This window comes from Flavobacterium sp. HJJ, assembly GCF_015351475.1.
GTDB lineage: Bacteria > Bacteroidota > Bacteroidia > Flavobacteriales > Flavobacteriaceae > Flavobacterium > Flavobacterium marginilacus.
Genome location: NZ_JADKPR010000033.1, coordinates 1 through 45,733, shown reverse-complemented (window position 1 = coordinate 45,733; position 45,733 = coordinate 1). Strand labels below are relative to the sequence as shown.

Here is a 45,733-nt window from a genome sequence, read left to right as displayed (position 1 = left end):
AGCTTCATTCCTTTAAAAAAGAATGAAGCTTTTTAATTTGTGAGAATTATTTTAAAATGGAATTAAGCAAAAGATTCAATAATATGAAAAGAAGAAATCTTTAACTTTATTAAGTGGTTTTTTAATTTTTTGAAAAAACAGTTTTAGGCTATTGGATTTATTCTGTAATATTCACAAATCGTATTAATTGGGCATTCCCCGCATTTTGGTTTAGGTCTGCAGATTTCTCTTCCGAGAAAAGAAATAGCCATACCGATTTCTTCCCAAATATTTTTTGGTAAAATCTGCATAAGTAATTTTTCGACCTTGTTGCCATCCTTTGTTTCCTGAATTAATCCAATTCGGGGAGAAACACGAATAACGTGTAAGTCAGCAATGATACCTTCTGCTGGAACTCCGGCTTCCCGCATAATGACGTTGGCTGATTTTCGCCCGATTCCTTTCAAAACAGTTAAATTATCCATCGTTAATGGAATGTTTTGATCTTTTTGGATGGTTTGGGCAATTTCGATTAGCCAGCTGGCTTTTGTGCCAAAATTCCGGACTTTGGAAATATGAGGAATTAAGGCATCGACATTTGAAACAGACAAACTTTCCATATTTGGAAATACCTTGAATAGAGCGGGGGCTATTTTATTGATATTGGCATCCGAATCCTGAGCCGAAAGCACTACCATAACTAACAGCTGATATAGATTTTGGTAATCCAGCGGATGCTTTTGGTCTTTGTATCTTTTCAATATTGGAGCCAATTTAGTTTCCCAATCATTTGTTTTTCCAAATAAATCCATTTCGTGTCATTTTTGATTAGAAATTTACAAAATATAAAGCTATTTTTCAATGTCCTTTATAAATTCGTCATACTCTAAATAAAATAACTCGAGAGTATTCATTTTCTCATAGAAGAAATCAAATATTTCATCCCAATGACTGCGGTTGCTTACACTTACATTCAGTTTTTCAACCCAAATACGGCTAATGGTTTTTCCGTTTTCCAAAGTGTAATTTTTTTCGAATACTAAATCTTTTATGAATTCTTCTTCCAGTATATTTTTTAATGCGGTCAGTTTTTCGAAATATTGCATGCGTAATTCTGTGTTTCTCATTTCGATGTCAATATGTACTTGAGCTTTTTTATTTTCGACATAGAATTTAAAGGAGAAATCTTTGATTTTGGTATCATATAAGACCCATTTCCGAGGATATTTTTGGGCAAATTCAACCCAAAATTCGTGTTTTAACTTTTGATTTTCTTCTTTACTGTACATATTGCTGGGTTTTGAATGTTTAAAAATTTGTTCGGCACTTATTTCTAAAGTATATTTAGAAATTATTTTATCTGCAAAAATAACCTTTGATTATGGATTTTCAAGATTTTTTACAAATTGTTCCTTATTTGAGTTCGGTAAATCTGCCGGGAGAAGTGGCTCATAATATTATGGTGCCAAAAGGGCGTCTTGAGATTACCAAAAAATTGAATTTTGATCGAATAGAATACAAAAAAGCAGGTGTAATGATGCTGTTTTATCCTAAAGAAGGAATAACACATTTGGTTCTCATAGTCCGGAATTCGTACAAAGGAGTTCATTCTTCCCAAATTGCTTTTCCGGGAGGGAAATATGAAAATAATGATGCAGATTTTATGCAGACTGCATTGAGAGAAACCTACGAAGAAATTGGGATCCATCAGGAAAAAATAGAAGTGCTTAAAGCTTTTACCAATTTATATATACCTCCGAGTAATTTTATGGTTTATCCTTTTTTGGGTATCTGCAGGGACGAAGTGATATTTTATCCTGATCCAGTTGAAGTGGCAGCTATTATTGAACTGCCTTTGACTCTATTCCTAAGCGATTCGATTGTAGTCAATGCAGAAATGACTACTTCTTATGCTAAATCTATTGAGGTGCCTGCATTCAAAATTGAAGGACATATTGTCTGGGGGGCAACAGCAATGATGTTAAGCGAATTGAAAATTGTTTTGAATTCTATTTTGAATAAAATTAATTTTTGAATATCCGGTTCTGTTAAAAGCATTGTCTTTTAATATTAAAAAAGGAAAATAAATCGTAATTTTGCAGTCCCAAATCTAAAAACAAATAAGCAATCTTATGGGATTATTTAAACGAAATCCTTTTGGACACATTTTATTTATAAAAAAATGGCTGATTCGAATCTTTGGATTTATCAGTCACAGAAGATACCGTGGGTTTAATGAACTGCAAATAGAAGGCTCCGAAATTATTAAAAATCTTCCTGATACAAATGTTCTTTTTATATCCAATCATCAGACTTACTTTGCGGATGTAACTGCGATGTTTCATGTGTTTAATGCCAGTTTAAGCGGCCGTGAAGATTCCATAAAAAACGTATGGTATATGTGGCGCCCCAAATTAAATGTATATTATGTTGCTGCAAAGGAAACAATGAGAGCAGGATTACTGCCTAGAATCATGGCTTATGCAGGTGCTATTACTGTAGAAAGAACCTGGCGTGCCAAAGGACAGGATGTAACAGAGAAAAAGGATGTAAATCCCAATGATACTGAGAATATCAAAATTGCCCTAGCCGATGGCTGGGTGATTACGTTTCCGCAGGGAACAACCAAATCCTTTAAGCCTGTGCGAAAAGGAACAGCACATATTATAAAACAGCATAAACCGATAGTTGTTCCTATCGTTATTGATGGTTTTCGACGGTCGTTCTGCAAAAAAGGACTTTATATGAAAAAGAAAGGAATTCTGCAGTCGCTTGTTATAAAAGAACCTTTGGTTATCGATTATGAAAATGATACAATCGAAGAAATAGTTGAAATGGTTGAATATGCTATTGAACAGCATCCTTCTTTTCTAAAAGTTATCCCTGCAGCCGTTTTAAAAGAACAGGAAGAACTCAATAAAACCAGACAATGGGATTATTAAAATAAAAAAAAGAGACGTTTGTCTCTTTTTTTTATAAATCAATTTTCTTCAATTCTATATAATTATTCTGCAGGCGTTTTAATAAAATGCCATAGATTAATTTGTAAATCAGCCAGAAAGCAAAGGTAAAAACCGCTGTAGCAATTATTAGCACTACAAATGATATTATAGCAATATTTAATGGCATTTCCGGATGGCTCACACCGCTTTTTGAAACTCCTTCCAAATAACCTTCATAAAACAGATAACCGCCAAAAACAATAAAGAAGAAAGCAAAAAACGATAAGTTAAATGCAATATACTGCTTCACCACTTTTCGGGTTTTTAATATGGTCGAAATCAGTTTTTTGGTATTGTCATCGACAGCAATTTTACGATACATAGAGTAGAATTTAAATATAAAGTAGAAAATAACGATATATAACAATACACTTGTCGCAATATAGTAGCCATAGATACCTAAATGCTTAATTAATTCCACAGTTTTTTCATCGTATTTAGTAAATGATATAGCCAATCCTAATATCAATCCTAATCCTAGTTCTATGATACTGACTAAAAAAATCCACTTCACTACCGAAGACGATTTTTTATGAATCATTTTGTAGATATCATTTTCCGATAGCTGTTCAAAAGAACCGCTGTTCTTCTGCCAGTCTTTTTTTAATAAATCCAACTCTTTCATACGCCTAATGGATTTAGTATTTTTTTTAATTTCCCTTTTATCCTATTCATTTTTACTCTTGCATTCACTTCGCTAATTCCTAAAGTTTCCGATATTTCGGTATAATCTTTGTCTTCCAGATACATATATACCAATGCTTTTTCGATATCATTTAGTTGGTATACAGCTTTGTACATTAATTTCAGCTGTTCTTCTTCTTCATAATTATATTCTATGTCGTGTGTGAAATGCTGTCTGCCTTCATACTCAACAGTTGCAATACTGCGTTTGTTTTTCCGATACAATGTAATGGCAGTATTCAGGGCGACTCGATAGGCCCAGGTAGAAAATTTACTTTCGCCCCTAAATTTTGGAAAAGCTTTCCATAACTGGATTGTGATTTCCTGAAACAAATCCTTATGTGCATCCTCACCAGAAGTATATAATCTACAAATCTTGTGGATTATATTCTGGTTTGCCTGCAGCTGCTTGACAAAAGAAGGTTCTAGATTTTCACTCATATCCCATTAGTACGACTCCTGTGCATTTTGTTACACGATATTTTATTCTAAATTAATTTCAATAATTAGATGCATAAATCGATTAGTTATAACTGCATTAGTTCCGCTTTCTGTTTCTACGAGCGAAGTAAACTAGCGAAACAATCGGGATAGTTTAATTTGTTGTTAATTAGATATTGTGGTTTATAATTCTCTTTCTTTGTAATAATTCACCATCAAATTGACAAATTTACTGTAGCTGTCCATGCCGTCTTTCTGTTGATTAATTTTCAAAAAGTTGTCATAAAAAGCATGAAAAGCGGTTTCAATTGGAGTTTCATATTGTTTCCAAAATTCGCGGCTTTCTTTATAATTTTTTAAAATTCCCGGATGAACAGTTTTAAGTAACTGATCCAGAACCTTTTCGTTTCGTACCTGCCAATTTCCTAAACAATACCGCAAAGCGATACTGTAACCAGAATACTGAATATACAGATTGTCATTTTTAATTGAAGACATAAAGCCTATAAAATTACATTCACTCTCACTTGCATAACCCATCTGATGTGCCATTTCATGATTGGCAGTCATAGGGAAGCTGTACATTGGTCCCAAATAATTTACCTGTGCTTCATTTGTAAAAGGATTCAGATAACCGCCAAAACCCATATAAGTCAGCGGCAGACTGAAAAGGGATTTCTTGATGCTCAAATTGGAATAAGTAAAAAAATCATATTCTTTAGCCAGTTTTGTATATCCGTTTTGGTTCATTTCAAAAACCTGATTTTGAGAATAGGGGAAAACTACTTTCAAACTGTTGTTTTTTGTGATTTGTTTTTGAACGGCATTCGTTTTTGCAATTAACTTTTTGGTAAATGCTAATAAATCGGCATCAGTATAATCTCTTTCAATATTCATTTTTTCGAATAATGGTTCACGGTAATAATTCAGTGCCCAAAGAATGTGAAAGAAAAAATAAAACACCGAAAGTGCACTCAAAACCATTAATAGATTGTTTTTCCATTCCTGCTTCCATGATTTTCTTTTTTTCCAAAACCATTTCAAAGCAAATAAAATCAGAATAAAATAAATACAGTCGCCCACCGAGAATGGAATTTTGCCTAAAATGATTCTCGAAAATTTAGAAATGTAAACATAAAATCCGTTGCTGTATAAATGTTCTATGAATTCTGGAAAAAAATGTATGATTTTCAGAATCAGGATTTGAATTAATAAGAATAAGGGGAGAATATAACTGCGTTTCATTTTTTATAAATTGTATTTGTAAAGAAACAAATTTTGGATGATTATTTAATGTTTCTGATTCTCAAAATAAATAGTCAATAGATTTAAAATAAATCAAAACTTTTATAAAATTAGCTTTGGGAGTTTGTAACTTTGAAGCTTGTAAATGTTAAACTTCAAACAAAAAATAAATGAGTCAAGAGATAAGAAATCTAGAACCGAAAGCACTTTGGAACAAATTTGCCGATTTGAATGCAGTACCTCGTCCTTCTAAAAAGGAAGAACGTGTAATTGAGTTTATGAAAGACTTTGGTGCTAATTTAGGACTAGAAACTTTTGAAGATGAAATCCGTAACGTCATTATCCGCAAACCTGCTACTGCAGGAATGGAAAACAGAAAAGCTTTGGTTTTGCAGGGGCATTTGGATATGGTACATCAAAAAAATGCCGATACAGTTTTTGATTTTGATACTCAGGGAATCGATATGTATGTAGATGGTGACTGGGTTCGTGCCCGCGGAACGACTCTTGGTGCTGATAATGGTCTTGGAGTGGCCACGATTATGGCTATATTGGAGAGTAAGGACATTCCGCATCCGGCTATTGAAGCTTTGTTTACGATTGATGAAGAAACTGGAATGACCGGTGCTTTAAATTTGCAGGGAGGCATTCTTAAAGGTGATATTTTATTAAATCTGGATACCGAAGAAGATGACGAAATAGGTATTGGATGTGCTGGAGGAATTGATGTCACTGCCACTGCTGAGTATGATGAAGAGGAAACTCCTGAAGGTTCTGTTGGTTATACCATTAAAGTAAAAGGATTGAACGGAGGACATTCAGGAATGGATATTCATAAAGGATTGGGCAATGCCAATAAAATTATGAACCGTTTGTTATTTGACGGTTTTGATAACTTTGGACTTCAGATTGCCGAAATCAATGGGGGAAGTCTTCGCAACGCAATACCGCGTGAGAGCACTGCAAAAGTAATTATCGCTTCAGTTTATGATGAAGCTTTTGTTTTCGATATGCAGCAGATCGTTAATGAAATTAAAGCGGAGTTTCAAACTACGGAACCAAATCTGGAAGTGGTTTTCGAAAAATTAGATTCAGTTCCCGCAGCTGTAATGCCTCCGATAGCCCAGTTTTATTTTGTCCGTTCTATGTATACGGCACACAATGGAGTGTATAGAATGAGTGCCGATTTTGATAATCTGGTTGAAACTTCAAATAATATTGCGAAAGTAGAAGTAGGCGGAGGGAAGTTCTCTGTGAAATGTTTGACACGTTCTTCTGTGGAATCGTCCAAATTTGATTTAGCAAATGCTTTGCGGTCTGCTTTTGAATTAATGGGATGTGAAGTAGAATTTTCAGGATCTTATCCAGGCTGGTCGCCAAATCCAAAGTCTGAAATATTGGACATCTTGGTTTCTATTTATGAAAAACAAAATGGTGAAAAACCAAATGTTGCGGCTTGTCACGCTGGTTTAGAATGCGGTATTTTAGGAATAAATTATCCTGATATGGATATGATTTCTTTTGGACCAACAATTCATGGCGCCCATTCACCAGATGAAAGAGCAAGTATTTCTTCGGCTCAAAAATATTGGAAATTTGTTATGGAAATTCTTTCAAATATACCAGTTAAATAAGTATTCAGTGTTCAGTTAAAAAAAACAGTACTCAGTTAAAACTAACTAAGCACTGTTTTTTTTACTAAATACTAATTTTAGTCCCTTTTCGGGTTGTTTTTCTTTTCTCTTTTAGCTTCCTTTTTTTCTTTTGCAGTTTTAACAGGCTCTTTTTTGACTGTTTTCTTTGCGTCTTGACCTTTTGACATAACTACTATATTTTGATTGTTTTTTATAAAATTATTATAGTAAAGATAACATTTTTGAATCTAAATTCAATTTTAAAAGCGCAAAAACTAGTGTTAAATCCTAATTAATTAATCGCTGGTCAGTTATTGGTTTTTCTTTAAAAACAGCAGTAAACCCAATACGCTAATTACCAAAATAATTAATGCTGCCATAACCATGGTTAAGTCACGAACGTTTTTGCCAGCCCAATCCATAAACAAAAATTTGTGAAATATGGCAAATGAATACCCTTCAGTAACATCTGATTTTTCGATGACAGCAGCCAGTCTTGAAGCAGCGGTTTCAATAAAGTATGTAGTTTTTTCAGGCGTGTCGTAAGCTAATTTTATAACAGGTAAACGTTTATTAGCAAAGCCATATTCTCGGCTTTCAAATTCAGTTATTGTTTTGGTTTCTAATAAAACTGCTTTTTCAAGATTTGGTTTACTTTCAGTATCGCTGTCCATTTCACAACAGGCAGGTTTACTAGTATTTGGGTCGCTAAAATACAATGCAAGAAATTTAGCGTATTCTAAATCGAGGTTTGGTATCACTTTGTTAGTTACAGAGTTGATGTAAAGAATCTCGTTTTTTGGATTTTCCTTTTTATCCCATTTGGATTTAGAATCTGTTTTCGGGCTATTATATTTACTTTTAGATTCGGCCAATTGGGCTCTATAATATATGCTGTCGTTTAAGGCAATAATGCTTAAGTTTTCTAATCGATTCCAGTCTAAATGAATTTCGTTGCTTGATGTTGAAAGATCCTTCGTTTCAAAAATAGGTTCATAGACCATTTTGTCAAGTGTATATGGCTTCCATTTGGTTGTTGCGTGATAGGCTCCGCTAAAAGCAAAAGTCAAAGTAAATAGTGAAACCCAGATTCCGATTTGACGATGGTACCTGCGCAGGCCTTTTTTAGGATTCAGATTATCAGTTTTTCTGAATTGTTTCCAAAACAAGCCATATATTACAATACCGCTTACAGCAGAAAAGAAGATAATCGAAAGAAATAAAATCATAAAAACGATACGAACGCTATTGTTACTAATAGCATCTACAAAAGACCAATTGTGAAAAGTATCGAAAAACCAAATAAAGGCCTGTCTTGATTTTGGGTTATACGTTGCCAATTTTCCAGAAGCAGTTTCTACGTACACTTCCATCCCGTCAGGACGGTTAAAAGTTGTTTTGTAAACTGGCAAATAGCGGTTGATGTATTTGTATTGCGAAGTAAACTCAGTTACTACATCTGTTTTTTTAATCGGACTTTTTTGATCGTCCAGAAAATAGTGTGAAAGCCAATGAGCGTATTTTTGATCTCCGTTTTCTAGTTTTTTTGCGTTTGTTGCATTGAAATATTCAAGTTCGCCTTTTACTGTTTTTACCTGATAAAATACTGATTTATCAAAAGATACAATTCTAAAGTTTTTAAATTCGGTTATATTGTTTTTGTCTAAAACTTCTTGAATGGAAAATGTCAGCTGTGATTTATCAATTGGTTTTACATTAAGGCGTTCATTGGCAATTTCAGGTTTGAAAAAATGCGCCATAAACGGATGCATTAATCCGGATAATGTCCAGAAAATAACCGGGATTATAGTAATGATTCCAATAATACGATGCCAGGAATATATTTTCTGTTTAATTTTTTTTACGAATTTAGAATCTTTCTTTTTTGAAGATTTTCCTTCTTTTGGTGTATTGTTCATTGTATTTTATTTTTTTAACCACAGATTTAAATGATTTAATGTGTTTTTATTCAATCTGTGGCTGATTTTTATTATTTTCTGAACGAAAAATTATATTGTAATCCAATCAAAAATGTTCTTGGAGCAGCTGCGGTATAAGTGGGCTGTGAACTTGTCGTATTTGCTCTTGAAACATTATACGCATACAATTTATCGGTTATATTTATTATGTTTCCATAAATTTCGATTCCTTTCCATTCATAACCGGCTCTGAAGTTAAAAATATCATATCCTGCATATTTTACGGTATTGATTTGGTCTTGGTAATAATTTCCAACCGACTGCCATTCCAATGAGGTTCTGAATTTTGGAAACCAATTTGGATAATAACTGATTTCAGAGTTTCCAGACCATCTTGGGGCTTGAGGCATTTCTTTTGCGTTCACGTTTTGCAAAGCATCTGCCGGGCTGTCTGAAATTTTAAAATCAATAAAAGTATGTTCGGCGACTGTTCCGCCAAAACGAATATTCAATTGATTGGATAACAGTTTGTAGTTTCCTCCAAATTCCACTCCTTTGTGTCTTGTTTCTCCGGCTGAACGATAGTCTGTTGAATTATCAGGTAAGCGAACATTCAGTAATTCATTTTTACCTTCCATGTAATAAACGGCATAATCAAAGTTTAATTTGCCTTCCAATAATGCTAACCAGCCTCCAATTTCATAATTATTGAAAGTTGCTGGTTCCAAATTATAATAGAATTCCGCTGGTTTTCCTGTTGTTCCTCCAGTGCCCGGTTTGGCTCTAAATATAGAAGTGATTGCCGGAGGAGCAAATCCTTGTGCATAGTTTGCATAAATTCCGGTATAGTGAACTGGATTATAGTTGGCTCCAGCCTTGAAAGTGGATTTGTCGTATATTTTAGTCCCGGTAGAATTATCTAATGCATTGTTGTAATCGACTTTTAAATTATCGTAGCGGGTTCCAGCAGTTACAATCAATTTTTCGATAGGGTTGAAACTCATCTGTGCATAAAATGCTTTGTTGAAGATGTCTGCAGTATAGTCAGATAATTTTATATCAGGGCGTTCTGCAGTAATTTCATAATGATCCACAGTTTGTTTTCCTGACGTTCCCGGATTTAGATAGGCTTTCATTTCCAGTAAATAAGCCCAGTAGTCAACAGGGGAATAATCGTATAAGGCACCACCAACAATTTTTGTGTTTAAAAAATTAATTTTTTGTGTGTGCTGTCCAATGGCTCCGTAGCTTTTGAAATTATTGGAGTTGACTTCGCCAGTTGCTGTTGTTGGTTTTACTGTAGAACTCCATTTGATTCCGTATGATGGATTTTGTCCTAATTTATTGTCTCTATGATAGATTGTAATATAACTGCTGGCATTGTCATTCCAATCATGTTCTAAGGTTAATCGGGTTCTCAAAGCATCCGATTTTCTATAGGTAAAATCGGTGGTGCTTTTATAGGTTCTATTATAAAAAGCTTCTTCATTTACACTGCCGCTCATATCGGAATAGTATTTTCCCCACATCGTATTGCTGATTAATCGTGTCTTATCACTGATATTATAATCAACCCTAACGTTAAGATTATCTTTATTATAATCAGAGTAGGTCATCCAGCCGTTTTCCTGTAAACTGGAAATTCCTGCAATATGAAAAGCAACTTTGCCTATTGTTGCTCCGCCAGCAGCCTGGATTCTTTTATAGCCCCATTGGTCTGCCTGGATTCCAAATTTGAACTCCGGATTTATTGAAGGTTTAACTGAAATTAAATTGATAGTTCCGCCTACAGCTTCAGGGCCATATAAAGAGGATACCGGTCCTTTGACAACTTCAATATTTTGAAGATTGAATTGGTTGATTTCCAATAAAGCATTGTGGTTAAAAATTCCCATCGGGCGAATAGGTAATCCATCTTCGAGATACAAATAGTAGGCGTTTGTTGTCATAGGCTGACGAATGGACATCGAGTGCTGTTCATTGCCGAGATTTACCATCAGTACTCCTGGTGTTTTATTTATGATTTCATAAGCTGCAACGGCTTTGGTTTCGTTAATGGTTTTGGCAGTCAGTTTGCTTACTGCAGAAGGAGTTTCTTTTCGTAAAGTTGCTGAACGGTTTGCGGTAACGAAAACATTTTCAAGCGTTTCAGTTTTTGTAGAATCTTTTTCGATTTTGTTTTGTGCAATAGTAATTTGCCCCATTACTAAAAGGGAAAATAATATTTTTTTCATTTTAATTTATATAAATATAGGATAATGACAATTGTTTCATTGGCTTTAAGCCAATGAAAGAGTTTTCAAATAATTTGAAAAGTGTAATTAGAATTTATATAAAAAAGGAGGGAGGACGAAAGTTGGATAAAACAACTGCAATTGGTTTTCCGTCAAAATGAAAATAATTCTTTTGAGAAATAAAAGAGGAATTTGTTATAAAAGTTACGGCAGTTTCTAAAGTGTTTTGAATGTAAATCAGCTCTGTTTTTTCTTTCAGATTGTTTTGCATCTCTTTTTCGTTGTCGTCAAATTGTTTTAAACTTTTTTTAAGTTCACAATTTCCATTACATGTATTGTTGGCTACTTTTCTTTGAATACAAATGGTTTTAGCAATCTCGTCTTGGTTGATTTTGAATTTGGCATAAATAATGATGTTTCCAAAAGAAGGAAGCAACAGTATGGATGAAAGTAATATGACGAAAAATTGTTTCAGACTATCTTAAATTTTAATGCAAAAATAAGATATATTTTTAAGATAATTTTGTCTTTTAATAAAAAATCCCCAACTACTTTCGTAATTGGGGATTCAGATTAACCGGTTTTATATTTAAGAAACTAAAACCCAGGCACCGCTTGCGATTAAACTTTCGGCTTTCTTGTATTTTAATTCCTGTGTCTGTCCGTTAGCTACATTTTGGATCGTTACTGTATCATTACGGTTTATTTTTGGCTGGTCACGAACGATAGTTTCAGTAACTTGGCGCTGCTGTGTTTCTCCTGCCTCACGATTGGAATTTTCGCTGTTTGGAATTTCGTCTTTACTTAATTTGTAATCTTCCACTTGGCGCTCAATTTTGGCTTCTTCAATAACAGGAGCATTTTGAGCAGGTAAATCACCTTTGAACAAGAATGAAATTACCTCTTTGTTTACATTGTCAAGCATGCCACGGAACAAGTTGAACGCTTCCAATTTATAAATAAGCAATGGATCTTTTTGTTCGTGAACAGCCAATTGAACTGATTGTTTCAATTCATCCATTTTACGTAAATGTTTTTTCCAAGCTTCGTCAACGATAGACAGAGTGATATTCTTTTCGAAATCGGCAACCAATTGATTTCCTTCTGTTTCGTATGCTTTCTTCAAATCAGTTACAACATTGAACATTTTTATTCCATCAGTAAACGGAACTACGATTCGTTCAAAATGATTGTTTCTGTCTTCGTAAACATTTTTGATAATAGGGAATGCTTCTCTGGCACTTCTTTCTGTTTTTTGAGTATAAAATTCGAGAGCTGCTTTGTATAGTTTTCCTGTAATCTCAATTTCAGTCAGTTTAGTGAAATCGTCTTGAGATACTGGTGATGTGAATGAGAAATTACGAATAATTTCGAATTCAAAATCTTTAAAACTGTTTTTAGCTTTGCTTTCATCTACAATCACTTCACAGGTATCATAAAGCATGTTGGCGATATCCAGTTTCAAACGCTCCCCAAATAAAGCATGGCGGCGGCGTTTGTAAACTACTTCACGCTGCGCATTCATTACGTCATCATATTCTAATAAACGTTTACGAACACCAAAGTTGTTTTCTTCTACTTTTTTCTGAGCGCGTTCGATAGATTTAGTCATCATAGAATGCTGAATAACTTCACCTTCCTGTAGTCCCATTCTGTCCATAACTTTGGCTACTCTTTCAGAACCAAATAAACGCATCAAATTGTCTTCAAGAGAAACATAAAACTGTGAACTTCCAGGATCTCCTTGACGACCAGCACGACCGCGTAACTGACGGTCTACACGACGTGAATCGTGACGCTCTGTACCTACAATTGCCAAACCTCCTGCTGCTTTCACTTCTGGAGTCAATTTAATATCGGTACCACGGCCTGCCATATTGGTTGCGATAGTAACTACACCTGCTTTACCAGCTTCCTCAACGATTTGAGCCTCTTGCTTGTGCATTTTTGCATTCAAAACGTTGTGTGTAACACCTCTCATTTTAAGCATACGGCTTAATAATTCGGATATTTCAACAGAAGTTGTACCAATAAGTACCGGTCTTCCAGCTTTGGATAATTCGGTTACATCCTCGATAACGGCGTTGAATTTTTCACGGGTAGTTTTATAGATATAATCTTCTTTGTCTATTCTCGCAATTCCACGGTTTGTTGGAATTTCAACAACATCCAGTTTGTAAATTTCCCAAAGCTCGCCAGCTTCAGTTACGGCAGTTCCTGTCATACCAGCCAATTTGCTGTACATTCTAAAATAGTTCTGTAATGTAACTGTTGCAAATGTTTGTGTAGCTGCCTCAATTTTTACGCTTTCTTTTGCCTCAATTGCCTGGTGCAATCCGTCTGAGTAACGACGGCCATCCATAATACGGCCTGTCTGCTCATCTACAATCATGATTTTGTTATCCATGATTACATATTCTACATCCTTTTCAAAAAGAGTGTAGGCTTTCAAAAGCTGTGTAAGGGTGTGAATACGCTCGCTTTTTACTCCAAAATCTTGAAACAAACGTTCTTTTTCTTCAGCTTCAGCATCTTTGTCTAATTTTTTCTTTTCAATTGCAGCAATTTCGGTTCCAATATCTGGAAGTACGAAAAAGTTAGAATCAGTGTCTCCTGATAGGAATTTGATACCATTATCAGTTAAGCTTACCTGATTATTTTTTTCTTCAATTACAAAATACAGTGCTTCATCCACTTTTGGCATTTCGCGGTTGTTGTCCTGCATGTATTGATTTTCGGTTTTTTGAAGTAACTGCTTAATTCCTTCTTCACTCAAAAATTTAATTAAGGCTTTGTTTTTTGGTAAACTTCTATACGCTCTTAATAATAAGAAACCGCCATCTTTTGTGTTTCCTTCTTTGATTAATTTTTTTGATTCGGCAAGAAAACCATTCGCTAATTGACGCTGCAAGGCTACCAGATTTTCAATTTTTGGCTTCAATTCATTGAATTCATGACGATCTCCCTGTGGAACTGGTCCTGAAATAATAAGAGGTGTACGGGCATCATCAATTAAAACCGAATCGACCTCATCGACAATGGCAAAATTGTGTTTTCTCTGAACTAAATCTTCAGGAGAATGCGCCATGTTATCTCTTAGGTAATCAAATCCGAATTCGTTATTGGTACCATAAGTAATGTCAGCATTATAAGCATTTCTTCTTCCTTCAGTACTAGGCTGGTGATTGTCGATACAGTCAACAGTCAATCCGTGAAATTCGAATAGAGGAGCTTTCCATGTGCTGTCACGTTTTGCTAAGTAATCATTCACTGTTACCAAATGTACTCCGTTTCCAGTCAAGGCATTTAAGTATAAAGGCAGAGTCGCCACTAATGTTTTTCCTTCTCCTGTCTGCATCTCGGCAACTTTACCTTCGTGCAGTACCATTCCGCCAATTAATTGTACGTCATAGTGAATCATATCCCAGGTAATGTCTTTTCCGGCTGCATTCCATTTGTTAGCCCAGACAGCATTGTCTCCTTCAAGGGTAATATAGCTTTTTGAAGCTGAAAGTTCTCTGTCTTTTGCCGTAGCAGTAACAGTTATTTGTGAGTTTTCTTTGAAACGTCTTGCAGTTTCCTTAACTACAGAAAAAGCTTCTGGAAGAATTTCCATCAGTGTTTTTTCAGAGATATCATAAGCTTCTTTTTCAAGAGCATCAATAGCAATATAAATATCTTCGCGTTTGTCAATATCTTCAATGCTGTCTACTTCCAGTTTAAGAGAAGCAATTTTAGCATCTTTTTCGGCACGGGCCTGTTTTATTTTTTCTTTAAAAAAAACGGTTCTGGCTCTTAATTCGTCATGTGACAAAGCTTGTAAAGTGCTTTCAAAAGTCTTTATTTTATTTAAATACGGCTGTAAAGCTTTTACGTCTTTCTCGGATTTATCTCCAACAAAGATTTTAATAATACTGTTTATGAAACTCATGATCTGTTTTTATTTCTATTTAATATATCTGCGTAAATTTAAACAAAAAAAAAGCCTCTTTTGAGACTTTTTCTTGGTTTACTTTTTAATATTCATCCTCGTTCCAAAGATAATCTTCGTCAGTTGGATAATCTGGCCAAATTTCTTCCATTGATTCATATATCTCGCCTTCATCCTCAATTGATTGAAGGTTTTCTACCACTTCTAATGGAGCACCGGCTCTAATAGCGTAGTCAATAAGTTCGTCTTTGTTCGCAGGCCACGGTGCATCGCTTAAATATGATGCTAATTCTAATGTCCAATACATATCTATCGATTTAGTTTTGTGCAAAAATAAATTTTTTACTGAAAAAGACAAGTAAAAAACGATTTATTTTTTGTAAAGTTAAGAACGTATTAACGATTGCTGATTTTTGATTTATCACTAACGATTTTTGATTTTAAATTTAATATCAAAAATTGTTAATTTTCAGTCTGAAATCCTATTTCCTAGGTATCCATTTTACTTCTTCAGCGTTTAAATCAAATGACAACTTTCGTGCCAATACAAAAAGATAGTCAGAAAGTCGGTTTAAGTATTTAATTGCTATTTCGGCAACTGGCTCATTATGACTTAAATGTACCGCTAAACGTTCGGCACGCCGGCAAACGCATCTTGTTATATGACAATATGACACTGTTTGATGTCCGCCTGGTAAAACGAAATGAGTCATTGGCGGGAGCACTTCTTCCATTGTGTCTATCTCTTTCTCTAAAAATTCGATGTCAGGTTCGGTTATTCCAAGTTTTTTTAAGCGGAGTTCTCCGTTTTTCATGATTTCTTTTTCCGGCGGAGTAGCCAGAATTGCACCAATGGTAAAAAGCCTGTCCTGTATTTCAATTAACACATCTTTGTAATGGCTGTTTATTTCCTGATCGCGAATAAGCCCGATATAGGAATTTAATTCGTCAACGGTTCCGTAACTTTCAATGCGGGCGTGGTCTTTTGGTACACGTGTACCGCCAAAAAGAGCAGTTGTTCCGCCGTCTCCGGTTTTTGTGTATACTTTCATTTTTGCTGTTTAATCGGTTAGTTGTTTAATCGGAAATCGTTAAACCGTTTAATCTTTCAATTCTTTAGTTGCTCAATCAATTCAACGAATAAACGATTTAACAATTCAACAAATACACTATTTAGTTGTGTCACTTTCAATAAGACCGTCTCTTAAGCGGATGACCCTGTGTGCATAAGCAGCAATTTCTTCTTCGTGAGTTACTAATATAACAGTGTTTCCCTGAGCATGAATGTCACCAAAAAGCTTCATGATTTCCAATGAAGTTTTGCTGTCAAGATTTCCTGTTGGCTCATCAGCAAGTATAATAGAAGGTTTGTTGACTAATGCCCGCGCTATCGCAACACGCTGACGCTGTCCTCCCGATAATTGATTGGGCTGGTGATCCATTCTGTCTCCTAGATTTACTTGGTGAAGAACTTCGGTGGCGCGTACAGTCCGTTCGGATTTTGAGTGGCCTGCATAAATCATCGGCAATGCTACATTATCAAGAGCAGTTGTTCTTGGCAAAAGATTGAATGTCTGGAAAACAAAGCCAATTTCTTTATTTCTAATTTCGGCCAATTCATCATCTTTCATGTGGCTGACATCTTTTCCATTCAAAATATAGCTGCCGGATGTTGGTGTGTCTAAGCATCCCAATAAATTCATTAATGTAGATTTTCCTGATCCTGAAGGTCCCATTAAGGCTACGTATTCCCCCTTATTAATTTCAAGATCAATACCTTTTAATACATAAACGATTTCGTTTCCTAGTACAAAATCTCTTTTGATATTTGTAATTTTTATAAGCGGGTTTTTCATTAGAATTTAGATTGCTTTGCCAGTTCGTCCCAAGGGCTCGTGTGCAGATTATTGATTTTGTTTTTAAAAGTACAAAAGACTTTTTAATTTATTATAAGTAGCATTTGATCGCTTTTTGTTACAGTTTATTGAATGTAATATTATTGACTAAGCACAATAGAAATCGATATTACAATTTCATAAATCAGAGTACTTATTTCTGTAATTCAAATATAAATTAAGTAGGTAAATAATGATTAAAATTTATAAAAAACGTATTTTAACGATTTTTTAATTAATTTTAACGATATTTTTTAGCCTGTTTTGATTTTTATATTGTAGATTTACGTCATAAAAGTTTTAAGTTTTGTGTGCTAGTTATTAAGAATTCAAATTTTTGATAATAGCCGCCAGTACTTTTTGACTATTAGCATAGTTAAATTTAGCAATAAGGTTGAGAGGTTAAGTTATTTTTAATAAAAAGACAGTCATGGGGGTGACTGTCTTTTTTTTGATTGAATACTTTGAATGCTTATTTTATAAAATACAATTAGTCCGATATTTTATAAATCTGGGTTATATTCTTTAATATTTCGGTAAAATCAATGTTTAAGTCAATTAATTGTCCGTTATGTATATCAAAAATCCACCCATATACTTTTAATTCTCGATCTCTAAATGCTTTTTGAACTTCGGCAGTTTTAATGACATTGATGCATTGTTCCTGAACGTTTAGCTCTACCAGTTTTTTGTATTTTTCTTCGTCATCCGTAATGGCATCAAGGGTTCTTCTATGGATTCGGTAAACATCTCTAATATTTCGCAGCCAAGGATTCAGTATTCCCAAATCGGATTGCTGCATGGCCGCATGAACACCGCCACAGCCATAATGCCCGCAGACTACAATATGATTTACTTTTAAATGAACAACTGCATAATTGATAACCGACATAGAATTCAAGTCAGTATTTGGAACCATGTTGGCAATATTCCGGTGCACAAAAACTTCTCCTGGTTCCAGTCCCATAAGCTCTTCGGCAGATACACGGCTGTCCGAACAGCCGATGTAGAGAAATTCGGGTGATTGTCCTTTTCCTAGTTTTTTAAAATAATCTTCGTCGATCTGGAGCTGTTTAATTATCCAATTTTGGTTGTTTTCAAAAATTTGTTTGATATCCATGAAGTGATTTTTTAAAGTATAAAGCTAGGTTCGTATTATGAAATGCTGTTTGGGCTGCTCGTACCTGAAAAATACCAGTCCCCATTGAAAAGTATCAATGCTTACGGTAACCTTTGGATGATTGATTATAATTTCCCAAGCTCCTTCCATTTCGGCAGACCAGTGAATGTCATCAAAAATCCAGACGGTTTCATTGGTTATTGTTGGCAATAATAATTCAAAGTATTCTAATGTCGCTTTTTTGGAATGATTTCCGTCAAAGTAGATAAGTCGAAAGTCGAAAGCCGAAAGTTGAAAATCACCTAAATAATTATTGAATTTGGTTACCACAGAATTTATACTGTTTAAACCAAATTGTTTAAATTGATTTTTTGCAATTGCCATTGTATTTGGACAGCCTTCTAATGTTGTAATAGACGCTTGCGGATTTCCCAAAGACAGGGCAGAAGTGGCAAGCCCTAGTGAAGTTCCAATTTCCAATATAGTTTCGGGCTGGAAATAATTAATTATTCGATATAATAACTGTGCTCGCTTTGCAGAAATACCAGCAGTTTTTGCTATTTGGGCAATCTGTCTGGCATTAGATTTAAAAACCCGTGAACCTGCCCCAAAATCAGTTACTTCGATAGTGTTTTTATTCTGCAAAAGCGAATTTCTATATTCTTTTAAAACTTCATATTCGGGTTTTGGTTTCTTGTCATAAAAACATTTGGTCAATAAAGAAAAAACAAATGGCGAATGTACGGCATGTTCATTCTTGGAATGCCAAAGGAATTTGAGATAGGATTTGATCTGAAAAAGCATAGCAACAAAGATACTCAGAGAATTTTAAACAAACACGAATTTCAAGAATTGACACGAATTTTATTTAAACAAACACAGATTTCACAAATTATTTTTGAGATTTTAATTTATGCTAATGCGTGAAATTCGTGTTCTAATTTTTCGATATGCTTTTTAATTCGTGAAATTCATGTATTAAAACTATCTTTGCGCCCTTGTAAATTACCTGGGAACCGCAATGAATTTTTATGATGACGAAGGAAGCAATCGAACCTAAAATTGCAATAACATTGGAAGAAATTAACCAATGCATTGCTGTTTTGACTGAATTAAATACTGATACCGATCAGATTTTTGAAATCCCGAAAGAACAGCGTACTGCTTTAATCAAAGTGGCAGGTCAATTTGCCCGTCCGGATCGCGATGAGTTAATCCGGAGGAAAAAAGACGGAAAGGCTGTTGCCAAACGCAAACAGGAAAAGAGGGACAGAACGGCCCGCAAGGAAACCGGAATTCGTTCGGCTCGCGAAGCCAGTGTATTTGTGGCTCCCAAATTGTTGGGCATGAATGATCTTGCCAATAAAGAGCAATTAGAGCTGGAAACACCCAGAAAATGTTATGTATGCAAAACGGAATTTACCAAAATGCATCATTTTTACGACACGATGTGTACGGATTGTGGTGATTTTAACTATGCCAAACGTTTTCAGACAGCCGATGTAAAAGGGCAGATTGCAGTAATTACAGGTTCTCGCCTAAAAATTGGTTATCATATCACACTGATGCTTTTGCGGGGAGGAGCAACGGTAATTGCTACGACCCGTTTCCCCGTAGATTCCGCTTTGCGGTTTTCCAAAGAAGATGATTTTATGGAATGGGGACACCGCCTGAAAATTCACGGATTGGATCTGCGTCATATTCCGAGTGTGGAGATCTTCTGCAATTTTATAGAACAGAAATACGGGCGACTGGATATTCTGATTAATAATGCAGCACAGACGGTGAGACGTCCTGCTGGTTTTTATACGCATTTGATGGAAAATGAAGAACTTCCGATTGGTTCTTTGCCACAAGATGCGCAGGAATTATTACTGGATCATACCAATTGTCTCGATGAATTAAAAGTGCTGACTTCGGGAGCTTCTTCCAATCAGAATATGCCGGTAACCTGGCATGGTCCTGAACCAGGAATTGGTCTGCGGGCTTCCGCCAAATTGTCGCAGATTCCTTATTCATTTGATAATGCATTAGTTGCTCAGGAAGTTTTTCCAGAAGGAGAACTTGATGCCGATTTGCAGCAGGTTGATTTGCGAAAAGTAAACAGCTGGCGATTAAAATTAGGCCAAATTGAAACCACAGAGATGATTGAAGTACAATTGGTCAATTCGGTTGCGCCTTTTGTATTGTGTAACCGTCTTTCGGAGGTGATGAAGAAAGACAATACAGGAAAAAAACATATCATTAACGTTTCGGCGATGGAAGGGAAGTTTTACCGTGATTTCAAGGAAGACCGCCATCCGCATACGAATATGGCCAAAGCCGCGCTGAATATGCTCACGCACACAGCTGCTGGTACTCTTGCGAAGGACGGGATTTTTATGAATGCCGTAGACACTGGCTGGGTAACAGACGAAGACCCGGCAGAACTGGCTAAGCGGAAACAAGAAGAACAGGATTTTCAGCCGCCATTGGATATTGTTGACGGCGCTGCGCGGGTTATGGATCCTTTGTTTGACGGGATTAATACCGGAAAACATTGGTGCGGAAAATTTTTGAAAGATTACCGTCCGATTGCTTGGTAGAGAGCTCCTTTTTTTAAATAAATTGATTTATCTGCTAAATCTGAGTGAAATAAATAGCACGCAGATTTTTGCAGATTTTTTTATTGAAAATTTCTGTTTCTGAACTAAAGCCGAATGTTTGCACTTTTGCGTGAGGGATGGCAGTGGAGCTCTCCCGATTTTTCATCGGGAAGCGGGAACGTACAGCCCGGCCCTTGGGACACGCCATAATAAAAATACTGCAGTGGCTTGGCTGATTTATGATTTAGAACCCTTCGCCGTCATTAAAATAGAAAGTGTGTGAATCGCGTCCCAATCCGTAATTGACGATAAAATTGGTCAGCGTGTTTTTGTCGAGCAGGATTCTTAACCCAACTCCCACGGCAGGCTGGATGTATTCTCCCAGTTTTAGGTTTCTGTCTGCATCGCTGGTGGTGGTGGCATTGGCAAATATGGTACCGCTTATCATTTGGTTTTTGGTAATCGGGAAACGGTATTCGCTTTCAAAATACATCAGGTTTGTACCTCTAAAAAGACCCTGAATGTAGCCTTTTCCGCTTCGGCTGTTCTGGTCCCAGCCTATGGCAGGAAGATTCAGATAAGGCAATTGGCCATGTGCTAAGAACTGGCCGTATGCCCAAAAACCTAAAACATGCTGTTTGTTGGTTCTGCTGATGGGGATGAAATAACGGCTTTCGAGTAACATAGTACCGCTTTGGTGTTTGTTGAGATCAGTTTGAGGATTGTAACGGTAATTCATATTCAAGTACAAGCCATTGTTTGTGTTTATCAGGTTGTCTCTGGTGTCGTATATAAAATTGATGCTTACGCCATTGACAGCATAATTCCTATCACTGAAGCCGTGTTTTTTGGAATAGGTATAGTGGTAAGTGTATTTCTGATTGGCAGCATCTAAATTTTTGTCCACAATATTGCTATAGCTGTCAAAATGAATTCCTGCACCGATGAAAAATGAAGGGAAAACAGTGTAGGACGCCGTTTCATGAAACTTAAAATAGTTGTAATTCATGGGCTGTTTTATGGCATTGTAGTCAAAGTCCTGAAATTCGGCTCCCCAAGGGATAATGTCAGTTCCTAAACCATAATTGGCCTGGGAAAAAACATAATAACGAAAGTCACCGCTAAAGAACAGCCGGTCATTATTGACGTACATATTGTTTTTTAAATACGTCAGGATCTGTTTTTTGGTGCTGTAGGATGCACCGCCGGAAAGTAATGAAATTTTATTTTCGGGTTTTAGCTTAAAACTGAATTGGCTTATAAATCCCAGTGTAAATCCATTTGCGGGCTGATAACCCAAAGTAGGAAATGCGATTAAGTGATTTTTGGAATCGGGTTTGCTAATTTTTAAAGTATCTTCTTTGGTGAATAAATCGATAATAGTGCGTAAAGGGTAAAGTTTATCACCTTCTTTATTCGTTTCCTGTGAAAAAGCGGTTTGAGAAAGAAAAAGAAACAAAATGATAAAAAATATCGATTTCATATTACTTATAAAAGACATAATTAAGACTGGAATTTATCCAAGAAATAGTTTAATTGCATGATTTATAATTTTTAGCAAAACATAAAACTAAACAAAATTTCACATTTAGGTTTAACTCTTACAATAAAAGTATTTTATTATTATCAATAGATATCCGCGTTTATGTTAAGGCATGAATAACAAAAGCCACAATAGAATTAGATTCGGTTGTGGCTTTTGCTGTAGTTTTATAGGATTTATTAGTTTACGGCAATCAGTTTTACTTCAAAAATAAGAGCCGAACCTCCAGGAATTGGTCCCATTGTATTATCTCCGTATCCCAAATGTGAAGGTATCAAAAGAATAGCGCTGCCGCCTGTTTTCAAAAGAGGAATACCTTCTGTCCATCCTTTTATTACCTGGTCTAAACCAAAAGAAATTCCTTCAGGACCACTTTGGTCAAAAACAGTTCCATCGATAAAAGAACCTTTGTAGGCTACAGTCACATTCGACGCAGCAGTAGGCTGTGTTCCTGTTCCTGGCTCGTTAATTACATAATACAAACCAGATTCGGTTTTTTCAGCCTTCAAATTATTTTTGGCAATGTAATCGGTGATTTCTTTTTCGTTTTTGGCAGCAACATCAACGGTTTCTTGTTTTACAGGTGCTGCTTTTTCTTCTTCTTTGTTTTTACAGGAAATGACAAGAGTCAAGACCGCTAGGGCTGCTAATAAATGTTTCATAGAAATGTGTTAATTTTTTAGGACGCAAATATAGCAAAACCGAAAATGATTTATGCTAAAAGAAAATTCCAAATTTTATTGAAGCTTCTGGATTTAGCAGAGGAAGATTATATTCTTTATTGTCCAGAATAAATTCATCGCTGCCGCCAGCTTTTAGGCTCAAGCCTGCCCAGGGTGAAACATAGATATTTTTGTAGATGGTGAAATTATAACCCAGACTTCCGTTTAGCAGAAAGTTGTCGAAGTTTTTTGTGGCGTTACTGCTGTCACTTTGAATATCACTTTTCCAATAAACGGGTCCTCCGCCAATCCACCAGCCTTTCCAGCTGTCTTTTAAAAAACGATCCAAAATAACGGCGTACGCTTTTATGTGGTGGTCTGAGAAACCGTCTTTGGTCACAAAATCGGGTTTGTTGACATCTGCAAAAAGGGCTCTTCCGCGCCATTTGTCCTTACCGATCCAACCCGCACCAAAATAACCTCCGGTGGCGTAGGGCAAAACATCGAGTTCGATTCCGAAATTCCATTTGCTATTTGTGTCTGTTCCGTTTGTAGATTGGGCCTGTAATTGCATCGTAAAGGCAATAAAAACAAGAAGTAATGCTTTTTTCATGGATGAGGTTTGAGAGGTAATTTTGATCTGTAATTGTTACTGTTTCAAAAATACATTTTTGTCTTTAAATTGGTAATGACTTTTATCATAAAGAAAAAAGCCACAACGGAGTTAGATTCTGTTGTGGTTTTTGAAAATTATTTTTAAGAAATAACTTTTTAACTCTAAATGAGGATTTTATCTATCTCTATCTTTTATGCTAGCCTTAATTTCTGCAATTCTTTTCTTTGTTAATTCTTCTAAACATGTGGAATATATCAAAGGCTGAATACTTCCGCCTTCATATTGAGAAGCATCAAATTTGCAGTGAGAATCGCGGAATTTTACCCAATCTTTTTCTGCTTGAATCAATAGTGGCTTCTCATTTTGATCTAGCATAGCCATAAGCTGTTTGTAAACTTTATTCAGTTCTGCATCTGCTTTTTTATAATTGGCATTTGCTGTTGCATTCATTTCTCCCTGTGTTTGGGCAAAAGAATTGTTGCAAAAGAATAAAAGGAACGGAATGATGAAATAATGTTTTTTTGTCATTTGAAATTAAATTTAAACAATGCTAAAATAGCAATAAAAGATTACAAACAATTATTAAAAACAAAACCACAACAGAATTAAATTCCGTTGTGGCTTTTATTTGAGTTTTGTTTAAAACTGAATACTAAATTCTGCAGATTGAATACTAAAATTATCCTTCCATCTTCGCACTCAGTTCAAACCATCGTTCCTCTTTATTCTCAATTTTTTTGATGATGTTTTCCAGTTCTTTGGCTTTCTTTTCGATGTCGGCATCGGCTACTTTTCCTTCGGAAAATAATTGCTCGATTTTGGCTTTGTCCAATTCCAAATCCTTGATTTCGCGCTCAATTTTTTGGTATTCCTTTTGCTCGTTGAAAGTCAGGTTTCCGGTTGGATTGTTTTGTTTCCAGTCTTTCTTTTCGGCTTTGTTTTCCTCTTTTTGGGCAACGTCGGCGCTGTCTTCGTACGCCCTGAAATCGGAGTAATTTCCTGGGAAAGTTTCAATCTCTCCCTGACCTCTGAAAACGAATAACTGATCCACGATTTTGTCCATAAAATAACGGTCGTGCGAAACCACTACCAAACATCCCGGATAATCCAAAAGGAAACTTTCCAAAACATTTAATGTTACAATGTCCAAATCATTCGTTGGTTCATCCAGAATCAAAAAGTTTGGGTTCTGAATTAAAACGGTACATAAATACAAACGTTTCAATTCGCCACCACTCAATTTTTCGACATAATCGTATTGTTTTTTGGCATCAAAAAGAAAACGTTCCAATAATTGCGAAGCTGAAATGATTTTTCCTTTCGTCAGCGGAATAAATTCACCAAATTCCTTGATGACATCAATCACGCGTTGACCGGGTTTCGGGTCAATACCAGCTTGGGTGTAATAACCTATTTTGATGGTGTCTCCCACAACTACTTTTCCGCCGTCAAGAGGTATCGTTCCGGTCAAAAGATTCAGGAAAGTAGATTTACCAGTTCCGTTTTTACCAATAATCCCGATGCGTTCGCCACGCTGAAAATCATAACTGAAATTATCCAGAATAACGCGGTCTTTGAATTTTTTGGAAAGTTTGTGAAGCTCAATAATCTTGCTTCCCATTCGCTCCATATTGATCTCGAGTTCCACTTTATTTTCCCGACGGCGACTTTGTGCTTTTTCCTTAATCACATAAAAATCATCCTGACGCGATTTCGATTTGGTGGTTCGCGCTTTCGGCTGACGGCGCATCCATTCCAATTCTTTCACGAATAGGTTTTGGGCTTTGTCCACGCTTGCATTTTCGGAGGCAATTCGCTCTTCTTTTTTCTCCAAATAATAAGAATAATTTCCTTTGTATTGGTATAGTTGTCCATTATCGAGTTCGATGATTTCGTTGCACACGCGCTCCAAAAAGAAACGGTCGTGCGTTACCATAAACAGGGTGATGTTTTCTTTGGCAAAATAACTTTCCAACCATTCGATCATTTCTAGATCCAAGTGGTTTGTCGGCTCATCAAGAATCAACAAATCAGGACGGTTAATCAAAATGATGGCAAGTGACAAACGTTTTTTCTGTCCTCCCGAAAGACTTTTGACTTTCAGTTTGAAGTCTTCCAGCTTCAGTTTGAACAAAATCTGTTTGTATTGCGTTTCAAAATCCCAAGCGTTGTGACGATCCATTGCGTCGAAGGCTTTTTGGTAAGCTTCCTCGTCTTCAGGGTTTTCTAATGCTTTTTCGTAAGCCTCAATCACTTTTAGGCTTTCATTGTCTGAAGCGAAAATACTTTCCTCAATCGTCAGTTCATCCTGCAGTTTGTTGTCCTGTGACAAAAACGCCATTCGGATGCTTTTTCGAAGCACCACTTGTCCTGTGTCAGGTTCGTCAAAACCGTTGAGGATATTCATAAGTGTGGTTTTTCCCGAACCGTTTTTGGCAATAAAAGCAATTTTTTGGTCTTTGTTAATCCCAAAGGAAAGATCTTTGAAAAGCGTGCGCTCCCCAAAAGATTTAGATATATTTTCGACTGATAAATAATTCACAAGGCTAATTTTTTTTGCAAAAGTAAGTTTTTAAAACGGAAGTTGTATGTTGAGTTAATTACGCAAAGATTCACGGAGCTTTAATCTTAGCGTTCCTCTGTGTCTGCTTTGTGAATTTTAGCGTAATAATAAAATTAGCAGTATTTCTAAGGTTTCAAAAACGGACTCAAATCAATCGTATGGATTTGCTGTGGCGTGTTTACAAAAGGTTTTTTCACCGTTGCTTCGTTCGTCAGGTAAAATAGCAAACCGTCTTCGGTGGCAATTCCCTCGATTTGGTGAAACGGAAGCTCAATTTTAATTTTCCGTTTGTTTCCATTGGCAAAATCATTGTTTTTATAACCATAAAGCAAGTAAACAAACGGCTGAAGCATTGGCGAATAGCCACATAAAACAACACCTTTCCCGTCAGGCAAAGCCGTTGCGCCGGTAACCAATCCGTGTACATCCAGCGTTTCCTTGAGTTGGGCAATATGTGTCCCTGGAGTTTTTGGTAAGGTGTAAACACCCGTTTTTCTGTCCGACCATTGTTTGGTAAACAAATAAATACTGTCTTTCATAACCACAAAAGCCTCACAGTCAAAATTGGTCGTATTGGGTTTTTGAACCGTAAAATCCGTTTGGTCTGCATACGAAAAAGCAATGGTGTCCACCAAGGGCGCATTGTCCAAAACCGACTTCTTTTCGATTCTCAAAATCCGTAAATCCTGCCGGTTTCCCCTGTAATTATTGCCAAAATCGCCTATGTACAGGTACAGGCTGTCCTGCGAAATTTCCTCCCAGTCATTGTTTTTCACCCTCGGGAAAACAACTTTTTTCTCGATTTTGCCTTTTGTGCTCAGTCCATAAATAGCCGTGTCGCCGTCATCATTGTGCGTCCAAAGCAAATTGTCAAAGGCTATCACTCCCGAAGTTTCCTTTATCGTGTCGCTTATTTTTTCGGTGAACTGCGCTTTCACTTTTACGGAAGCATACACACAGCTTCCGTCATTATCGGTTGCATTTGGGTCAAAATTTTTCGCAAAATGATCCGTACACCCTTTGGTTTGGGCGTAGGAACCGGTCACAAACAAAAAGAAAAGCAACAGTATTTTTTGTATCATTTGTCCAAAAAGAAATTCAAAAGCAAGATATTAAACAATTCCCAAATAAAAATGATTTGGAGCGAATGATTAGGCATTTTCGGGAAATATGGGTTCCTGCTCTGCGCTGTAATCTTATGTCCCTCTCGTCTTTTGGGACGAGACGGGATATAAGGATTTCCGCTTCGATCAGGGCTAAAGAGCTATTATGGTTTTGTGAAATTTTCATAATGTAAGTTGATTAAAATTTTTCTCGCAAAGGCGCAGAGGCGCAAAGTTTTCCTTGTGTTCTTTGCGCCTTTGCGAGAAATCACCCCCGATTTTAATCTGCGAAATCAGCGTGCCATATCAATATCGATAAAGTTAGATTTGTTGTAATTTGGAGTTATAAAATTGTGTGTTTTGTTGAAAGTGATTGTATTCTGTTACTGATGGTTTTTTAATACCCATCAGAATCCCAAAAAGCTTTAGAAACTATTGTAGCTGTGTATTTGTATTTTGAAATTCCTAAGTTTATATTTGCCCAATGCAGTTATCAGTCATTATCCTTAATTATAACGTTCGCTATTTTTTGGAGCTGTGTTTATTAAGCGTAGAAAGCGCTTTAATAAATATTGATTCCGAAATTATTGTTGTTGACAATAATTCTTCAGACGGCAGCTGTGAGATGGTAAAATCTCGTTTCCCAAATCTCAAACTCATTCAAAATAATCATAATGTAGGTTTTCCGAAAGGTAATAATATAGGTGCTGCTGAGGCTAAGGGAAAATACATCTGCATTCTGAATCCAGATACAGTTGTAGCCGAAGATACATTTGAAAAAGTACTGGCATTTGCCCAAAAACAAAAAAAACTCGGGGTCGTGGGTGTAAAGCTTATTGACGGCACAGGAAACTTTCTGCCGGAAAGCAAACGAGGAATTCCGACACCTTGGGTCGCTTTTACCAAGATCATGGGGTTGTATAAAATATTTCCAAAATCATCGCTTTTTAATAAATATTATGCCCAGCATCTGTCCGAAAACGAAACAGGTGAAGTAGAAATATTGGTTGGGGCTTTTATGCTTCTTAAAAAAGAATTGTATCAGGAAATTGGAGGCTTTGATGAAGATTGTTTCATGTATTCTGATGATATTGATCTTTCTTATAGAGTTTTACAAATGGGAAGAAGTAATTTTTATTTCCATGAAACAGTTGTAATACATTATAAGGGAGAAAGTACAGTTAAAGATGGAATTTATATGAAACGTTTCCAGGAAGCAATGGAGTTTTTTTATAAAAAACATTTTAAGGTTTCTTTTCTTTTTTCAATATTTATGAAAATTGGAATTATATTTTTTTCTTTGATTAAAAGAATGCAGGGACAGGTTAAATCCAAAATTAAAGCTGAAAATTATTTATTGGTGTCAGCTTCTGAAACATTAGTGAAAATAATAACTGCTGCCGTTCAAAAAAAGGTTGATTTTCTAGATTGGGAAGCAGAAAAAGAGGTAAATTTGTCATCAAATTCAATAAGAAACGGGTTGAAGATCGTTTTGGATAATGAATTTGTATCTTTTAAGGAGTGTATTGAGATTCACGAAAGATATGTTAATAAAGGAGTTATCTTTAGAATCATACCAAAAGGCACTAATTTTTGTATTGGGAGTGATTCTTCTAATGGAAGGGGAGAAATTGAAAAATTTAAATAAAATTATATTTAGTGAAATTTATATTTAAAATATTTATTAATTTCGCAAAATTAAAATCAAAATCACCTTTTAGGTTAATAATATGGCAAGATTTGAATTAAAGCTTCCAAAAATGGGAGAAAGCGTTGCGGAAGCAACCATTACAAACTGGTTAAAAGAAGTTGGTGACAAAATAGAAGCAGATGAAGCTGTTTTGGAAATTGCTACCGATAAAGTTGATTCTGAGGTTCCGTCCGAGGTTTCTGGAATTCTTGTTGAAAAGTTATTTGGTAAAGATGATTTGATTCAGGTAGGTGAAACTATTGCTATTATTGAAACCGAAGGAGGTGCTGCGGCAGTACCTGCTCAAGATGTCTCGGATGCTGTTATTCAGGAAATTGAAAAATCTGTTGAAACGGCTAAAGAAACTGTCAGTGCTTCAGTTAGCTTTTTTGAAAGTGATAAATTCTTTTCACCATTAGTAAAAAATATTGCAAAAGAAGAAGGGGTTTCGTTGGCGGAGTTAGAAAGTATTGCTGGTTCTGGAAAAGAAGGGCGTGTTACTAAGGATGATATTTTAGATTATATAAAAAACAGAGGAGCTCAGCTTTCGGTTAGTATTGCTGAACCGGTTAAAACTATCGAGACGGTAAAAGCAGATCCTCCAAAAAGTATTCCAGTGGAAACAGTGGAGCCAGTACAAGTTCAGCCAATACAGCCAGTTGTGCCAGTTTCGGTAAATGGAGGCGATGAAATCATAGAAATGGACAGAATGCGCAAGCTGATTTCTGGTTATATGGTAGCTTCTGTGCAGACTTCGGCTCACGTACAGTCATTTATAGAAGTTGATGTGACCAATATCGTAAAATGGAGAGATAAAGTTAAAGAAGCTTTTGAAAAAAGAGAAGGGGAGAAACTGACTTTCACACCTATTTTTATGGAAGCGGTTGCCAAAGCAATAAAAGATTATCCAGGTATGAATATATCAGTGCAGGGAGATTTTATTATAAAAAAGAAAGATATCAATCTAGGGATGGCTGCAGCTTTGCCAAATGGGAATCTAATTGTTCCTGTTATTAGAAATGCAGATCAGCTGAATTTGGTAGGTATGGCTAAAGCTGTAAATGATCTGGGGAATCGTGCCAAAACAGGAAAGTTAAAACCGGATGATACTCAGGGAGGAACTTATACAGTTACCAATGTTGGGACTTTTGGAAGTGTTTTTGGAACGCCGATTATCAATCAGCCTCAAGTAGGTATATTAGCATTGGGGGCTATACGTAAAGTGCCGGCTGTTATTGAAACTCCAGAAGGTGATTTTATTGGTATCCGTCAAAAAATGTTCTTGTCGCACAGTTATGACCATCGTGTTGTAGATGGAGCTTTGGGAGGAAGTTTTGTGAAACGTGTTGCTGAATACCTTGAAGCATTTGATATAAACAGAGATTATTAAATTCATATAAAATGAGAATAAACCCAACATTGTCTTTTGAAATGTTGGGTTTTCTTATTTATTAGTGTTTTAATGCTGACTTTAAAATGAAATCAAGAGCAAATCAAGCCCAAATTTTTATATTTGTACAATTAAATACAAAAAATGGAACTAAAACTCAATAAGCCAATTTGTTTTTTCGATCTTGAAACAACTGGAATCGATATCGGAAAAGACAGAATTGTAGAAATATCAGTTTTTAAAGTTTTCCCCAACGGAAATAAAGAAAGCAAAACATGGCTGGTGAATCCTACTATTCCAATTCCGCCTTCTTCAACAGCTATTCATGGTATAAGTAATGAAAAAGTGGCAAATGAGCCTACGTTTAAGGAATTGGCTCCGCAAGTTTACAACATGATTAAAGATAGCGATTTGGCTGGATTTAATTCGGATCGTTTTGATATACCTTTATTGGCTGAAGAATTACTGCGTGCCGGCGTTGATTTTGATATGAAAAACAGGGTTTCTGTAGATGTGCAGACTATTTTTCATAAAATGGAAGAACGTACTTTGAGTGCGGCTTTGAAGTTTTACTGCGGTAAAGGTTTGGAAAATGCACATTCTGCCGAAGCTGATACTATGGCGACTTATGAAATTCTAAAAGCACAATTGGATCGTTATCCAGAACTGGAAAATGATATGAAATCATTGTCTGAGTTTACTACTAGAAAAAAAATAGCAGATTTCGCAGGAATGATCGCTTTTGATGCTGATAATGAAGAAATTTTTACCTTCGGGAAACACAAAGGAGCTAAGGTGGATAAGATTCTCGAAACAGAACCAGGTTATTACAGCTGGATTCAAAATGCCGATTTTCCATTGTATACCAAAAAAGTTTTGACGGCTATTAAATTAAGAAAATTAAATACGAAATAAGTTTCTAAGATGCTAAGATTCTAAGTTGCTAAGAAACTTAGGATCTTAGCGACTTAGAATCTTAGCATCTTAAGAAAGAATGAAAATAATCTGCATCGGCAGGAATTACGCCAGCCATATAGAAGAATTAAAAAATGAGCGCCCTTCGGAACCGGTTATTTTTATGAAACCGGATTCGGCAGTTTTGTTAAAACAGCATCCTTTTGTGATTCCGGAATTCTCGGAGGATATTCATCATGAAATTGAGCTTATTGTGAAAATAAGCAAAGTTGGAAAATATATTGAGCCTAAGTTTGCGCATAAATATTATGACGAAATTAGTGTAGGAATTGATTTTACGGCAAGAGATTTACAGGCTAAATTGAAAGAAAAAGGACTGCCTTGGGAAAAAGCCAAAGCATTTGACGGATCGGCTGTTATTGGAGAATTTTTATCTAAAAGTCAATTTGTTTCACTGGAAAATGTTACTTTTGAATTGAAGAACAATAATATTACCGTCCAAAAAGGGAATTCAGACATGATGTTGTGGAGTATTGATGAGCTGGTTTCGTACGTTTCTCAGTTTTTTACATTAAAAATCGGTGATATTATTTTTACAGGAACGCCAGCGGGAGTTGCAGCGGTAAACCCGAATGATGTTCTAGAAGGATTTTTAGAAGGACAAAAACTATTTAGAATACAAGTAAAATAATGGCTATAAAATACAACTTAGCAAAAGTGTACGCACTTTCAGATAATGACCCGGAATTTGTAAATGAAATTTTAAATTTATTTGTTACTGAAGTACCGGATGATTTAGCGCAGATAGGGGATGGTATCAAGAAGAAAGATTATAAGCAGACCTATGCTTTTGCACACAAACTGAAACCTACTTTAGATTTATTGGGTTTGAATGTGGCATTCGAAGAAATTTTGCAAATCGAGGCCTGGACTAAAACAGAAGGTAAAAAGAAAGAAATAATTGAAACATATAAAAGTGTTAAATCACAGGTGAAAGACGCTATCAAAGAGCTGAAAAAAGATTTCGACCTTTAGTCTGTCACTTTAATTTTTTTTATAAAAGTATAAAACATAGAAAAATCTAACAGTTGTATGGGAAATTACAATGGTTAGATTTTTTTTATTGAATATAAAATAAAAGTTTTAAAAATATGAAAGCAGCCATAGTTACAATTGGAGATGAAATTCTAATTGGTCAGATTGTTGATACAAATTCGGGTTTTATTGCTAAATCCTTGGACAGAATTGGAGTTGAGGTTCATGAAATGCTGTCTGTAAGTGATTCTCGAGAACATATTTTGGATACATTTTCAAAACTGCAGAATACAGTTGATATTGTAATTATTACAGGAGGACTCGGGCCTACAAAGGATGATATTACTAAAAAAACATTTTGTGATTATTTTGAAGATGAATTGGTTGTTGATGATGCGGTTCTTGAACATGTAACTCAATTGATAGAAGGATTTTATAAACGGCCGATTACTCAGATTAATAAAGATCAGGCTTTGGTTCCTTCTAAGTGTACTGTTCTTGCTAATAAGGTTGGTACTGCACCAGGAATGTGGATAAAAAAGGAAAATACTGTGTTTGTTTCATTGCCGGGAGTTCCTTTTGAGATGAAATATTTGGTAGAAAATGAAATTATTCCCAAAATAGTTCGGGATTATAAGCGTCCATATATTCTTCATAAAACGATACTGACTTACGGACGCGGAGAAAGTGCAGTGGCGGAACAGATTGAAGACTGGGAAAATAATCTGCCCGAATTTATAAAGCTGGCTTATCTGCCTGCGTACGGAAGGGTGAATCTGCGTCTTTCGGCCAGAGGAACTAATAAAAAGTTGTTGGAAAAAGCAATAGAAGAGAATGTGATTTCTCTTACTGAAATAATAGGAGATATTATTGTAGGTTTTGAAGATGATGAAACTCTTGAAACAGTTATAGGAAAGATTCTAACACAGCAGAATAAAACTGTTGCCACCGCCGAAAGCTGTACAGGCGGAGGTGTTGCTCGGCTGCTAAGTTCTGTTCCTGGAGCTTCTAATTATTTTAAAGGAAGTGTTGTTGCTTATGCGACGGAAGTGAAGCAAAATGTATTAGGTATCCCGAAGAATTTGATTGAAGAACACAGTGTTGTGAGTGCTGAAGTCGCCAGAGCTATGGCTTTGAGCGTGAAAACATTACTAAAAACAGATTATGCTATCGCAACAACAGGCAATGCCGGTCCGTCAAAAGGGGAGGCAGATGCAAGTGTCGGGACGGTCTATATTGCTGTGGCTACGGCTAATGGAGTTTTTGCAGAAGAGTTTGATTTTGGACAACCACGTGAAAAAGTGATAGATAGAGCATCGGTAAAAGGGCTTGAAATGTTATTGAAAGAAATTTCGAAAAAAGAACAATAATTTTTTTGGTTTATAGGTTTATTTTTCTTTCCTTTGCACCCTGATTTTGAATAACGATAAAAGATAAGTATAATGTCAAGAGTTTGTGACCTTACAGGTAAAAGAGCGATGGTAGGAAATAACGTTTCTCACGCTATGAACAAAACTAAGAGAAAATTTTCTGTAAACTTAGTTAAAAAGCGTTTTTATCTTCCAGAAGAAGATAGATGGATTACTCTTAGAGTAGCAGCATCTACGATAAAAACAATTAATAAAAATGGAATCGCTGCAGTTTTGAAAAAAGCGCAGTCAGAAGGATTTATTAAATAATCTTTTCCAAAATAAATATATAGCAAGATGGCAAAGAAAGGAAATAGAATCCAGGTAATTTTAGAATGTACTGAGCACAAAACTACAGGTGTTGCAGGAACTTCAAGATATATAACTACTAAGAACAAAAAAAATACTCCAGACAGATTAGAGATTAAAAAATTTAATCCAATCTTGAAAAGAGTTACTGTTCATAAAGAAATTAAATAATTAAAAATTTTTACTTGAGTAAAAGTTTTGTAAAACATTTGAATCATGGCAAAGAAAACCGTAGCATCGTTACAAACATCTTCTAAGAGATTATCAAAAGCCATCAAAATGGTGAAATCTCCAGTAACTGGCGCATATACATTCGTTGAATCTATTATGGCTCCTGAAGAAGTTGATGAATTCTTGAAAAAGAAATAATCATATTGCATTTTATAGATAAGCTACTTTCACTCGGAAGTAGCTTTTTTATTTTCTATATTTACATCTCAAAAGAAAACTTTTTTAGGTGACAGCAAAAGATAAATCCATTTTTTCAATTGATTTTTCCTATTAAAGCTGACAAATGTAAATTCCAATCATAAAACTCCATTTTAAATGAGCTTTTTTAAAAAAATATTCTCTTCAGAGAAAAAAGACTCGAGCCTAAGCCAAGAGGCAAAACAATCATTAGATAAAGGTCTTGAGAAAACCAAAACCAGTTTTTTTTCCAAGTTGACCAAAGCGGTTGCCGGAAAATCAAAAGTAGATGATGATGTTTTGGATAATTTAGAAGAAATTCTTGTTTCTTCAGATGTGGGAGTTAATACAACTCTTAAAATAATTAACCGAATCGAAAAAAGAGTAGAGGAGGATAAATATCTTGGAACTGATGAACTTAATCAGATATTAAGAGATGAGATAGCAGGACTATTATCAGAAACTAATACGGGTGAAGCTACAGAATTTGTTATTCCGATAAACACAAAGCCTTATGTTTTGATGGTTGTTGGTGTAAATGGCGTAGGTAAAACAACGACAATTGGAAAACTTTCTTACCAATTTAAGAAAGCTGGTTATAAAGTAGTTCTAGGAGCAGCAGATACTTTTCGCGCAGCTGCGATTGATCAGCTGCAGATATGGGCAGACAGAGTCGGTATTCCTATTGTCCGTCAGGAAATGGGAAGTGATCCGGCTTCGGTAGCCTTTGATACGTTGCAATCTGCTGTCGCCCAAAATGCTGATGTTGTTATTATTGATACTGCCGGTCGTCTGCATAATAAAATTAACCTGATGAACGAACTTTCAAAAGTAAAACGTGTAATGCAGAAAGTGGTTGGCGATGCACCTCACGATGTAATGCTTGTTTTGGATGGTTCTACAGGGCAAAATGCATTTGAACAGGCCAAACAGTTTACTGCAGCTACTGAGGTTTCGTGTTTAGCAGTTACCAAATTAGATGGTACTGCCAAAGGCGGTGTTGTAATTGGTATTTCGGATCAGTTTCAGATTCCTGTAAAATATATTGGTGTCGGCGAAGGAATTGAAGACTTACAGGTTTTCAATAAATACGAGTTTGTTGACAGCTTTTTTAAATAATTGTTAGTTGTTTATGAAAAATTATAGTCCTATTTATTTTTACTTTGTCAGTATTATCGCATTTGTTTTGGCAAATGTTCTCAGAGAAAAAAGCGTTCCGGTATATTATGTTTTATTATTGATTGGCGTAATATTCTTTGTCTTGGGAGTAACCAAGAGAGTACGGAATAATAAATAGAATAGTTGTTTTATGCTTTGCTTACTGATACAAAGCACTTATTTTTGTCCAAAGTGTTTTGTCAAAGTCGGATAAAGCTAAATTAACGTTATCAGCTGCTTCGCCCATTCGGATGACAACCATTTTTTTGCTTGGAACAATATAGATTTTCTGGTCGTTTTTACCCAAAGCCATAAACATGTCATTTGGTCCTGTTGGGATAATGCTTCCTTGAAAAGAAGCTTGTGATTGCGGCAGATGATAACTCGCTTTGCCGTTCAGCCACCACAGATAGCCGTAGCCTAAGTTGATGTTTTGTGAAGTGTTTGTAGCTTCATTGAAATAACTTTCATTTAAAATTACATCATCATTCCATTTTCCTTTATTGTACATCAACAATCCAAAACGAGCCATGCTTCTTGTTGTGCTGTAATATACGCTGTTGTTGCCAGAAGCAAACCAAGAGCCATCCATTCCTATTTTGTCTCTTAATTTGGTGTTGAAATAGGCAGACCATGTTTGTCTGGAAGCTGCAGCAACAACATCCTGCAGTTTTACATATACATTATGATATGCCCAACGTGTTCCAGCATCGGCAGTATAAGTTAAGGCAGATGGTGTGACATCATCAGTGGCGTCATTAAGCCCTGAAGTCATTGTCAGTAAATTTTTGCAGGTAATTAGATTTTCTTTGTCAATAGGAGTGCTAGTCCAGCCTGTTCCTATGTATTGAGATACTTTATTATTGATATTGATGAGGTTTTCCTGCTGTGCAATTCCAGTCATTGCTGATGTTAATGTTTTTCCTGCACTTGCCCAGTACCAATTTGTAGCAGCATCATGGCCATTGAAATAATTTTCCATTACGATCTGACCATTAACAAGAATGATAAAACCTTTAGTGTTTTTGAGTTTTAGGTAATCTAAAAGCGGCTGTACGGCTGCTTTATTCCAATCAAGGCTTTCAACTGATTTGGTTTTCCAGGTAGTTCCTGTAAGTGGCGGAAAGTAGAGTGGTTCTTCAGTAGGAGGAGTATCTGATTCTTTATTATCTGAGGAACAATTGATACAAAAAACAGCAACAAATAGTAATAGTAGTGATTTAGACATGGTTATGATATTAGGTATTTGGGTAGGATCAAAAATATAGAAAATAGTTTAATCACAAAGCATTTTTTTGTTTTCTTTGGATTATTTAAGTTTAACTTTGCAGGTTCGCTAAAGTTGCTGTTAGCTGGATTCCTTAGTCTTGATTACTTCACTAAACATTCATTTTAATTGGAGTTCAGTGAACTTTGTTTACAGCGGACAGCAGGATATAGTTTCTTAAAAAAATAAATTATTTATGAAAAAAGTATTTGGTGTTTTATTAATTGCCCTTTTATTCGCTGGCTGTAAACAAAAAATAAATCCTGCGGATGTTTTAAAAATCAACGGGTATTGGGAAATTGAAAAAGTGGTTTTGGAGGATGGAAGCGAAAAACAATATGGCGTGAATGAATCCTTTGATTATTTCCAGATTGATAAAAATAATACAGGAATCCGAAAGAAAGTGATGCCGCAATTAGATGGAACTTTTTTGGTGAATAATACGTTCGAGAAAGTAAAAATCAGGTTTGCAGAGGATCAGACTTATTTGGATTACACTACACCGTACATGAAATGGAGCGAGGAAATACTAGCTTTGACAGATAAAGAGTTGGTTGTTTTGAATGCAGAGAAAAAAGAATATCATTATAAAAAAGCAGGACCGATAAATCTAGATGACTATGGCAAAAAGACTAAATAATCAAAGTACTGTAGGAGATATTCTGAAACAGATTATTGAGGTGAATAAACTGCAGTCTGGAATGGATGAGATTGATGTGAAAGATGCTTGGCGTAATCTGATGGGGAACGGTGTGAACAGTTATACCAACAATGTGGTTTTGAAAGGATCAACTCTGTATGTTCAGTTAACCTCGGCGGTTTTGCGTGAGGAATTGAGTCACGGCAAATCCAAGATTATCAAAATGATTAATGAGGAATTGAGGAGAGATGTGGTGAAGGATGTGGTTTTGAGATAAAGATTTCAGATTTTAGCATATAAATAAAAATGCCGTTTCAAATTAAGAAACGGCATTTTTTATTAAATCTGAAATCTAAGTTCAGCAATTTAAAATCATAAATTAAAATTGCTCTCTTCCAGCAAAGTGAAATGCACTTTCGATAGCAGCGTTTTCGTCACTGTCAGATCCGTGAACTGCATTTTCTCCGATAGAAGCTGCATATGCTTTACGAATTGTTCCTTCGGCAGCATCAGCAGGGTTTGTAGCACCAATTAAAGTTCTGAAATCTTCAACGGCGTTTTCTTTTTCTAAAATTGCAGCAACGATAGGACCTCTTGACATAAATTCTACTAATTCTCCGTAGAAAGGTCTTGCAGCGTGCACAGCGTAAAATGCCTGAGCATCTGCAACTGTTAATTGAGTTAATTTCAAAGAAACGATTTTGAAACCACCGTTTGTAATCATTGCTAATATGTTTCCGATGTGTCCGTTTTGAACCGCATCTGGTTTAATCATTGTAAAAGTTCTATTAGTCGCCATTTTTTCTGTGTTTTAAAATTTTGTGCAAAAATATACTTTTTTTCTCGAAATATTTTAGCAAATTTTCGGTTAAATGGTGGAAATCTGTAATTACTGTTATTTTTTATACTTTAAAATACATTTTGTTTTTGTAAAAATAAGCCAAAAGTATTGACCAAAAACCTACATAAAGCATTGCAAATACTAATGATGCAGTCATCGGGTTTTCGAAATACGGCTGTACTCCCAGAAAATATAAATAATCCCAAAGATTAGTCTGTTCCGCAGGTGTTTTTGGATTTGGCAATGAAATCATTCCCATGGCCTGTGGTATAATCTGAGAAAGAAAGAAAACGATCATTGGATTTACTCCCCAGATTAGGAATAATTTGATACCTTTTTTATAATCAGCAATATCAATCAGGTAGTATAAAAGAGATAAAGTAAGAGCAGCAAGTCCAGCAGTGTATAAAACGTATGAACTTGTCCAAAGCGCTTTGTTTATAGGGAAAACAATATTCCAGATTTGCCCCAGAATAATCAAAATTACTCCTATAAGTAATATTTTTTTGAATTTTTCAGTTTTTAATGATGCGCTGTTTAGCAGCTGGCCAATTAGTAAACCTATTATTCCCGTTGCAATGGCAGGAATAGTGCTTAGTACACCTTCGGGATCCCAAGTTTTGGTTGGCTCCCACATATGCCCTTTTAATAGAATACTGTCAGCCCAAGCCACTAGATTGGTACCTTTTTCAAGATTTGTAATTTCAAAACCAGGTGCAGGAATAAGCGTCATAACTGCCCAGTAACTTAGCAGGATTCCAATTGCAGTTATTAATTGAGTCCGCTGCGTTGTTTTTAGGTACAGAAGCGAAGCGACAAAATAGACAATTCCGATGCGCTGTAAAACACCGGGTAAACGAACCGATTGATAAGATTCAATACCGCTGTAAGCAAGAATCATGTAAACAATAAAAATTGAAACTGCTAAATAGGTTTTTAGTTTAGCGTCAAAATTTCCCATTAAGGCATAGCCGGCTATGGCTGTAATTAGCAGTCGGCCAGTCAGTAACGGAATGCCCTCTAAGCCGAAGAGCTGTATGCTGCTGAAAAAGTTGAAAAATATTCCAAGGCAGATCATACGGAGCGAGCGGGTGAATATTTTATTTAATGTGCTTGTAGAGGCGCGATTAATCGCGTCTGTACGAGGCATTGCAAATGAAATCGCAACCCCCATAATAAAAACAAAGAACGGGAAAACTAAGTCGGTGGGTGTACAGCCGTGCCATTCGGCGTGTTCTAATGGAGGATAAATTGCAGACCAGCTGCCGGGATTATTAACAATGGTCATTAATAAAATAGTTAGTCCTCTAAAGACATCAAGTGAAATAAGACGGTCTTTGGTCATTGGTTTTTTGGTTTTTATGGTGAATAATCATTTAGTACAATGTAAGAATGTTAAAATTGTGTTCTAAAGGATTGAGCTGGTTCATTAATTGAGGGATTAATTGTTCACCGTTTTCCAGATAAAATTCGGAGAAATTGGCTTGGCGTTCCTGCAAACTTTGGTTTGGGAACAATTCGTTCTGCAGGTCAATAATACGCTGCAGTTCATCATGGAATTTTCTTTTTTGAGCAATGAGAAGTCTTTTTTCCAGATTTTCCAATCCTTTGGTCTGTTTGACTTCCTGAGCTTTTACTGCTCCTAAGAAAGATTTATCAGTATGATTGGCTAATTCTAAAAGCGCTTCAAATTGTTTTCTTAAAGCATCTTTCTGCTCTTTGAAATCAATTGGAAAATCAGATAATTTTTGTGTGATGCGGTTAACCAATGTGTTTTGATTTGTAAATAAATCCGACCATGTAAGGTTTAATCTGTCTGCTTTTTTGCTTTGTTTTTCGGTTACCAAAAGCACTGAGTTTCTTATCAGCAGCATCGGGAAAGTCACTTTTGCAGCAGCGAAAAAAGATTTTAGTTCCAGCCAATAAGCAATTTCTCCGCCTCCGCCGATGTAGCATAAATTGGGAAGAATCACTTCCTGATATAACGGGCGCATAATCACATTTGGACTGAATTTTTCGGGATTGCTTTCCAGTAATGCCAGAATTTCTGCCTCAGTAAATTCTATTTTTGTATGATTGACTTTGTAAATTCCGTTTTCAAGAACGATTCTTTCACGCAGATTATCTTCGATATAAAATAAATTGATTTCGCGCGGATTTACCTGAACAAAATAGTTCTTCATTTGTTCAATGGTTTCGCTTACTGCTTTGAATGAAGTCTGCTGCAGTAATTCCTCTTTTATGTAGGGTATAAAACTGCGTTTCAGATCCTGATTATCTGCATCTAAAATTACCAATCCCGATGAACCGAACAGTTCGTTTGCTAAGTATCTGGTAGCATTGGCTAGATTGTCATGCTTGATATAGGAATCTTCAAAAAGTTTTTTGATGGTATTGGCATTGGTGCTGGAACCTATTTCCTGAGCATAAATTTCGAGGAAATCTTTTAAACCTTCGGTAGATAATCTTCCGACAGGACCTGTGCTTTCTCTGTTCCAGTGGAATTTTTTTCCTTTGAAACTAAAATAATTGATTTCTTCAAAATCATGGTCTTCGGTTGCCATCCAGTACACGGGAACAAAATCATATTCAGGATATTCTGCTTTTAATTCTTTTGTTAAATTAATAGTCGAAATGATTTTGTATAAAAAATATAACGGCCCGCTGAACAAGTTTAATTGATGGCCAGTGGTAACCGTGAAAGTATTGGAATTGTTTAAAAGTTCAATATGGTTTAAAGTTTCTTTGGAAACATTCAATTCGGCATATTGACTTTTTAAGACACTCACTAAAGTTTGTCTTTTGTCATTACCATTGTTATTGAAATTGATTTTTTTCTCTTCGATTTGCTTTTTAAAGTTTTCGAGAGTTGGAAAATGATTGTATAGGGGCTTTAATTCTGGTTTTTGATCTAAATAATCATTTATCAATTTGGAGAAATATCCTGAGGTTTGATAGCTGATACAGTCGGTTGGCATAAGTTTTTATTTTATTGCTAAAATAACAAAAAATATTGCATGAGATTGTAAAAAAGTTCTCTTGAGGTACATCTACATTTTGAATTCACGAATATTTATTAGAAATAAATTGGTCGCTCTCTTTTGCTGTCGTTAGCCGTGAAACACCATATATTAATACCTATATATTTGCATCATAATTTAATAAAATTCACTTGTTTTTTATCATAGAATGCGGAGCTGGGTTTTGTTATTTTATTTTTAAAACATAGAATACTCCCAATCTACTTCATATTTTAGTAATTTATCGTTATTTATTTTTTCTAAAACATATACTTTAACGTAATTCTGAAATCCCCGAATAGGAAATAATAAATGAAATTTATTATTTCCTATTTTTTCTTGTTCTATCATTTTCTCCTTGAAATATTCATAAGTGACTTGTTGTAAAGTGGAAGGTTTGATTAGTTTTATTTTTTTTAAAAAACTAATTGAACATGTATCAATTTTATGATTATTTCTATGTGTAAACCTTTGTCCGTCAATATAAAAGTTTATTTCCAGCTCATCATTTATCTTTTTTTCATTTATAACATTTGAGTTAAAATAAACGTATTTTACTAATTTTAAATATTTTTCTCCACCTTTATAAAATGTAAAGTAATCGCTTTCTCTTCCCTGCGCATTTACAAATGTCGTCACCATAAGAAACCATATACAAATGTAGTTTTTCATAGTTAATTGCAATTTGAGGTTCCGTTATAAAAGTTATCTTTAATTAACAAATTAATGGCTATTTTTTCATCTGGCGTTAAATTATCCCAAGCAATTGTCGTCAGATTTGTGTCAAGTTTACCCAAACCTACCCATGTAATAGCTTCATAAGTGGAGCGGGGAAGCCGATTGTTATCAAACTGTTGTATAATATCAGCAATTGTGTTTCTGTAGTGGTTTGCCATCATTTCATGATTCCATGTTGGCTTATATCTGTTATAGTAATAATCAAATAAACCAGGGAAATTATTTTTTAAAGAAATAACATAGTTGGTTTGTTGTTGAGCATTCAGATTGTTTACGTCTTCTAAGGTCCCAAGCTTTGCGGCGGATAGCATTTTTCTAAATATCTCAGCATGTATTATTTCATGTGCAAATACTACAGCTTTACCTAAATCTGATAAAGAGGTAAAGCTATTTTCATTGAATTGGATTTCTGTGACATAATCAACTGGAGTCTGAGTTTCTCCATATACATTTGAGGGCAATCCATTATTAATTGTTAATCTCAAATGACTTACGGGAAACTCTCCATCAAATTTTTGAATAGCACTTTTAAATTTTTGGCTAGACGCATTTAATTTGTCGAAAATGCAAAGTGTTCTACCAGTCAACTCATTGAAAATTATATCATCATCTTCTTCATAAGCTGTGGGAATCTTTATACAATTTCCAAAGCCATCATCTTTATACCCTATTTCACAAGCAATTCCTGGTTCGAACTCATAATACACACCATTACATTCAAAGGCGGTACAAGGTGTTCTTGGTATAACTGGGTCTGGCATCCATTGCTGGAGGCACTCTTGTTTTTGGCTTGTACCTTCAAAAGTGGTATATAAAAAAGTAGATGAGATAATGTTACCATAACCATCATAAACAACCCAAAACCAGTCTTTATAATGGTAGGTCGTAATTGTTTTGCAAACATTAACCCATTTAGCTTGTGTACTATTTAACTTTCTATTCTTACTATAAAAAGATTTATTCTCTTTGTCATTATTTATATGTTTTGCAAAAGTAATTGTTGCCTCTTTATCATAAAGATGAAGAGTACCTTTGTATCCTTTGTTTGTATTGAGACTTAATTTTGAGTTATCAACTTCAGTATTACCATCAATATTTTTCAAAAAATATTTCGCAATAAAAAAATCAAATTTACCTTCTTCATTCTCTGTTACTACAACTTTATACTTGTGATAAAAGTCTCTTTTTATTTGCTCATTAAAAACATCTGGATTGTAGGAGTCTGAATAATTTATTGGAAATTCATAAAAATAAGTTTCCAGCTCTTCTGAATATTGTTTTACTGGATTACTCCAATCCACATCATACTTGTAAGGCAGGGTTTTGCTAAATTGTTTTGAATCAAAACTATTTTGAAATATTTTTGATAGCTGATTTTGGTTGCTTATACTTGGCTCTGTCAAAATCTCATCTTTTTCACAACTTGTAAAAAGGAATGTACAAATAAGTAATAGCTTAAGAATAAAAAGGGAAGTTTTTTCATGATTTTTATGTTGTTTGGTGATTATACCATTTAGAAATATAAAATAGTTTTTTTTATTTATCCTCACCCAAACCTTTTCGAAAGAGAGGGAGTAAAGATTGGATTATTTTATATTTCTAAATGGTATTAAAATCTCTTGCAACTATCTACTGTGCCTGCATATCTGTGGTGCAGTGTAACATTAATTCTCCAGTTGCTGGCGACATAAACGATGTTAATTTATTTATTGAAAAGCCCAAGTTGTCATTCTAAAAGGGCTATCAGTACTTGTGAAAGTAAAAACAGTATTACTTGCACCTACTGTAAAGTTTTCTCTTTTAAAGTATAAACCTTTTGGATTCATTAAGTTGTCATCTAAGTCTTTTAAATTTGCTTCAGGGGATGTCGTTACTGCATTCGCAAAAGTTGATCCCTTTTTCCATATAGTTGTAGGATGTAAGGTTATAGTTTTGTTTGCAGCATCACTTGTTAGCGTAAAATAATGGTAGATTCTTGTTGTCGCTCCTGTTGAGCTAACAAATCTATACTCGACGTAGCTCCCATTAGGAGTATTAAACCAAGGCTGTATTCTAGTCAGCTTTGATCCGACCGCCAAATTGGATTCAATGGTTTTAAAAATTGAAATAAATAAAAGGGAATTTGTTGGAGCTAATTCAAGTATAGATCTGTCATGCCCATATACTACATTTGCATTTAAAGGTAAAAGAATTTTATAATCATCAGTCAGAACCAAAGGTTTACTTGAATATTTAATAGTTGCACTTACACCGTTTGTACCTGTTGCTGTAAAACTTCCGTCTGAGTCTTTGTATACAAAAACAGATAGCTTTTGACCTCCAACTTCTACCGCTGGGCTGACTACAATACCTGTCGGCGAATAACCAATCCCCATATCATAAGTTACAGAATAACCGGTTTCTACAGAATTTGCTTCGGCAAAACGAGTAACTTCAGAAAAAGTAAAATCGAATTGGTGAATTGTTTTGCCGTCATTAGTTTCAAGTAATCTGAAAAGAGGTCTTGACGGATCTCCAATCACATTATCAATCATATCTATATTTTTATGCAGATCAGTCCAGTCTTGAGCAGTTGCTTTTACAAAACGCAGTTCACCATTGACACCAGTATTTTCATTGACTCTATTGGTTTTAAAAATAATTTCGCCGTTTTCCTGGCCATAATATAAAAACTGAAAATCGCCAAGGTATCCTTTTGCCCGCAGTGCAGGAATAGGATAGTCATCAGAATCTGATAAAAGATGGATTCTGTTTTTGGTAGTAAATACTAAACTTACCGTACTTCCTAACTGAATTGCATATTCACTTTTATAGACATCAGTATCGTCATCAAAATCCGAAGCCATCTGTACAGTTCCGTCCTGTGCAAATTTGATTAAATGAGTGTAGCCTCCTAATACGGTATTGTCTGTAAAATAAACCACTTTCCAGCCGTTCTCTGAAGAAAGGAGAAGATCATTTAATTCTTTTTTCTGTGCATTCAGCCTTTCTGTTGGAGTCTGTTCAAATTTTTGCTCAGCATCTGTATTAGTACACGCTGCAAACAAGAGGGCAATAAATCCTATGATTAAATATTTGAATATATTTTGTGCTTTCATAATTATTGGTGTTTAATTAATTTATAACAGCATTCGTATTTTTTTCAGCTTCATCACGCAAAGCATAAAAATCCATATCAAAAGCATCTTTAAAATATTTTACAACTAATGCTTCTTTTGCTATTAGAGCAAAATATGCCGAATCACTTACAATGTTATTCAAAAAAGCAGCATACTCAGCTTTTGAACTGATTAAAATAACAGATGCAGTTTCAGCAAAATCTTCATTAATATTAGATCTCGCATAACTAGTAATAAAACCTAATTCATTTGAAGAAGCGTTTGTATAATTGTACCAATCGGCTGTATATCCAACTGGAGTAATTGCCGCCCAGGCTTTTTCATCAAAAGGCTTATTCTGATTTAAAATATGGATATACTCGTGCTGAATAGTGTGTATAAACTCTTTTATGTTTGCACGGTCTGATTTGTAGATATAATCAGTTTCAAAAAGTGTTACGCACTGTCCTCCTTCGGCTAGTCCAAGGGTTCTAGTACCTACACTGTTTAAATTAACTCCTCCAACCAAAACAATTTCCCTCGGAGCAATTTTTTTTACAAAATCTGCTCCTCCTATTGTTTTATAACTATCAAGCCATATTTTTTGAACTATCTCAAGTGCTGGTTTAACACTGCTTACTAATGGCGGAAACAAATAG

44 protein-coding genes are annotated in these 45,733 nt (G+C 35.3%); 16 read left to right on the top strand and 28 right to left on the bottom strand.

Features of this window, described 5'->3' with window-relative positions:
• Positions 1 to 143 precede the first annotated feature (143 nt).
• Positions 144 to 791: an endonuclease III domain-containing protein gene (locus tag IRZ80_RS19250; protein ID WP_194643715.1), complete on the bottom strand. Its 648-nt coding sequence runs from the start codon at positions 789 to 791 to the stop codon at positions 144 to 146.
• Between the two features lie 39 nt (positions 792 to 830).
• Positions 831 to 1,268: a DUF4268 domain-containing protein gene (locus tag IRZ80_RS19245; protein WP_194643713.1), complete on the bottom strand. Its 438-nt coding sequence runs from the start codon at positions 1,266 to 1,268 to the stop codon at positions 831 to 833.
• A 92-nt stretch (positions 1,269 to 1,360) separates the two neighbouring features.
• Between IRZ80_RS19245 and IRZ80_RS19240 the strand changes: the two genes are divergently transcribed.
• Positions 1,361 to 2,014 (top strand): NUDIX hydrolase, encoded by a 654-nt coding sequence (locus IRZ80_RS19240; protein ID WP_194643711.1) that lies wholly within the window; start codon positions 1,361 to 1,363, stop codon positions 2,012 to 2,014.
• A 97-nt stretch (positions 2,015 to 2,111) separates the two neighbouring features.
• Positions 2,112 to 2,921 (top strand): lysophospholipid acyltransferase family protein, encoded by an 810-nt coding sequence (locus IRZ80_RS19235; protein WP_194643709.1) that lies wholly within the window; start codon positions 2,112 to 2,114, stop codon positions 2,919 to 2,921.
• 31 nt (positions 2,922 to 2,952) lie between these two features.
• Here the strand turns inward: IRZ80_RS19235 and IRZ80_RS19230 are convergent, their stop codons facing one another.
• The 3 genes from IRZ80_RS19230 to IRZ80_RS19220 all read right to left on the bottom strand — a co-directional run bounded on the left by IRZ80_RS19230 (position 2,953) and on the right by IRZ80_RS19220 (position 5,351).
• Entirely contained in the window at positions 2,953 to 3,606 is a 654-nt protein-coding gene (locus tag IRZ80_RS19230) for a hypothetical protein (RefSeq protein WP_194643707.1), read from the bottom strand.
• The gene (locus IRZ80_RS19225; RefSeq protein WP_194643705.1) at positions 3,603 to 4,106 is read right to left on the bottom strand and encodes an RNA polymerase sigma factor; all 504 of its coding nucleotides are present in this window, start codon (positions 4,104 to 4,106) and stop codon (positions 3,603 to 3,605) included. Before IRZ80_RS19225 ends, IRZ80_RS19230 begins: the two co-directional genes overlap by 4 nt.
• Positions 4,107 to 4,289: 183 nt before the next feature.
• Positions 4,290 to 5,351 (bottom strand): DUF3810 domain-containing protein, encoded by a 1,062-nt coding sequence (locus IRZ80_RS19220; protein ID WP_194643703.1) that lies wholly within the window; start codon positions 5,349 to 5,351, stop codon positions 4,290 to 4,292.
• Positions 5,352 to 5,521: 170 nt separating this feature from the next.
• Here IRZ80_RS19220 and IRZ80_RS19215 point away from each other — a divergent pair, with 170 nt between their 5' ends.
• Positions 5,522 to 6,985, top strand: a complete 1,464-nt coding sequence (locus tag IRZ80_RS19215; protein ID WP_194643700.1) for an aminoacyl-histidine dipeptidase — start codon at positions 5,522 to 5,524, stop codon at positions 6,983 to 6,985.
• A gap of 311 nt (positions 6,986 to 7,296) precedes the next feature.
• Here the strand turns inward: IRZ80_RS19215 and IRZ80_RS19210 are convergent, their stop codons facing one another.
• From IRZ80_RS19210 to IRZ80_RS19170, 9 genes are all read right to left on the bottom strand, one after another.
• Positions 7,297 to 8,904, bottom strand: a complete 1,608-nt coding sequence (locus tag IRZ80_RS19210; RefSeq protein ID WP_194643699.1) for a PepSY-associated TM helix domain-containing protein — start codon at positions 8,902 to 8,904, stop codon at positions 7,297 to 7,299.
• A 71-nt stretch (positions 8,905 to 8,975) separates the two neighbouring features.
• Complete coding sequence (locus tag IRZ80_RS19205) at positions 8,976 to 11,138, bottom strand: TonB-dependent receptor (protein ID WP_194643697.1); 2,163 nt, start codon at positions 11,136 to 11,138, stop codon at positions 8,976 to 8,978.
• Between the two features lie 94 nt (positions 11,139 to 11,232).
• On the bottom strand, positions 11,233 to 11,574 hold the full coding sequence (locus IRZ80_RS19200) for a hypothetical protein (RefSeq protein WP_228520961.1): 342 nt from the start codon (positions 11,572 to 11,574) through the stop codon (positions 11,233 to 11,235).
• A 153-nt stretch (positions 11,575 to 11,727) separates the two neighbouring features.
• Positions 11,728 to 15,069 (bottom strand): preprotein translocase subunit SecA, encoded by a 3,342-nt coding sequence (gene secA, locus IRZ80_RS19195; protein WP_194643695.1) that lies wholly within the window; start codon positions 15,067 to 15,069, stop codon positions 11,728 to 11,730.
• An 85-nt stretch (positions 15,070 to 15,154) separates the two neighbouring features.
• Positions 15,155 to 15,376: a DUF2795 domain-containing protein gene (locus tag IRZ80_RS19190; RefSeq protein ID WP_007138072.1), complete on the bottom strand. Its 222-nt coding sequence runs from the start codon at positions 15,374 to 15,376 to the stop codon at positions 15,155 to 15,157.
• A gap of 175 nt (positions 15,377 to 15,551) precedes the next feature.
• Positions 15,552 to 16,121, bottom strand: coding sequence for a cob(I)yrinic acid a,c-diamide adenosyltransferase (locus IRZ80_RS19185; RefSeq protein ID WP_194643693.1), 570 nt, complete (start codon positions 16,119 to 16,121; stop codon positions 15,552 to 15,554).
• Between the two features lie 117 nt (positions 16,122 to 16,238).
• Positions 16,239 to 16,925 carry an ABC transporter ATP-binding protein gene (locus IRZ80_RS19180; protein ID WP_194643691.1) on the bottom strand — a complete coding sequence of 229 codons (687 nt, stop codon included), beginning with the start codon at positions 16,923 to 16,925 and terminating at the stop codon, positions 16,239 to 16,241.
• 529 nt (positions 16,926 to 17,454) lie between these two features.
• A complete protein-coding gene (locus IRZ80_RS19175) occupies positions 17,455 to 18,084 on the bottom strand; it encodes a carbonic anhydrase (RefSeq protein ID WP_194643689.1) in 630 nt (209 codons plus the stop codon).
• A 24-nt stretch (positions 18,085 to 18,108) separates the two neighbouring features.
• A complete protein-coding gene (locus IRZ80_RS19170; protein WP_194643686.1) occupies positions 18,109 to 18,888 on the bottom strand; it encodes an O-methyltransferase in 780 nt (259 codons plus the stop codon).
• Positions 18,889 to 19,115: 227 nt separating this feature from the next.
• Between IRZ80_RS19170 and IRZ80_RS19165 the strand changes: the two genes are divergently transcribed.
• Positions 19,116 to 20,669, top strand: coding sequence for an SDR family NAD(P)-dependent oxidoreductase (locus IRZ80_RS19165; protein ID WP_410504276.1), 1,554 nt, complete (start codon positions 19,116 to 19,118; stop codon positions 20,667 to 20,669).
• 244 nt (positions 20,670 to 20,913) lie between these two features.
• On the opposite strand, the gene IRZ80_RS19160 is transcribed toward IRZ80_RS19165, so the two are convergent.
• The 6 genes from IRZ80_RS19160 to IRZ80_RS19135 all read right to left on the bottom strand — a co-directional run bounded on the left by IRZ80_RS19160 (position 20,914) and on the right by IRZ80_RS19135 (position 27,135).
• Positions 20,914 to 22,152 (bottom strand): outer membrane protein assembly factor, encoded by a 1,239-nt coding sequence (locus tag IRZ80_RS19160; protein ID WP_228520960.1) that lies wholly within the window; start codon positions 22,150 to 22,152, stop codon positions 20,914 to 20,916.
• 239 nt (positions 22,153 to 22,391) lie between these two features.
• Complete coding sequence (locus tag IRZ80_RS19155) at positions 22,392 to 22,874, bottom strand: FKBP-type peptidyl-prolyl cis-trans isomerase (RefSeq protein WP_194643683.1); 483 nt, start codon at positions 22,872 to 22,874, stop codon at positions 22,392 to 22,394.
• 55 nt (positions 22,875 to 22,929) lie between these two features.
• A complete protein-coding gene (locus IRZ80_RS19150) occupies positions 22,930 to 23,487 on the bottom strand; it encodes a hypothetical protein (protein ID WP_194643681.1) in 558 nt (185 codons plus the stop codon).
• Between the two features lie 177 nt (positions 23,488 to 23,664).
• Complete coding sequence (locus IRZ80_RS19145; RefSeq protein ID WP_194643680.1) at positions 23,665 to 24,018, bottom strand: lysozyme inhibitor LprI family protein; 354 nt, start codon at positions 24,016 to 24,018, stop codon at positions 23,665 to 23,667.
• Between the two features lie 151 nt (positions 24,019 to 24,169).
• A complete protein-coding gene (locus IRZ80_RS19140) occupies positions 24,170 to 26,032 on the bottom strand; it encodes an ABC-F family ATP-binding cassette domain-containing protein (protein WP_194643678.1) in 1,863 nt (620 codons plus the stop codon).
• Between the two features lie 146 nt (positions 26,033 to 26,178).
• Positions 26,179 to 27,135 (bottom strand): T9SS C-terminal target domain-containing protein, encoded by a 957-nt coding sequence (locus IRZ80_RS19135; protein WP_194643676.1) that lies wholly within the window; start codon positions 27,133 to 27,135, stop codon positions 26,179 to 26,181.
• Positions 27,136 to 27,640: 505 nt separating this feature from the next.
• Between IRZ80_RS19135 and IRZ80_RS19130 the strand changes: the two genes are divergently transcribed.
• The 10 genes from IRZ80_RS19130 (at position 27,641) to ftsY (ending at position 35,431) form a co-directional block, all read left to right on the top strand.
• Positions 27,641 to 28,804 carry a glycosyltransferase family 2 protein gene (locus IRZ80_RS19130; RefSeq protein WP_194643674.1) on the top strand — a complete coding sequence of 388 codons (1,164 nt, stop codon included), beginning with the start codon at positions 27,641 to 27,643 and terminating at the stop codon, positions 28,802 to 28,804.
• An 82-nt stretch (positions 28,805 to 28,886) separates the two neighbouring features.
• Complete coding sequence (locus IRZ80_RS19125; protein ID WP_194643672.1) at positions 28,887 to 30,236, top strand: dihydrolipoamide acetyltransferase family protein; 1,350 nt, start codon at positions 28,887 to 28,889, stop codon at positions 30,234 to 30,236.
• Positions 30,237 to 30,380: 144 nt separating this feature from the next.
• The gene (locus IRZ80_RS19120) at positions 30,381 to 31,151 is read left to right on the top strand and encodes a 3'-5' exonuclease (RefSeq protein ID WP_194643670.1); all 771 of its coding nucleotides are present in this window, start codon (positions 30,381 to 30,383) and stop codon (positions 31,149 to 31,151) included.
• 79 nt (positions 31,152 to 31,230) lie between these two features.
• Positions 31,231 to 31,842, top strand: coding sequence for a fumarylacetoacetate hydrolase family protein (locus tag IRZ80_RS19115; RefSeq protein ID WP_194643669.1), 612 nt, complete (start codon positions 31,231 to 31,233; stop codon positions 31,840 to 31,842).
• Entirely contained in the window at positions 31,842 to 32,186 is a 345-nt protein-coding gene (locus IRZ80_RS19110) for an Hpt domain-containing protein (protein ID WP_194643667.1), read from the top strand. The genes IRZ80_RS19115 and IRZ80_RS19110 overlap by 1 nt, the downstream gene beginning before the upstream one ends.
• Before the next feature lie 116 nt (positions 32,187 to 32,302).
• Positions 32,303 to 33,556, top strand: a complete 1,254-nt coding sequence (locus tag IRZ80_RS19105; protein ID WP_194643665.1) for a competence/damage-inducible protein A — start codon at positions 32,303 to 32,305, stop codon at positions 33,554 to 33,556.
• A 72-nt stretch (positions 33,557 to 33,628) separates the two neighbouring features.
• Positions 33,629 to 33,865 carry a 50S ribosomal protein L28 gene (gene rpmB / locus IRZ80_RS19100; RefSeq protein ID WP_024980263.1) on the top strand — a complete coding sequence of 79 codons (237 nt, stop codon included), beginning with the start codon at positions 33,629 to 33,631 and terminating at the stop codon, positions 33,863 to 33,865.
• Between the two features lie 27 nt (positions 33,866 to 33,892).
• On the top strand, positions 33,893 to 34,075 hold the full coding sequence (gene rpmG / locus IRZ80_RS19095) for a 50S ribosomal protein L33 (RefSeq protein ID WP_007805817.1): 183 nt from the start codon (positions 33,893 to 33,895) through the stop codon (positions 34,073 to 34,075).
• A 45-nt stretch (positions 34,076 to 34,120) separates the two neighbouring features.
• Positions 34,121 to 34,273, top strand: coding sequence for a DUF4295 domain-containing protein (locus tag IRZ80_RS19090; RefSeq protein WP_100429907.1), 153 nt, complete (start codon positions 34,121 to 34,123; stop codon positions 34,271 to 34,273).
• Positions 34,274 to 34,450: 177 nt separating this feature from the next.
• Positions 34,451 to 35,431, top strand: a complete 981-nt coding sequence (ftsY, locus tag IRZ80_RS19085) for a signal recognition particle-docking protein FtsY (protein WP_194643663.1) — start codon at positions 34,451 to 34,453, stop codon at positions 35,429 to 35,431.
• Positions 35,432 to 35,630: 199 nt separating this feature from the next.
• Here the strand turns inward: ftsY and IRZ80_RS19080 are convergent, their stop codons facing one another.
• Positions 35,631 to 36,698 (bottom strand): serine hydrolase domain-containing protein, encoded by a 1,068-nt coding sequence (locus IRZ80_RS19080; protein WP_194643661.1) that lies wholly within the window; start codon positions 36,696 to 36,698, stop codon positions 35,631 to 35,633.
• Positions 36,699 to 36,933: 235 nt separating this feature from the next.
• On the opposite strand from IRZ80_RS19080, the gene IRZ80_RS19075 reads away from it, so the two are divergent.
• Together IRZ80_RS19075 and IRZ80_RS19070 are read left to right on the top strand one after the other, a co-directional pair.
• A complete protein-coding gene (locus IRZ80_RS19075; protein ID WP_194643659.1) occupies positions 36,934 to 37,377 on the top strand; it encodes a hypothetical protein in 444 nt (147 codons plus the stop codon).
• On the top strand, positions 37,358 to 37,654 hold the full coding sequence (locus IRZ80_RS19070) for a DUF721 domain-containing protein (RefSeq protein ID WP_115810942.1): 297 nt from the start codon (positions 37,358 to 37,360) through the stop codon (positions 37,652 to 37,654). The genes IRZ80_RS19075 and IRZ80_RS19070 overlap by 20 nt, the downstream gene beginning before the upstream one ends.
• Before the next feature lie 102 nt (positions 37,655 to 37,756).
• On the opposite strand, the gene IRZ80_RS19065 is transcribed toward IRZ80_RS19070, so the two are convergent.
• From IRZ80_RS19065 to IRZ80_RS19035, 7 genes are all read right to left on the bottom strand, one after another.
• Positions 37,757 to 38,176: a nucleoside-diphosphate kinase gene (locus tag IRZ80_RS19065; RefSeq protein WP_194643657.1), complete on the bottom strand. Its 420-nt coding sequence runs from the start codon at positions 38,174 to 38,176 to the stop codon at positions 37,757 to 37,759.
• A 103-nt stretch (positions 38,177 to 38,279) separates the two neighbouring features.
• A complete protein-coding gene (locus tag IRZ80_RS19060) occupies positions 38,280 to 39,563 on the bottom strand; it encodes an acyltransferase family protein (protein WP_194643656.1) in 1,284 nt (427 codons plus the stop codon).
• A gap of 31 nt (positions 39,564 to 39,594) precedes the next feature.
• Positions 39,595 to 41,196 carry a bacillithiol biosynthesis cysteine-adding enzyme BshC gene (bshC, locus tag IRZ80_RS19055; protein WP_194643653.1) on the bottom strand — a complete coding sequence of 534 codons (1,602 nt, stop codon included), beginning with the start codon at positions 41,194 to 41,196 and terminating at the stop codon, positions 39,595 to 39,597.
• Between the two features lie 240 nt (positions 41,197 to 41,436).
• Entirely contained in the window at positions 41,437 to 41,910 is a 474-nt protein-coding gene (locus IRZ80_RS19050; RefSeq protein ID WP_194643651.1) for a hypothetical protein, read from the bottom strand.
• 2 nt (positions 41,911 to 41,912) lie between these two features.
• The gene (locus tag IRZ80_RS19045; RefSeq protein WP_194643650.1) at positions 41,913 to 43,526 is read right to left on the bottom strand and encodes a hypothetical protein; all 1,614 of its coding nucleotides are present in this window, start codon (positions 43,524 to 43,526) and stop codon (positions 41,913 to 41,915) included.
• Positions 43,527 to 43,682: 156 nt separating this feature from the next.
• Positions 43,683 to 45,074 carry a DUF4302 domain-containing protein gene (locus IRZ80_RS19040; protein WP_194643648.1) on the bottom strand — a complete coding sequence of 464 codons (1,392 nt, stop codon included), beginning with the start codon at positions 45,072 to 45,074 and terminating at the stop codon, positions 43,683 to 43,685.
• Between the two features lie 16 nt (positions 45,075 to 45,090).
• The coding region (locus IRZ80_RS19035) for a substrate import-associated zinc metallohydrolase lipoprotein (RefSeq protein ID WP_194643646.1) at positions 45,091 to 45,733 on the bottom strand (643 nt) is incomplete at its 5' end.

Bases quoted from the DNA above. Each gene is read 5' to 3' on its own strand.
- IRZ80_RS19250 (WP_194643715.1), bottom strand. From the start codon at position 791: ATGGATTTATTTGGAAAAACAAATGATTGGGAAACTAAATTGGCTCCA.
- IRZ80_RS19245 (WP_194643713.1), bottom strand. From the start codon at position 1,268: ATGTACAGTAAAGAAGAAAATCAAAAGTTAAAACACGAATTTTGGGTT.
- IRZ80_RS19240 (WP_194643711.1), top strand. From the start codon at position 1,361: ATGGATTTTCAAGATTTTTTACAAATTGTTCCTTATTTGAGTTCGGTA.
- IRZ80_RS19235 (WP_194643709.1), top strand. From the start codon at position 2,112: ATGGGATTATTTAAACGAAATCCTTTTGGACACATTTTATTTATAAAA.
- IRZ80_RS19230 (WP_194643707.1), bottom strand. From the start codon at position 3,606: ATGAAAGAGTTGGATTTATTAAAAAAAGACTGGCAGAAGAACAGCGGT.
- IRZ80_RS19225 (WP_194643705.1), bottom strand. From the start codon at position 4,106: ATGAGTGAAAATCTAGAACCTTCTTTTGTCAAGCAGCTGCAGGCAAAC.
- IRZ80_RS19220 (WP_194643703.1), bottom strand. From the start codon at position 5,351: ATGAAACGCAGTTATATTCTCCCCTTATTCTTATTAATTCAAATCCTG.
- IRZ80_RS19215 (WP_194643700.1), top strand. From the start codon at position 5,522: ATGAGTCAAGAGATAAGAAATCTAGAACCGAAAGCACTTTGGAACAAA.
- IRZ80_RS19210 (WP_194643699.1), bottom strand. From the start codon at position 8,904: ATGAACAATACACCAAAAGAAGGAAAATCTTCAAAAAAGAAAGATTCT.
- IRZ80_RS19205 (WP_194643697.1), bottom strand. From the start codon at position 11,138: ATGAAAAAAATATTATTTTCCCTTTTAGTAATGGGGCAAATTACTATT.
- secA (WP_194643695.1), bottom strand. From the start codon at position 15,069: ATGAGTTTCATAAACAGTATTATTAAAATCTTTGTTGGAGATAAATCC.
- IRZ80_RS19190 (WP_007138072.1), bottom strand. From the start codon at position 15,376: ATGTATTGGACATTAGAATTAGCATCATATTTAAGCGATGCACCGTGG.
- IRZ80_RS19185 (WP_194643693.1), bottom strand. From the start codon at position 16,121: ATGAAAGTATACACAAAAACCGGAGACGGCGGAACAACTGCTCTTTTT.
- IRZ80_RS19180 (WP_194643691.1), bottom strand. From the start codon at position 16,925: ATGAAAAACCCGCTTATAAAAATTACAAATATCAAAAGAGATTTTGTA.
- IRZ80_RS19175 (WP_194643689.1), bottom strand. From the start codon at position 18,084: ATGGATATCAAACAAATTTTTGAAAACAACCAAAATTGGATAATTAAA.
- IRZ80_RS19170 (WP_194643686.1), bottom strand. From the start codon at position 18,888: ATGCTTTTTCAGATCAAATCCTATCTCAAATTCCTTTGGCATTCCAAG.
- IRZ80_RS19165 (WP_410504276.1), top strand. From the start codon at position 19,116: ATGATGACGAAGGAAGCAATCGAACCTAAAATTGCAATAACATTGGAA.
- IRZ80_RS19160 (WP_228520960.1), bottom strand. From the start codon at position 22,152: ATGAAATCGATATTTTTTATCATTTTGTTTCTTTTTCTTTCTCAAACC.
- IRZ80_RS19155 (WP_194643683.1), bottom strand. From the start codon at position 22,874: ATGAAACATTTATTAGCAGCCCTAGCGGTCTTGACTCTTGTCATTTCC.
- IRZ80_RS19150 (WP_194643681.1), bottom strand. From the start codon at position 23,487: ATGAAAAAAGCATTACTTCTTGTTTTTATTGCCTTTACGATGCAATTA.
- IRZ80_RS19145 (WP_194643680.1), bottom strand. From the start codon at position 24,018: ATGACAAAAAAACATTATTTCATCATTCCGTTCCTTTTATTCTTTTGC.
- IRZ80_RS19135 (WP_194643676.1), bottom strand. From the start codon at position 27,135: ATGATACAAAAAATACTGTTGCTTTTCTTTTTGTTTGTGACCGGTTCC.
- IRZ80_RS19130 (WP_194643674.1), top strand. From the start codon at position 27,641: ATGCAGTTATCAGTCATTATCCTTAATTATAACGTTCGCTATTTTTTG.
- IRZ80_RS19125 (WP_194643672.1), top strand. From the start codon at position 28,887: ATGGCAAGATTTGAATTAAAGCTTCCAAAAATGGGAGAAAGCGTTGCG.
- IRZ80_RS19120 (WP_194643670.1), top strand. From the start codon at position 30,381: ATGGAACTAAAACTCAATAAGCCAATTTGTTTTTTCGATCTTGAAACA.
- IRZ80_RS19115 (WP_194643669.1), top strand. From the start codon at position 31,231: ATGAAAATAATCTGCATCGGCAGGAATTACGCCAGCCATATAGAAGAA.
- IRZ80_RS19110 (WP_194643667.1), top strand. From the start codon at position 31,842: ATGGCTATAAAATACAACTTAGCAAAAGTGTACGCACTTTCAGATAAT.
- IRZ80_RS19105 (WP_194643665.1), top strand. From the start codon at position 32,303: ATGAAAGCAGCCATAGTTACAATTGGAGATGAAATTCTAATTGGTCAG.
- rpmB (WP_024980263.1), top strand. From the start codon at position 33,629: ATGTCAAGAGTTTGTGACCTTACAGGTAAAAGAGCGATGGTAGGAAAT.
- rpmG (WP_007805817.1), top strand. From the start codon at position 33,893: ATGGCAAAGAAAGGAAATAGAATCCAGGTAATTTTAGAATGTACTGAG.
- IRZ80_RS19090 (WP_100429907.1), top strand. From the start codon at position 34,121: ATGGCAAAGAAAACCGTAGCATCGTTACAAACATCTTCTAAGAGATTA.
- ftsY (WP_194643663.1), top strand. From the start codon at position 34,451: ATGAGCTTTTTTAAAAAAATATTCTCTTCAGAGAAAAAAGACTCGAGC.
- IRZ80_RS19080 (WP_194643661.1), bottom strand. From the start codon at position 36,698: ATGTCTAAATCACTACTATTACTATTTGTTGCTGTTTTTTGTATCAAT.
- IRZ80_RS19075 (WP_194643659.1), top strand. From the start codon at position 36,934: ATGAAAAAAGTATTTGGTGTTTTATTAATTGCCCTTTTATTCGCTGGC.
- IRZ80_RS19070 (WP_115810942.1), top strand. From the start codon at position 37,358: ATGGCAAAAAGACTAAATAATCAAAGTACTGTAGGAGATATTCTGAAA.
- IRZ80_RS19065 (WP_194643657.1), bottom strand. From the start codon at position 38,176: ATGGCGACTAATAGAACTTTTACAATGATTAAACCAGATGCGGTTCAA.
- IRZ80_RS19060 (WP_194643656.1), bottom strand. From the start codon at position 39,563: ATGACCAAAGACCGTCTTATTTCACTTGATGTCTTTAGAGGACTAACT.
- bshC (WP_194643653.1), bottom strand. From the start codon at position 41,196: ATGCCAACCGACTGTATCAGCTATCAAACCTCAGGATATTTCTCCAAA.
- IRZ80_RS19050 (WP_194643651.1), bottom strand. From the start codon at position 41,910: ATGAAAAACTACATTTGTATATGGTTTCTTATGGTGACGACATTTGTA.
- IRZ80_RS19040 (WP_194643648.1), bottom strand. From the start codon at position 45,074: ATGAAAGCACAAAATATATTCAAATATTTAATCATAGGATTTATTGCC.